37 protein-coding genes (1 of these 37 running past the window's edge) are annotated in these 57,671 nt (G+C 43.4%); 19 read left to right on the forward strand and 18 right to left on the reverse strand.

Annotated elements, in window-relative coordinates:
• Positions 1–202, reverse strand: a 202-nt coding sequence (locus FAM09_RS31165) for a hypothetical protein (protein ID WP_208025671.1), incomplete at its 3' end; no start/stop codon positions are given.
• A gap of 249 nt (positions 203–451) precedes the next feature.
• On the opposite strand from FAM09_RS31165, the gene FAM09_RS28240 reads away from it, so the two are divergent.
• Positions 452–1,159 (forward strand): hypothetical protein, encoded by a 708-nt coding sequence (locus tag FAM09_RS28240; RefSeq protein ID WP_136580525.1) that lies wholly within the window; start codon positions 452–454, stop codon positions 1,157–1,159.
• A gap of 32 nt (positions 1,160–1,191) precedes the next feature.
• On the opposite strand, the gene FAM09_RS28245 is transcribed toward FAM09_RS28240, so the two are convergent.
• From FAM09_RS28245 to FAM09_RS28255, 3 genes are all read right to left on the reverse strand, one after another.
• Positions 1,192–1,863 carry a response regulator transcription factor gene (locus tag FAM09_RS28245; protein ID WP_136580526.1) on the reverse strand — a complete coding sequence of 224 codons (672 nt, stop codon included), beginning with the start codon at positions 1,861–1,863 and terminating at the stop codon, positions 1,192–1,194.
• Between the two features lie 9 nt (positions 1,864–1,872).
• Complete coding sequence (locus FAM09_RS28250) at positions 1,873–2,682, reverse strand: sensor histidine kinase (RefSeq protein ID WP_136580527.1); 810 nt, start codon at positions 2,680–2,682, stop codon at positions 1,873–1,875.
• Between the two features lie 685 nt (positions 2,683–3,367).
• A complete protein-coding gene (locus FAM09_RS28255) occupies positions 3,368–3,943 on the reverse strand; it encodes a hypothetical protein (RefSeq protein WP_136580528.1) in 576 nt (191 codons plus the stop codon).
• A gap of 622 nt (positions 3,944–4,565) precedes the next feature.
• Between FAM09_RS28255 and FAM09_RS28260 the strand changes: the two genes are divergently transcribed.
• Entirely contained in the window at positions 4,566–5,141 is a 576-nt protein-coding gene (locus FAM09_RS28260; protein WP_136580529.1) for a hypothetical protein, read from the forward strand.
• A 133-nt stretch (positions 5,142–5,274) separates the two neighbouring features.
• Positions 5,275–6,312, forward strand: a complete 1,038-nt coding sequence (locus FAM09_RS28265; RefSeq protein ID WP_136580530.1) for a PH domain-containing protein — start codon at positions 5,275–5,277, stop codon at positions 6,310–6,312.
• Here FAM09_RS28265 and FAM09_RS28270 read toward each other — a convergent pair.
• Entirely contained in the window at positions 6,309–6,959 is a 651-nt protein-coding gene (locus tag FAM09_RS28270; RefSeq protein ID WP_136580531.1) for an endonuclease III domain-containing protein, read from the reverse strand. The two genes, FAM09_RS28265 and FAM09_RS28270, sit on opposite strands and share 4 nt — an antisense overlap.
• A gap of 306 nt (positions 6,960–7,265) precedes the next feature.
• On the opposite strand from FAM09_RS28270, the gene FAM09_RS28275 reads away from it, so the two are divergent.
• Positions 7,266–14,768 carry an MBG domain-containing protein gene (locus tag FAM09_RS28275; protein WP_136580532.1) on the forward strand — a complete coding sequence of 2,501 codons (7,503 nt, stop codon included), beginning with the start codon at positions 7,266–7,268 and terminating at the stop codon, positions 14,766–14,768.
• Between the two features lie 57 nt (positions 14,769–14,825).
• Here FAM09_RS28275 and FAM09_RS28280 read toward each other — a convergent pair whose 3' ends face one another.
• A complete protein-coding gene (locus tag FAM09_RS28280; RefSeq protein ID WP_136580533.1) occupies positions 14,826–16,166 on the reverse strand; it encodes a serine hydrolase in 1,341 nt (446 codons plus the stop codon).
• 281 nt (positions 16,167–16,447) lie between these two features.
• Complete coding sequence (locus tag FAM09_RS28285) at positions 16,448–17,179, reverse strand: GntR family transcriptional regulator (RefSeq protein WP_136580534.1); 732 nt, start codon at positions 17,177–17,179, stop codon at positions 16,448–16,450.
• Between the two features lie 293 nt (positions 17,180–17,472).
• Between FAM09_RS28285 and FAM09_RS28290 the strand changes: the two genes are divergently transcribed.
• The 3 genes from FAM09_RS28290 to FAM09_RS28300 are packed head-to-tail and all read left to right on the forward strand — an operon-like array spanning position 17,473 to position 23,092.
• On the forward strand, positions 17,473–19,308 hold the full coding sequence (locus tag FAM09_RS28290) for a class I mannose-6-phosphate isomerase (RefSeq protein ID WP_136580535.1): 1,836 nt from the start codon (positions 17,473–17,475) through the stop codon (positions 19,306–19,308).
• A gap of 41 nt (positions 19,309–19,349) precedes the next feature.
• Positions 19,350–21,650: a GH92 family glycosyl hydrolase gene (locus tag FAM09_RS28295; protein ID WP_243751799.1), complete on the forward strand. Its 2,301-nt coding sequence runs from the start codon at positions 19,350–19,352 to the stop codon at positions 21,648–21,650.
• Positions 21,651–21,673: 23 nt separating this feature from the next.
• Positions 21,674–23,092, forward strand: a complete 1,419-nt coding sequence (locus tag FAM09_RS28300; RefSeq protein WP_136580537.1) for a sugar porter family MFS transporter — start codon at positions 21,674–21,676, stop codon at positions 23,090–23,092.
• A 58-nt stretch (positions 23,093–23,150) separates the two neighbouring features.
• Here the strand turns inward: FAM09_RS28300 and FAM09_RS28305 are convergent, their stop codons facing one another.
• From FAM09_RS28305 to FAM09_RS28325, 5 genes are all read right to left on the reverse strand, one after another.
• Positions 23,151–24,776 (reverse strand): hypothetical protein, encoded by a 1,626-nt coding sequence (locus FAM09_RS28305; protein WP_136580538.1) that lies wholly within the window; start codon positions 24,774–24,776, stop codon positions 23,151–23,153.
• 504 nt (positions 24,777–25,280) lie between these two features.
• Complete coding sequence (locus tag FAM09_RS28310) at positions 25,281–28,454, reverse strand: efflux RND transporter permease subunit (protein ID WP_136580539.1); 3,174 nt, start codon at positions 28,452–28,454, stop codon at positions 25,281–25,283.
• Between the two features lie 129 nt (positions 28,455–28,583).
• Positions 28,584–29,651, reverse strand: a complete 1,068-nt coding sequence (locus FAM09_RS28315) for an efflux RND transporter periplasmic adaptor subunit (protein WP_136580540.1) — start codon at positions 29,649–29,651, stop codon at positions 28,584–28,586.
• A gap of 116 nt (positions 29,652–29,767) precedes the next feature.
• Positions 29,768–31,132, reverse strand: a complete 1,365-nt coding sequence (locus tag FAM09_RS28320; protein WP_136580541.1) for a TolC family protein — start codon at positions 31,130–31,132, stop codon at positions 29,768–29,770.
• Between the two features lie 29 nt (positions 31,133–31,161).
• The gene (locus FAM09_RS28325; protein ID WP_136580542.1) at positions 31,162–31,827 is read right to left on the reverse strand and encodes a TetR/AcrR family transcriptional regulator; all 666 of its coding nucleotides are present in this window, start codon (positions 31,825–31,827) and stop codon (positions 31,162–31,164) included.
• A 283-nt stretch (positions 31,828–32,110) separates the two neighbouring features.
• Between FAM09_RS28325 and FAM09_RS28330 the strand changes: the two genes are divergently transcribed.
• Positions 32,111–32,710 carry a TetR/AcrR family transcriptional regulator gene (locus FAM09_RS28330; protein WP_136580543.1) on the forward strand — a complete coding sequence of 200 codons (600 nt, stop codon included), beginning with the start codon at positions 32,111–32,113 and terminating at the stop codon, positions 32,708–32,710.
• A gap of 34 nt (positions 32,711–32,744) precedes the next feature.
• Here FAM09_RS28330 and FAM09_RS28335 read toward each other — a convergent pair whose 3' ends face one another.
• The 3 genes from FAM09_RS28335 to FAM09_RS28345 all read right to left on the reverse strand — a co-directional run bounded on the left by FAM09_RS28335 (position 32,745) and on the right by FAM09_RS28345 (position 38,104).
• The gene (locus FAM09_RS28335; protein WP_136580544.1) at positions 32,745–34,202 is read right to left on the reverse strand and encodes a SusD/RagB family nutrient-binding outer membrane lipoprotein; all 1,458 of its coding nucleotides are present in this window, start codon (positions 34,200–34,202) and stop codon (positions 32,745–32,747) included.
• A gap of 25 nt (positions 34,203–34,227) precedes the next feature.
• Positions 34,228–37,551, reverse strand: coding sequence for a SusC/RagA family TonB-linked outer membrane protein (locus FAM09_RS28340; protein WP_136580545.1), 3,324 nt, complete (start codon positions 37,549–37,551; stop codon positions 34,228–34,230).
• Between the two features lie 262 nt (positions 37,552–37,813).
• Positions 37,814–38,104, reverse strand: coding sequence for a hypothetical protein (locus FAM09_RS28345; protein WP_136580546.1), 291 nt, complete (start codon positions 38,102–38,104; stop codon positions 37,814–37,816).
• A 448-nt stretch (positions 38,105–38,552) separates the two neighbouring features.
• On the opposite strand from FAM09_RS28345, the gene FAM09_RS28350 reads away from it, so the two are divergent.
• Entirely contained in the window at positions 38,553–40,631 is a 2,079-nt protein-coding gene (locus FAM09_RS28350; protein WP_208025672.1) for a glycoside hydrolase family 43 protein, read from the forward strand.
• A 47-nt stretch (positions 40,632–40,678) separates the two neighbouring features.
• Here FAM09_RS28350 and FAM09_RS28355 read toward each other — a convergent pair whose 3' ends face one another.
• Positions 40,679–41,164 (reverse strand): hypothetical protein, encoded by a 486-nt coding sequence (locus FAM09_RS28355; protein WP_136580548.1) that lies wholly within the window; start codon positions 41,162–41,164, stop codon positions 40,679–40,681.
• 169 nt (positions 41,165–41,333) lie between these two features.
• Here FAM09_RS28355 and FAM09_RS28360 point away from each other — a divergent pair, with 169 nt between their 5' ends.
• From FAM09_RS28360 to FAM09_RS28385, 6 genes are all read left to right on the forward strand, one after another.
• Positions 41,334–42,536 carry a helix-turn-helix domain-containing protein gene (locus FAM09_RS28360; protein WP_136580549.1) on the forward strand — a complete coding sequence of 401 codons (1,203 nt, stop codon included), beginning with the start codon at positions 41,334–41,336 and terminating at the stop codon, positions 42,534–42,536.
• A gap of 250 nt (positions 42,537–42,786) precedes the next feature.
• Positions 42,787–44,148 (forward strand): TolC family protein, encoded by a 1,362-nt coding sequence (locus tag FAM09_RS28365; RefSeq protein ID WP_136580550.1) that lies wholly within the window; start codon positions 42,787–42,789, stop codon positions 44,146–44,148.
• A 1-nt stretch (position 44,149) separates the two neighbouring features.
• Complete coding sequence (locus FAM09_RS28370; protein WP_136580551.1) at positions 44,150–45,202, forward strand: efflux RND transporter periplasmic adaptor subunit; 1,053 nt, start codon at positions 44,150–44,152, stop codon at positions 45,200–45,202.
• Positions 45,203–45,359: 157 nt separating this feature from the next.
• Complete coding sequence (locus FAM09_RS28375; protein WP_136580552.1) at positions 45,360–48,476, forward strand: efflux RND transporter permease subunit; 3,117 nt, start codon at positions 45,360–45,362, stop codon at positions 48,474–48,476.
• A 303-nt stretch (positions 48,477–48,779) separates the two neighbouring features.
• Positions 48,780–50,024 carry an adenylate/guanylate cyclase domain-containing protein gene (locus FAM09_RS28380; RefSeq protein WP_166437295.1) on the forward strand — a complete coding sequence of 415 codons (1,245 nt, stop codon included), beginning with the start codon at positions 48,780–48,782 and terminating at the stop codon, positions 50,022–50,024.
• A gap of 124 nt (positions 50,025–50,148) precedes the next feature.
• A complete protein-coding gene (locus FAM09_RS28385) occupies positions 50,149–50,565 on the forward strand; it encodes a c-type cytochrome (protein ID WP_136580554.1) in 417 nt (138 codons plus the stop codon).
• Between the two features lie 136 nt (positions 50,566–50,701).
• On the opposite strand, the gene FAM09_RS28390 is transcribed toward FAM09_RS28385, so the two are convergent.
• Entirely contained in the window at positions 50,702–52,864 is a 2,163-nt protein-coding gene (locus FAM09_RS28390) for a xanthine dehydrogenase family protein molybdopterin-binding subunit (RefSeq protein WP_136580555.1), read from the reverse strand.
• 65 nt (positions 52,865–52,929) lie between these two features.
• Positions 52,930–53,409: a (2Fe-2S)-binding protein gene (locus FAM09_RS28395; RefSeq protein WP_136580556.1), complete on the reverse strand. Its 480-nt coding sequence runs from the start codon at positions 53,407–53,409 to the stop codon at positions 52,930–52,932.
• Positions 53,410–53,580: 171 nt separating this feature from the next.
• Between FAM09_RS28395 and FAM09_RS28400 the strand changes: the two genes are divergently transcribed.
• The 4 genes from FAM09_RS28400 to FAM09_RS28415 form a co-directional block, all read left to right on the forward strand.
• On the forward strand, positions 53,581–54,741 hold the full coding sequence (locus tag FAM09_RS28400; protein ID WP_136580557.1) for an XdhC family protein: 1,161 nt from the start codon (positions 53,581–53,583) through the stop codon (positions 54,739–54,741).
• A 561-nt stretch (positions 54,742–55,302) separates the two neighbouring features.
• Complete coding sequence (locus FAM09_RS28405; protein ID WP_208025673.1) at positions 55,303–55,905, forward strand: nucleotidyltransferase family protein; 603 nt, start codon at positions 55,303–55,305, stop codon at positions 55,903–55,905.
• Positions 55,906–56,052: 147 nt separating this feature from the next.
• Positions 56,053–57,033, forward strand: a complete 981-nt coding sequence (moaA, locus tag FAM09_RS28410) for a GTP 3',8-cyclase MoaA (RefSeq protein WP_136580558.1) — start codon at positions 56,053–56,055, stop codon at positions 57,031–57,033.
• Between the two features lie 10 nt (positions 57,034–57,043).
• Positions 57,044–57,671 carry the 5' portion of a molybdopterin molybdotransferase MoeA gene (locus FAM09_RS28415; protein ID WP_136580559.1) on the forward strand. Its footprint extends 557 nt past the window's final position, so the window shows 628 of its 1,185 coding nt (coding positions 1–628); its start codon is at positions 57,044–57,046; the stop codon falls past the right edge of the window.

Below are 57,671 nucleotides of genomic sequence, written 5' to 3' on the forward strand. Positions count from 1 at the left end.
AAACCTGTGCTATAAATCGTTTGTCATAAAAGCCCGTGGTGCTATAACGCCCAATTAATTGTTGTTCCTTGTCGTTTTCTACCATACATTTTAAGTTTAAAGTGTATAGTTTTTTTAGGACGAGGCAAGGAATCAAAACACTGCATTCTTCAATTTTGGATTCCTGAAAGTTTTTTAGGGGCTCATCGCCTGCATAACCCATAAAAATACCTGTTTTAAAAATCAGGTATTTTTATGCAGCTATCCTCTCCTGCTGCTGCCTATCTTTATATTCTCGAATGGATATTAACACCTGAAACATGAATAGGACATCCCAAAAAAGCATGCAGACTTTAATGTTGATGAGCGTGCATGGCATTGTAAAAATGCAAACACCCCAACCTTCTGAGAGAATAACAGCAATATCGGCAATTATATGAATGCCATAGAGAACGTTTATTTGACTTCAGGTATGATTTTTCAAACTCCCGAACTGGCAAGCCGGTATATACAATGGAAAGATCTTGTTTGGAGCGCTTTCTGGAAAACCCTGATTAATGAAGGCATTCTGGCTGAAGTGGAAATGATGCAAGAATTATTAAAAGAAGGCATTACCAGTCAGTTGTTCTTCCAGATAATAATTGCCAATGAGGAAACTCAGCTTCCTGCGGTTATTTCGGCCTGCAACAACCTATGTCACCAAATCATGGCCGGAGCAGAGGATATTAAACAACTACAGCAACATGCCAACAGTACAAAGATCACTGAACACAAGCAGGTAATAAAATTGAACAACATGATAGAAGCCATCAATAAACGATTAAGCAGTCCTGATGGATCGTCTTGGGAAATTGATACCAGTGAACCTGGTGTAATGGAAGAAATAAACAGCACCCTTATAGAACTGGAATGGCTGAAATTGGAATTAGAAGCCATTACACAGCAATTAAACCAGGTCAACCTGGTATTAAACCAGCTGCAGACTATTGAAAGTCTTGAATTAAGCGCAATCACTGCCTTAAATAATATTGTTATCGATCTGAAAAAAGTATACAATACCATCAATGGGCCCTGGACGACCTGGGTTCACGAAGGACTGCCGGTTGTGGAAGAATGGGTGAGGCAAATTAACAATATTCGTTGTCACGGGTTGCATTCTGTTATAAATGGTAGCGACTGAATATTACTTTCTTAAATAGGCTTGTGAAATAGTTATATTAATTTTACGAGGTCGTTTTTAATGGCAAATACCACCAGGCCGGCAACATTTTTAGATCCTGTTTTTAACAATAGGTTATTCCTGTGACCGTTTACTGTTTTAACGCTTATGAACAACGCCCGGGCTATTTCCTCTGCGGTATATTGCTGACAGGTGAGTTGTAAGATCTCTTGCTCCCGGGCCGAAATATTAACCACCAACTTTTTAGGCTTTACTTTATGAGTCATGCTGTTTTGTAAAGCCGTTAACACCCTGTTATTGATATACGTGCCCTTGTTGTGAACAGAAATAATAGCGTCATGCACTTCTTCAGGATCTGAATCTTTTACCAGATAGCCATGAGCACCATGTTTGATCAGTTCAACGATAAAATCCTCGTCTTTGTGCACCGTTAAGATCAGGATTTTGATTGCAGGGAAATGCTCCTGTAAAGCCAACGTAAGGTGCGAACCCGTGAATTCTTTTTTATCATTAGGCGGTAACGACAGGTCAACCAGCATTACATCAGGAATATCTTTGGTAGCGTTTAGTTTATCAATTACAGAAAAACCATCCGCGCTTTCAAATACCACATCAAAGAAATGCCAGTTTTTTAATAGGGATTTTATGCCTTCCCTAAACAGTAACTGGTCTTCTACTATACCTAATTTTATTTTGTTTTCCATGATAAATCTTTATTTAAACGGAATGGTGATAACAGCATTGAACCCCTGTTGCCCGGGATCGCAAAGAATGTTGAATGTTCCTTTTAAAATATGTATCCTGGCTTCTATATTTAGCAATCCCATACCGGTTTGTGGTGGCTTGCCGGCGGGTAAGCCTATCCCGTTATCCCAATAAGTAAGATGTAAAAGCTCATCATCTATTCCGATTTCAATGGTGATTTTATCGGCCCGGGCATGTTTTAAAGTATTATTGATCAATTCCATAATAACCCGGTACAGGCCCAGGGTGGTCATCCATTCCAACTCAGGTAGCTGATCAGGTGCTTCCAGGGAAATGCGGATATTACCGGATTGGCTAATGGTGTCTGTAAAAGAATTCAAGGTTCTGATTAAACCGAACGCTGCCAGTTGTGGGGGCATCAGCTGGTGACTGAGATGGCGTACCGTATTCAAACCTGTTTCGGCTAACCGGGTAAGGTTTTGCATTGCATCCATGGTTTGGGGATCGGGATCTTTTTTATTTTTCTTTTCTTTTTGTAAAATGTACAGCAGGTTCATTTTCATCATAGAAATAATAGCCCCCAGTTCATCATGCAGATCTGAAGCTATCCGCTTTCTTTCCGACTCCTGCACGGTTACCGTATTTTCAAGCAATGCCAACTGCTGCTTTGCTTTTATGGAAGCATTATACAGTTCTTTTATATATAGTTTTTTTTGAAAACTCTGGTACAACAAAATAACGCCCATTGCAATGATGAACAATACGATGGAGAATGGTATGAGCAGTGTCACTATCGATAGATCTTTCGCTGTTTCCATAAGCCAATTATAAAACAACTATACATTATGATAAAGGCTGCGGAGTTCAGATACCATATGTATACGTTAAATTCAAAGCTATAATACTTTGCAATATAGTTTGATAAATAAAGCACCAATAGCGTGGAGGTATGGTATAGCAACAATCCTGCATTGATCCAGCCTAACGCATTTAAATTCGTTTTTATTACAAGTGAAATCCCGCTTTTATTTAGTGAAACCAAAAATGTAAACAGCGTTAAAATAATAATAAGGATCGACTGTACTGTTAATACATTGGAATTAAAAGTAAAAACACTTTGAAAGAAGATAGAATTGACAATGGAAAATACCACAAAAATAACTGCCAGAACAGGCAACAGTTCTTTATTAATGGCTTTTTTTAGTAACTGCTGATAAAACAACGACAGTAATGCAAAACCGACCGGGCTGTATATGTGCAACAGGACCATATTGTTTGTATGATTCAATGATAATACAAGACCTGTAAGAAGAACAATAGTTGATATATATATGTATATGCAAAACAACTTCAGCGCCCGGTCGGCTTTTTTGTAAATAACCATGGCCATCACAGCTGCTATACAAACCGGCAGGTTTGACAATACAGGAAGTAGCATTTCAATACGCATATAACTTATTACCGGTTAATTGCTTTGGTTTTTAATGTTTATGCAGTTTTTTATTAATTGCATAGAGGCGGACAGGGAGTAGTAAGATCTGCAACATTGTCGCCATCATCAGCTGGATCGCCCTGAATATGTTTGGACGTGGAACCGTAAGCTTTGATTTTTCCTTTATTATTAAAGTACAACGCTGTTCCGGAAGATGTTAATTTTCCGGAACTGTCTACTGTAACACCTGTTAGCGGCTGGATATAAACTTTCATCTGCATAATGCTGCTATCATACCCTAACGTAATGCGCATGAAACGGTGGAGGCTTTCATTTTTGGTGAGCGTTTTTAATGCTGTCCAATTGGTATCTAGGCCCATAGCCCATACAACATCCTGTGTTCTTACCGTATAGAATTGCACCTTGGGAACGGTGTCATTGATATTAAACCTAGCCCACATATTGTTGTATGCATTGTGCCATTTGGCAGCGGTGGCCGAATCAACAAGGTCGGCGGCTGTATTACCATAGGCCGTATCCGTTGCTGTAATTGAATTTATTTTCGCCGCATGACCAGGGTCGTTATTACAGGCAATACTTGCAATTACCAGTAAAAGAGTTGAAAGCATCGGGGTTAGATTCTTCATGTTTTTGTGTGTTTAGGTAATAGGATAATGGTTGCAAAAATAGGGTTCGGTAATACATGTTGCTATTATAGAACTTCAGTAATAAAGCAAAACAGGTATTTATATCTGTTCAGGCCATTAAAACAGGGAAAAATAGCTGTAATGGGAAGCCTGTTTATTAAGACAATTTTACATATGAATGCGCCAGCGTTTATTTGATCGGAGGTTGTACAGGTAAATGTAACTGTTGCCAGTTGTAGTAGCAACTCGTAACATTCTAACTATGGAGGCTGCATTTCAAACATAAAGCTTCGTCAACCAACCTGGCCTTTTGCATTCCAGACAATATTACATGGTATAATTCAAAATATTTACACCCCACATCCGGCGGCTGGCCTGAAAATTATTCTTAGTATCATTCTACCCCCCTTCTTAAGCTATTTACACCCCATGTTTCGCTGTAAACCGGGTGTAACTTTGCTAAGCACGTCAGATCAAAAGATCCTCAGAAAAACCAGGTGCTTTATGAATGCTGATCTTCACCAGATGAAATTTAAATGTTGGGGTTTGTTTCAACTTACCCTTTCTTTCTCCGATACTTTTTGAAAAAAAATAATTTATGAATTTTGTTAAACGCGGGCACATGAAAAATTCATCCTTATTGCAACAATGCCTGCTGACATACAAAAAAATTCAGCAGGAGATTCAAATTCATGAATCTCAATTACCTGATGAAATCAAATGGATAGAGTGGGGATTCGGTGCTTCGATGCAGGCATGGCTTAACATTGAAAAGATAACTGCTGGTTACCGGTTCATAAATCAACAAGAGGAAGTTTGCTTTTATAAGAGCCAGAAAACACGCTTCACCGGATTGATTGATTATTTCGCCTTCCTCTACAAATCTGTTTTATTTCAGCCGGAAGATTATATGAAAAGGGGAGAATACTGGAGAATTGAACTAAATACCTGCAATGAAGTTATTTCAAGGGTCAAATTAGCCTGCCTGCAATATAAGCAGCAACAACCCGATACTGATATATATTTCCTGCAGCATAACAATCAGCAACCACTACTTTTCGGTAGTAATGTAAGTATTTTTAATTTTAATAATACTTCCTATAGTTGTTTGCTCGGCCGGCTGATCGCTTTGAAAAAATATAAAAAGTATATACAGGAGAAGATCTATAATGAGATTCCTTTAAGCCAGACTGGCTAAGCAGCAAACTATTACAGGATAGTAAAACGTCGCAGCCGGGCAATCTAAAGAATGCAGGATCCCGAAAAAAGCACAACCTTTTGCAATTTTCTGCCCGTTTTATATCTTTAGTTCCTGTTTATAAAACCAGCCAATGTTCAAAAATCTGTTTCCCGGTCTTTCAGCCCAGTCTAAATTAATTAAGGATATTAGAAATGACAATTACAAAAACTGGGAATCCCACTTCGATAACTACAATAAAACTGCTACCAGGAAAGCTGATCCTGTTAAGCTACGATCGCTTGGATTGGAAATTTATGAAAGCATTCTGAAAGAAGTCCTTCAGGATTATTCGATCACCGATGGAGAAAAAGAGGTGCTGACAAAAATTAAGGATTATTTTCAATTGTCTGATACTGCCATTAATTCCATTAAAAGCAAGTATGCAAAGGGCGCATTAACAAATCTTTCAAAACAAAAACTGGCAGATAACCAATTAACTGAGGAAGAGATCCGGGAGATCGGGCTATTGGCAAAGGAGTTGAATATTTCCGAAGAAGAGGTGAAGCGTATTAATCAGAGAAATGCTTCAGATTTATATGAAAACGCAGTTAAGCAAATAGTTTCTGATAAAATGGTAACTGTTGAAGAGCAGCAAACGTTGAAACTATTAGCGCAACAACTGGGTATCAATTTGCGGGAGGCCCCAATCGATAAAAAACTGCGGGAAGAATATTATTTCCTTACGTTGTTAAATGCCCTTAATCAAGGGTATTTGCCTGAATTGAAACCACCTTCCATTGTAACGGAAAAAGATGAAATGGCGTATTGGGAAATAAGCTCAAACCTGGTGGCCGCAAGAACCGGATATGTCAGTAAAGGCAGTCCGGTACGTATTAAGGTGGAGAAAGGAGTATCATACAAACTGGGTTCAAGCAGAAGCACCCCAATTAGAGAGGAAGTAAGTTCAAACCACCCGGGGATATTTGTAGTAACTAATAAGCGGGTTGTGTTTGCTGCCAGCCAACAATCATTTTCTATTCCATTTACTCAATTGCATTCATTTGATACCTTTGCTGATGGGATAGGTTTGCAAAAAAATGATACAGAGTTGCTTTTGCAATTCTACGACAAACAAATGTCTGAGGTGGTATTCAAGGTGCTGACCAATGCGATCAATGTCAACACCTAACGAACGACAGCACCGCTCCTTTTCAATTTACTATAGTAGGCACAAACTTTCTTCATCAAACAGATAGGGCATTTCGGTTGAGGTCTGCAAATCTCCCTGCCCAGGAACGACATGGCCATACCTGCGTCCCACTCGTTCTTAGGTAACAATTCCATCAATTGCTTTTCTATTTTTTCCGGCGTTGTTGTCGTAACAATACCCAGTCTGTTAGCAACTCTTATCGTGTGCAGATCAACGATAATGCCTTCCGGCTTTACATTAGAACCCCTACGGATCACATTGGCCGATTTACGACCGATACCTGGCAACTCAATGAGAGATCCCATCTCAAGTGGAATTTTATTATTACTTTTTATCTTTTTGGCCGTATCTACCAGCCATTGCGCCTTATGTCTGAAATTCCTGACCTTGCTTATGTAAGGGAACAATAATTCAGCATCTGCCTTCGCAAGCGCCCGCATATCAGGAAATGCTTTAAAGAATTCAGGCGCAATTTGGTTGATCAGATTATCTGTTGTTTGTGCAGATAATTCTACCATTACGATCCATTGATAAGGATTGGCTGCCTCAAGGGGATGCTTTCTGTTTTTATATTTTTTTAACAGCGGCTTTAATGCAGTTGGCCAATCAATAGTTGAGCGTTTCATACAACACTTATGTTTATAAATATACCAAAAGCAGGCTATATTATTAGTGATTTCCGTCAGTATATAGCTGTTGACCGCTGTCAACTAACCAATAAAAATAATAAGTATAGTCAGTTAATTGTTTTAGATAACTTCTTTTTTTAAATTTATATATATTAACATGCACTTCTGATTTTCCACCTGGTAAGAACGCTTATTACTAATTGTTATCCATACCTGTCCTTCTTAAAACATCTTTCGAAAAACTACACTTCTCCATTTCCTCTGATAGACTGCTATTGTACTTGAAACCTCTAAACAACTGCTATGCATACCAAACGAATGATGGTGATGCTTATCACCCTGCTGTGCTCTGTGACTGCTTTTAGCCAAACTATTGCTACAGTGTATACCGATAAATCCGATTATCAGCCAGGCGACGTGGTTATTATTGAAGGGGACGGCTGGCGGCCTGGCGAGCAGGTGAAACTGGATATTGATCATTCAACGGTTACTCACGGTAATACTGTATTGTATGCAACTGCAGATTCAACCGGGCATATTAAGAATGATCAGTTTACTATCCAGTCTTTTCATTTGGGTGAATCTTTTATAGTAACAGCAACCGGTTTGAGTTCGGGTTTTATTGCAGAGACAACTTTTACTGATGCCAATATTTTTACCGCTACTATATCCCCGATATCTGTCAATTCAGGGGCGAGTGGCTCGTACACAATCAGGGTGTCGAATATATCAAACGGTGGTGGGGCCGCTTCGGTGAAGTCTATTGCTATCTCAATTCCCACCGGGTTTACCAGCATTGCTACCACGGCAATCTCAACATCAGGTAATGCAAGTTCTCCTTTTGTTTTTGAAACGTCTGCCGGTTTTACGAACGGTTACAATAGCACAACCCGTCAAATCAGGTGTAAAGCTTCGGGAAATGGTTTGCCCGGAAATGTAACGCCTGCACCCTGGGTTGATATCACTTTTACGGCTACCAATCCCATTGTGGCGTCTCAAACAAATTTTACATTTCTTACGCAAGCATCTGAACTTACTACGTATGCATTTAGTCCACCCAATAATATTCCGATACTTAAGATCAGTGGAAATGACCAGCAGCCATTTGTAACTGTATTAGCGTGTGCTGCGCCGTCAGTAACATCACAACCTACTTCGCAAACGATTACTTATGGCAACAATACCTCATTTACTTTTCAAACCAGTAGTGCCACTTATCAATGGCAGGAGTCTGTTAACGGAGGTACAACCTGGACAAATATTTCGAATGGCGGGGTGTATGCAGGCGCCACGACAAATTCGCTTGGTTTAACAAAACCGCCTGCGTCATATAATGGAAATCAATACCGGTGCATGGCCTCATTCTGTACGCCGGCAAAAACAACGACCAGTAATGCCGTAACTTTAACGGTGAATAAAGCAGATTTAACGGTCACTGCTGACAATAAAGATAGAATTTATGGCGAAGCCAATCCCGTCTTTACTGTCAGTTATTCGGGTTTTATAACAGCAGAAAACGCAACATCGTTAACTACTGCACCAACGGCATCGGGTACTGCCACGGCAGCAAGTGCTGTAGGTACTTATGCAATAATCCCCGCCGGAGGTGTTTCTACTAATTATAATTTTATTTATGTAAATGGTTCCCTGACTATTAACCAGCGCGCCATTAGGGTAACCGCCGATGCGAAGAATAAAACCTATGGCGATGGCGATCCTGCTTTCACTTATAACATTACTGAAGGTAGCCTGGCCTTCTCAGATGCATTCTCAGGTGCGTTGACAAGAGATGCCGGTGAGGACATAGGTAATTATGACATTCTGCAAGGGACATTGGCTTTAAGTAATAATTATAATCTTTCTTACATAAGCGCAGACCTCACCATTGGTCAACGGGCCATTACTGTAACCGCCGACGAAAAGAATAAGACCTATGGCGATAGTGATCCTGCTTTCACTTATAATATTACTGAAGGTAGCCTGGCTTTCTCGGATGCATTCACGGGTGGGTTGACAAGAGACCCCGGTGAAAATGTAGGTGACTATGATATCCTGCAGGGAACGCTAGCTTTGAACACCAACTACAATCTTTCATATGTAAGCGCAGACCTCACCATTGGTCAACGGGCTATTACAGTAACCGCCGACGCCAAGAATAAAACCTATGGCGATGGCGATCCTGCTTTCACTTATAACATTACTGAAGGTAGCCTGGCCTTTTCAGATGCATTCACGGGTGCATTGACAAGAGATGCCGGTGAGGATGTAGGTGATTATGATATCCTGCAGGGCACGCTGGCGCTAAATGGTAATTACAATCTTTCATATGTAAGTGCAGACCTAACCATCGGCCAACGGGCTATTACCGTAACTGCTGATGCAAAAAATAAAACCTATGGCGATGGCGATCCTGCTTTCACTTATAACATTACTGAAGGTAGCCTGGCCTTCTCGGATGCATTCTCAGGTGGGTTGACAAGAGACCCCGGTGAGGATGTAGGTGATTATGATATCCTGCAGGGCACGCTGGCGTTGAATGGTAATTACAATCTTTCTTATATAAGCGCAGACCTAACCATTGGTCAACGGGCTATTACAGTAACCGCCGACGCCAAGAATAAAACGTATGGCGATGGCGATCCTGCTTTAACATACAATATCTCTGAGGGAAGCCTGGCCTTTTCGGATGCATTCACGGGTGCATTGACAAGAGATCCGGGGGAAGATGTAGGTGATTATGATATATTGCAGGGAACGTTGGCGCTAAATGGTAATTACAATCTTTCTTATATAAGCGCAGACCTCACCATCGGCCAACGCGCTATTACCGTAACTGCTGATGCCAAGAATAAAACCTATGGTGACAATGATCCTGCTTTCACTTATAATATTACTGAAGGTAGCCTGGCCTTCTCGGATGCATTCACGGGTGGGTTGACAAGAGACCCCGGTGAAAATGTAGGTGATTATGATATCCTGCAGGGCACGCTGGCGTTGAATGGTAATTACAATCTTTCTTACATAAGCGCAGACCTCACCATCGCCCAACGCGCTATTACGGTAGCTGCCGACGCCAAGAATAAAACCTATGGCGATGGCGATCCTGCTTTCACTTATAACATTACTGAAGGTAGCCTGGCGTTCTCGGATGCATTCTCAGGTGCGTTGACAAGAGATGCCGGTGAGGATGTAGGTGATTATGATATCCTGCAGGGCACGCTGGCGTTGAACACCAACTACAATCTTTCATATGTAAGCGCAGACCTAACCATTGGTCAACGGGTTATTACCGTAACTGCTGATGCAAAAAATAAAACGTATGGCGATGGCGATCCTGCTTTCACCTATAACATTACTGAAGGTAGCCTGGCCTTTTCAGATGCATTCACGGGTGGGTTGACAAGAGACCCCGGTGAAGATGTAGGTGACTATGATATACTGCAGGGAACGCTAGCTTTGAACACCAACTACAACCTTTCTTACGCTAGTGCTGACCTCACCATTGGTCAACGGGCTATTACCGTAACTGCCGATGCGAAGAATAAAACCTATGGCGATGGCGATCCTGCTTTCACTTATAACATTACTGAAGGTAGCCTGGCCTTCTCAGATGCATTCTCAGGTGCGTTGACAAGAGACCCCGGCGAAGATGTAGGTGACTATGATATCCTGCAGGGAACGTTGGCGTTGAACACCAACTACAATCTTTCATATGTAAGTGCAGACCTTAACATTGGCCAACGGGCTATTACCGTAACTGCTGATGCAAAAAATAAAACCTATGGCGATGGCGATCCTGCTTTCACCTATAACATTACTGAAGGTAACCTGGCTTTCTCAGATGCATTCACGGGTGGGTTGACAAGAGACCCCGGTGAAAATGTAGGTGACTATGATATATTGCAGGGAACGCTGGCGTTGAACACCAACTACAATCTTTCATATGTAAGCGCAAACCTAACCATTGGCCAACGGGCTATTACCGTAACTGCTGATGCAAAAAATAAAACCTATGGTGATAGCGATCCTGCTTTCACTTATAACATTACTGAAGGAAGCCTGGCCTTCTCAGATGCATTCTCAGGTGCGTTGGCAAGAGACCCCGGTGAAGATGTAGGTGATTATGATATATTGCAGGGAACGTTGGCGCTAAATGGTAATTACAATCTTTCATATGTTAGTGCTGATTTGACCATTGGTCAACGGGCTATTACCGTAACTGCTGATGCCAAGAATAAAACCTATGGCGATGGCGATCCTGCTTTCACTTATAACATTACTGAAGGTAGCCTGGCGTTCTCAGATGCATTCACGGGTGCATTGACAAGAGACCCCGGTGAGGATGTAGGTGATTATGATATATTGCAAGGCACGTTGGCGCTAAATGGTAATTACAATCTTTCTTATATAAGTGCAGACCTCACTATTGGCCAACGGGCTATTACCGTAACTGCCGATGCCAAGAATAAAACCTATGGCGATAGTGATCCTGCTTTCACTTATAATATTACTGAAGGTAGCCTGGCCTTCTCGGATGCATTCACGGGTGGGTTGACAAGAGACCCCGGTGAGGATGTAGGTGATTATGATATATTGCAAGGCACGTTGGCGCTAAATGGTAATTACAATCTTTCTTATATAAGTGCAGACCTCACCATCGGCCAACGGGCTATTACGGTAACCGCCGATGCGAAGAATAAGACCTATGGCGATGGCGATCCTGCTTTCACCTATAACATTACTGAAGGTAACCTGGCTTTCTCAGATGCATTCTCAGGTGCGTTGACAAGAGACCCCGGTGAAAATGTAGGTGATTATGATATCCTGCAGGGTACGGTGGCGTTGAATGGTAATTACAATCTTTCTTACATAAGTGCAGACCTCACTATCGGTCAACGGGCTATTACCGTAACTGCTGATGCAAAAAATAAAACCTATGGCGATAGCGATCCTGCTTTCACTTATAATATTACTGAAGGTAGCCTGGCCTTTTCAGATGCATTCACGGGTGGGTTGACAAGAGACCCCGGTGAAGATGTAGGTGATTATGATATCCTGCAGGGAACGCTGGCTTTGAACACCAACTACAACCTTTCTTACGCTAGTGCTGACCTCACCATTGGTCAACGGGCTATTACCGTAACCGCCGACGCAAAGAATAAAACCTATGGCGATGGCGATCCTGCTTTCACCTATAACATTACTGAAGGAAGCCTGGCCTTCTCAGATGCATTCTCAGGTGCGTTGACAAGAAATGCCGGTGAAGATGTAGGTGATTATGATATCCTGCAGGGAACGCTGGCGCTAAATGGTAATTACAATCTTTCATATGTAAGTGCAGACCTAACCATTGGCCAACGGGCTATTACCGTAACTGCTGATGCAAAAAATAAAACGTATGGCGATGGCGATCCTGCTTTCACCTATAACATTACTGAAGGTAGCCTGGCTTTCTCAGATGCATTCTCAGGTGCGTTGACAAGAGACCCCGGTGAGGATGTAGGTGATTATGATATATTGCAGGGAACGTTGGCGCTAAATGGTAATTACAATCTTTCTTATATAAGCGCAAACCTCACCATTGGTCAACGGGCTATTACCGTAACTGCCGATGCGAAGAATAAAACCTATGGCGATGGCGATCCTGCTTTCACTTATAACATTACTGAAGGTAGCCTGGCCTTCTCAGATGCATTCTCAGGTGCGTTGACAAGAGACCCCGGCGAAGATGTAGGTGACTATGATATCCTGCAGGGAACGTTGGCGTTGAACACCAACTACAATCTTTCATATGTAAGTGCAGACCTTAACATTGGCCAACGGGCTATTACCGTAACTGCTGATGCAAAAAATAAAACCTATGGCGATGGCGATCCTGCTTTCACCTATAACATTACTGAAGGTAACCTGGCTTTCTCAGATGCATTCTCAGGTGCGTTGACAAGAGATGCCGGTGAGGACATAGGTAATTATGACATTCTGCAAGGGACATTGGCTTTAAGTAATAATTATAATCTTTCTTACATAGATAATGACTTTACCATTAATAAGAGAGAACTTACCATTATTGTTAATAACAAAAACAAATTGTACGGTGCGCCTATTCCCGTTCTGGATGCAATTGTGACCGGTATAGTAGCCACCGATAATATTACAGTTAGTTATAGCACAACAGCTACACCTGCTTCTCCAATCGGACCTTACCCGATCATAGCAACGCTGAACGATCCTGATAACCGGTTGACAAATTATACGATGGCCAATACGCCGGCAACATTAACAATAGCAGTTGTTCCGGTAACTACATACGTTGGCACCAACGTTGCAACGCAACAATATAGTGATACAGTAACCTTTATGGCAACTATTACTGGCGGAGCAGCTGTCGTTACCGGCGCTAATGGCGCAGCGGTTTCTGTAACATTTAAAGTAGGGAATCAGACAATGGGCACCGTTCCATTAACAGTTTCAGGAATGAACCTGGTAGGTGTTTTAGAAAACAAGCAACTGGTTGAAGGGCTTGCAGGTCAAATGACTCCGGGAGCTAAAATCGTAACAGCTATCTTCAATACGCCCAATGCTAACTATGGTTTTAACTATAGTAATAATACGGGAACCTGTTCGCTTACTGTTGCAAAGGAAAACGCCGATATTACGTATACTGGTCAGGATTATATTTCGCTGCCGAGTACAACTGCTACTTCGGTAACTGTGAGCCTGAGTGCCACCATCCGCGATCTGTTCCCCAGTGCAGATGGTAACCGGGGAAATATCAAAAATGCAAGAGTTACTTTCAGAAGAGATAACCCTGTTTCCGGCCCAATATTGGGTACTGCAAATATAACACCAGCCATGATCGCTGATTCAACCGTTGGCACTGTTGTTACTTCATTCACTTACACTTTAAACAATACGGAGCAACAGAGCGGGGGAGCCAATTTGCAGATCTATGCAATTGCAGATAATTATTATACTGGTGGAACTTCCGATGTAGCTACTACTATCACCATTGCGCGCCCAGGTTCTGAATTTGTAACCGGCGGTGGCTTTTTGCGTAATACTTCGTGTGCAGGTGCCATAGCCGGAACTTCCACTTTGAAGACCAACTTTGGTTTTAATATGCAGTATAATAAATCCGGATCTAACCTGAAAGGGCAGTGCAATATTATTATACGTAGCAACGGCAGGATCTACCAGGTGAAAAGCAATGCGGTGAATACCCTGGTTGTTTCAAATGCTACCTCGAGCGGTACGCCGGCTTATTTCAATACCAAGGCAAATTACAGCGATATCACCAACCCATTGAGCCCGATCCCGATGGGTGGTAATATGGACCTTACCGTTAAAATGAATGATGTGTCTAAAGGCGGTCAGGATGATCAGGTGAGTATATTGCTCATGAATCCCGGTACTTCCCAGGTGATCTTCTCCAGCAACTGGAGTGGTGTACAAACGGCTTTACAGAATCTGGGTGGTGGAAACGTATCAGTGCGAAGTACGGCATCAGGCACTTCATACACTTCAACGGCACGTGTTGCACAACCAGAAGAAATACCTGCTGTTGTTAATTCATTTGCAGTGAAAGTATTTGGCAATCCTGCTTCGGATTACTTTAACATCAATATTAAGGGGTCTGCAGGAAAAATAAGTGTGCGGGTAGTAGATGTGCAGGGTAGGGTAATAGAATATCGTGAAACTGTTCCGGAAGGGACCTTGCAATTAGGGCAATCGTATCGATCAGGCTTCTACTATCTTGAAGTAAGGCAGGGAAATAATATGAAACAGATAAAATTAGTTAAGCTATAAGTTAGTCAATCGTCCGAAAGTAAAAGCCGCCCCGTATTTTCAGGGCGGCTTTCTTTTTTATTTTATTTTCGGGCACTTTACTTCTGATCCATTTTGATACAGAGTGAATCCATCCACTTCCTTTTTTTCATTCCTTGTAAATTGTAGTTGTACCTCAGGTTGCTTCACAAAAAAATAGTCCTCTTTTTCCGGAAACAGAATAGCGGTAGGTTGTCCGGTAGGCGTTGCTACCAGGTTACCGTCTTTTAAAGTAATAGTTAGCTGTAAATTCTCTTTGATGGTATACACGCCAATATATTGCTTCAGTTTTTCTTCTGTTATCGATATGACTTTTCTTGGCCGTGGAATTTCATAAGGTTTGTTGTACAGGATGGCATAAATACTTTTGGTGATATTATGCAGTTCTGGTGAAGATGTATTACACAGCAACACGATGCATACATCATCCGCCGCAAGACGTGAAAAATTAGAGGTGAATCCATGAATGCCGCCACCATGTGCTACGACTCTTTTTCCATATAGGCTGTCTATAGTCCAGCCATATCCGTATTTGTTCTTTACAGGCGTATAAGCTTTTTCCTGCTGTGCATTTGACAATATTATATTTTTCTGTAACCCCTGGTGCCAGCGATATAGATCTTCTGTAGTTGAATAAATGGAGCCGGCGGAATAGGCAACTGATGAATCTACAATAGGCGATTTAAGCGTATCCCTGTCAGTGAGTGAAAAATATCCGATCGACTTTTCTTTGTTTTGCAGGTGCGTAAAATCAAAACCGCTGTGGGTCATTTTTAATGGGATGAATATGTATTCGCGAACTACCTGTTCATATGGTTTCCCGGTTACGGATTCAATAATATAGCCAAGCAATGAGTAGGCGCTGTTTGAATATCTCCAGTTGGTGCCAGGCGAAAAATCTAATGGCTTATCCCTGAACAGGGCAATCATTTTCTCCTTGTTGGCAGGTTTGCTCACTTCGTTTTGCATAAACGTTCTATCGTTGGTATAACTATAAATACCAGACGTGTGCAGCATTAGTTGTTCTATCGTAATGCTATCTCCCTTGGGATATTGGGGAAAATATTTGCTGATGGGGTCCTGTACGTTCAACTTTCCTTCCTGCTGTAATTTTTGGATAATCGCCGTTGTAAATTGTTTGGTGACTGACCCTATCTGAAAAACGGAGTATTTGTCGTGTAGTAGGCGGATAGCTGCATTGCGGTAACCATATCCTTTATTAAGCAAAATTTCACCATTCTTTGCTACCAGTACGGTTCCATTGAACTTATATTGAGTAGCATACGCCTGCAATAATGTATCCAGGCGTGATGTTACATTTTGACTAAAACTAATATAAGTAATGCTCAGAGCAACCAGGAAAACAACTGTTTTTTTCATATGCTTGGGTTAAACAATGTGAATGATAGTAGGACGCTTGTTCCTTAGTCGTGGTTACAGGCAGAATGTTTCTATTTGTCGGAGATTAATTTTAAAAAGCGCGGCCAGGTGGCCAGGAAGCACATTACTAATGTTTATTATGTGTGTACATAGTGGCGGGCTAACGGGAATTATTCAGTAAGCTCATGAAGAAAGAAATTCGAACCCAGGGAACCCTGCAACCTGTAACCTGAACCTGTTTCCTGTATATCATTTGCCCATTTCCCATTTTTATCGTCACATCACTCTCTTCTGCTCTCAATTGTATATACAAAGCTGTCGGCCTTGTAATAGCCCAGGTTATATTCAATGGGCCGGTCGCCCTGATCGTAAACAAAGCGCTTCCTGAAAAGGATCGGATTGCCGGGTTCTATTTCCAACTTGCCTGCAATGAATTTACCAGCAGCCTTCGCGCTGATCTCTTCCTTCGATAAATTGGCTATTACCAGGTAGTCTTTCTCCAGTATTTCATACAACGGTCGCTTGAAATCTTCTTCACCGGTTAACCCTACGCGTGGATGGAAAAATGATACAAAGTATACAAAAGGCCCTTCTGGCCGGCCTCGCAGCCTTTCCAGTTTCAGCACCTTTTTCTGTGTAGTGATCTCAAAGAAGTTGGCAACCGCTTCATCAGGATATACCCAACTCACATGCAATTCAAAGCTTTTGATAGGAATGCCGCGGGCCTTCATTTCCTGTGAAAAGCTCAGCCAGTTCTTTGATTTAGAGCTTACCGACGATTCTGCCACCTTGGTGCCGATCCCTTTCTTGCGTATCAGCAAACCTTCATACACCAGTTTGTTCAGCGCCTGGCGTAAGGTGGTCCTCGAAATAGCCAATTGTTTGGCCAGGTCTACTTCATTTGGCAAAAACTTTCCATCGGTATACTGGGGGTCACGGATAAGATTGCGTAACAGTTCTTCCGCCTGTAAATGAAGTGGGACGTGGCTTTTATGATCTATTCGAAGCTTCATACCGGGTTAATTTTTCGTAAAGTCCAGACAAAAGTAGAAAAAAATGGCTAAATGTTATTATGTTTATATGTATGTACATATATTTGATATGCCATTACCATTTCCAACCAAACGAATGGTATGTGCGGGTGGCTGCAAGAACCGCTTTTCATAACCTCTGCAGGCCGTACAACTATAATGAAGTATAAGCGATATCGATCCCTTAAAGCAGATCGTAGCGGTAACAACAAAGGTTTAATTAAATATAAATACATTAAGAAATGTTAATAGCCAGCAATTAATATCTGTAAACTATGTATGAAACCTCGGAGAATATTGTAGGTAAATGCAAAGGAGCCGGAAGTAAGCGACGAGCCGGTTTACAGCCGTTATTGCCCCAGCAGGTACCAATGGATGCGGTAACCAATGAAGGATATAATATGTTTCCATTTCATGCTTTAGGTGCTGACAAGATATTCAGTGGATATGCGTCACTGGTACAGTGGATGTTAACTCACCCGTTAATTGTTGTAGATGGCTATGGAGGCATATTCTGGAAGGAAGTGAAGCAATGTTTGCAGGCAGAGTTTATGAGAAAGGGTACTCGGGTTCACTGGATCGACATAAGTACCTGTATGAAAAGCGATATAGAGATCGATGAAATGGTAGCGCCTTTTTTAGGTAACCAGGATTCGGTTTGGGGAACAAAATTCAATGGTACGCTGGCTGATTTTTTCAACTTGAACGACCTGTTATCATTACAGCCTGTTCAGGATGCGGATTGTACCATTGTGTTTGGTACAGGTGCTGCCCTGGCTTTGTGGGATGCACCGGTTATTTACCTGGATCTGCCAAAGAACGAAATTCAATACCGCATGCGTGCCGGCAGCATTACCAACCTGGGCAGTAAAAAGGAAATGCGTTCAGCAGACATGTATAAACGCTTGTATTTTGTTGACTGGGTGGTATTGAACGAACATAAAAAATATATTCTCAACAACATAACTATTATAGCGGATGGCCAATGGAAAGAATCGCTTAACTGGATGTTAGCTGATTCACTAAGAACAGGGTTGTCTACGCTCAGTAAACATGTATTCCGGGTGCGTCCCTGGTTTGAAGCCGGCGCGTGGGGCGGACAATGGATGAAAGAGAAAATAAACGAGCTCAATAAAGAAGAAGTGAATTATGCATGGTCTTTTGCACTGATCGTTCCGGAAAATGGATTGGTTTTTGAAAGCAATGGTAATTTATTGGAAGTATCTTTCGATTGCTTAATGTATTGCGAAAACAATAATGTATTGGGTAAACACGCCCACCTGTTTGGGTACGAATTCCCGATCCGGTTCGATTTCCTCGACACCTGGGAAGGTGGTAATTTATCTATTCAATGCCATCCCACCTTATCCTATATTCGCAAAAATTTTGGCGAAACCATCACACAGGATGAAACCTATTATATTCTCGATTGCAAGGAAGATGCCCGCGTATTTCTCGGCTTCCAGGAAAACATCAATCCTAATGCCTTCCGGCAGGCATTGGTGAACAGCAAAACCAATAAGCAGGAAGTGGCCATCGAAGAGTTTGTACAATCACATGCCGCCTCCAAACACGATTTGTTTTTAATTCCTAATGGCACGATACACAGCGCTGGTGTAAACAACCTTGTTCTTGAGATCAGTGCAACCCCTTATATATTTACTTTTAAGATGTATGACTGGCTGCGGCTCGATCTTAACGGTGAGCCAAGAGCTATTAATATTGATCATGCGTTCAATAACCTGAATTTTGACAGGAAAGGAGAGACGGTGACTAAAGAGTTAATTTCGAAACAAACAGTGATCGAGCGTGGCAACGATTGGGAACTGGTGCATTGTCCTACGCATCCGGTTCATTTTTACGATGTGCACCGGATAGAATTTATGTCGCGTATTATGGTGCAAACTAATAATACCTGTCATATTCTGATGTTGGTGGAAGGGAGTACCATCTTGGTTGAAACAGCCGGCGGTACTGTTATGACTTATCATTATGCCGAAACCTTTGTGGTTCCCGCAGCTGCACAAAGCTATACGCTTATTAACAAAGGCTCAGGCAAGGCAAAAGTGGTAAAAGCTTTCTGTAAAGAAAATATAACTGAACTAAAATAATTTTCAAAAAGATTATGAAAAGATTGTTGCTATATGTTTTCATGAGTAGCTGCATACTGCCCGTAATTGCTCAACAAAAAGAACCGGTAGATTATGCCGATCCATTATTGGGAACTTCCGAATCGCGGTGGATGCTAAATCCGGGTGCAACCATGCCTTTTGGTATGGTGCAGTTAAGTCCCGATAACCAGGGTGGCGTTTGGAAATCAGGGTATGAGTATTCTTTGAATAATATTGGCGGGTTCAGCCATATTCATTCCTGGACAATGGCAGGTTTATCGGTTATGCCTACTGTTGGTGCGTTGAATACGCGCCGTGGGCCTGCTGATGGCCCTACAACCGGTTGGACTACCGGCTACCGGTCAAGAATTTATAAAGAAACGGAGAAGGCAAGTCCGGGTTATTATGCGGTGACCCTGATGAATGGTAACATTCTTACAGAACTCACCAGTACTACCCGCGCCGGTTTCTTCCGCTTTACTACTCCTGAAGAAGAGGAATTGCATATACTATTAGATCTCGATGTTCCCTTCGAAAATACGGCTGAGATCCTGGATGCCAAAATTACCAAAGTGACCGACCGGGAAATTGAAGGGTATTCAAAACAGAAATGGAGCTGGAACGAATACATCGTGCATTTTGTAGTACGGTTTAACAGGCCCGTAGAACATTTTGGCGGATGGATTGGCAAAGAAATTTTAAAAGGTGTGAAAGAAGTGGCCGGGAAAGGGAAAATGGGCGCCTTTGCCGATTTCAAATCAAAGAAAGATGAGGTGATCCTGATGCAGACTGCCATTTCATTGGTGAGTATTGAGCAGGCACGTTTGAACCTTGAAACAGAAATGAACCCCTTCAACTGGGATTTTGAAGCTGTTCGCAATAACGCAAAAAAGGTATGGAGTGGGATGTTGAGCAAGATACAGGTACAGGGTGGCACGGAAGAAGAAAAAAGGAAGTTCTATACGAATATGTACCGTTCCTATGTGGCCCGTACTACCTGGAGCGATGTGAATGGAAAATATGTAGATGTGAATGAGAAAGTGCAACAGGTAAATCCTGATTCACCTGTTTATGGGTGTGATGCCTTATGGAATACTTTCTGGAACCTGAATCAGTTATGGGCATTGGTAAATCCTGACATCACCAGCAAATGGGTTAAATCATTTTTGGAGATTTATAATACAGGCGGCTGGTTGCCCAAAGGGCCTGCAGGCATTGAATATTCCGGCATAATGGAAGCCTCGCACGAAATTGCCCTTATTGCGGGAGCCTATCAAAAAGGGATACGCGATTTTGATGTAGAGAATGCTTTCAAAGCCATGATACACCAGCAAACAACGCCAGGTATAGTAACGCCTGAAAAAGGATATGCAGGTAACAAATTTTTTGAATCGTACATGAAATTGGGCTATGTGCCCACTGAAGAAGGACAGGTTTCCAACACCCTTGAATATGCTTACGACGATTGGTGTGTTTCGCAAATGGCTAAAGCGCTTGGTAAGAAAAAAGAATACGAACAATTCATTAAACGTGCCGGTAATTATAAAAATGTATTTGATACAGCTACCAAATATATTCGGATGAAGCACCGGGATGGATCATGGGTGAAAGAATGGAATCCTTATTGTTGCACCTCTTTCAGCGGGACCGGTTACCTGGAAGGAAATGCCTGGCAATACAGCTTCTTTAATCCACACGATGTACAGGGAATTCTGAACCTGATGGGCAAGGATGAATTCAATAACCGGTTGGAAGATGGATTTAAAAGATCTGCCCGGTATAATTTTAATGCTGAAGGCGATCTATACGATCGTATTCCGATCAATCATGGCAATCAACCCAACATGCAGGCGGCCTGGTTATTCAATTATTCCGGCAAGCCCTGGCTCACGCAGCATTATACCCGTGAGATCATGAACCGGTATTATGGTTCTACACCATTGCATGGCTGGTTGGGCGATGAGGATGAAGGGCAAATGGGCGCCTGGTATGTAATGACTGCCATGGGATTATTTGAAACAGATGGTGGTGCTTCGGTAAAACCATTTTATGAGATCGGCAGTCCTGTTTTTGAAAAGACAACTATTGCGCTTGATCCGGTTTACTATCCTGGTAAAACCTTTGTTATAGAAGCGCATAACGTATCTGATAAGAACCGGTATATTCAGTCTGCTACATTAGATGGAAAACCATTGACAAAGCCCTGGTTTTATCATGCTGATCTGGTAGATGGTGGTTCGCTGGTGCTGGAGATGGGGCCTGAACCCAATATGGCCTGGGGAAGCAAACCGGGCGATGCGCCGCCCTCGATGTCGGCTGCAACTAAAACATCCAAAAAATAACTCAACGTAATAAAGTATCATAAATGGATACACGTAATAAATCCGCTTACCTTTTTTTTATAACCCTGGTAGCATCATTGGGTGGCTTTTTGTTTGGGTTTGATATGGCGGTGGTATCGGGCATTCTGCCTTTGTTGCAAAAGCAGTTTTCTTTGTCGGCCTTCCAGGAAGGCTGGGTTGTATCTTCAGCATTGGTAGGGTGTATCCTAGGCGTTGCTGTATCCGGCGAGTTGAGCGATAGATTGGGAAGGAAGAAACCGCTGATCCTGGCTGCATTGCTGTTCTTATTGTCAGCGTTGGGATGTTCATTACTGCCTGCTTTGCCGGGCATTATTGCGGCGCGTATGCTGGGTGGTATTGGTATCGGACTGGCATCTAACGTAGTTCCATTATATATTTCGGAAATAGCGCCGGCCCGTATTCGCGGGCGGTTGGTTACTTATTATCAATTTGCAGTAACCCTGGGTATTCTCGTAGCTTATTTAACCAATTCAGCGCTGCTTCATTATGCCATTGCTCATAAAAACGATGTTGGTAACTGGTTACAAACGTTGTTGGTAAGTGAAGTTTGGCGCGGCATGTTTGGGGTTGGTGTAATACCGGCTGTGTTCTTCGCACTTGGGATTTTGGTAGTTCCCGAAAGTCCACGCTGGTTAATTCAACAACAGCGTGAGCAGGAAGCAACGATCATCCTTAATCGTATTAATAATGATATTGAGGCCCGGGCCAGTTTACAACAAGGGAAGCAATCGCAGCTCGACAAAAATATTTCATACCGGGCACTGTTAGCGCCGCAGTGGCGGAAAGCGTTGATCATTGGAATTTTGCTGCCTTTGTTTTCGCAGTTCAGCGGTATTAATGCAATTATTTATTATGGTCCCAGCATCTTGAGCAATGCAGGCATTTCGCTTAGCAATTCGCTTTTAAGTCAGATTATTTTTGGCGGGGCCAACATGCTGTTCACTTTAATTGCTATTTGGAAAGTAGATAGTCTGGGTCGAAGACCCTTGTACCTGGCAGGAACGGCGGGGGCAACCATCAGCCTGCTGTTAACCGGCATTTGTTTTTATGCAGGAGCTACTACCGGTTCGATACTATTGATCAGCGTATTGGCTTTTTTGGCGTCGTTTGCTTTTTCTATCGGCCCATTGAAGTTTGTTGTGGCTGCGGAAATTTTTCCAGGCAATATTCGTGGTCGCGCTATGGCCATTAGCATTATGGTAATGTGGGTGGCCGATACTATCGTAGGTCAGTTAACGCCTATATTTTTAAAAAGCATTGGTACCGCCTACACTTTTTGGTTGTTTGCTTTGTTTTGTTTGATCGCTTTTGTTACGGTGTATAAACTGTTGCCGGAAACAAAAGGTAAATCACTGGAGCAAATAGAAAAAGACTGGAAACATCAGGCAAAAGACCAGGACCTTTTTGCAACAACTGGCTGAATTATTCTCACATTCCCTATATAAATCAAAAGCGGCCCCAGGAGCCGCTTTTGACGTTTTAGGGTTTGATTGTTTTATCCGTAACCGGGGTTACGAATTTTGAAACGGTAAACAACCAGACAAATCCAAACAATAGGGGTACATAATAAACGTACCTGAAAGCCTGGTAGGTCATAGAGAACAACAGCGATACATTAACGGCAAGAAGTGGAAGAAAAACGATCCAGTAATTTTTTCTTTGCCGGGCTACATATAAAAGCAGGAACATTAGTAAAATGTTGTAAAGACCTGCCCGCCGAACAAGCGGATCTAAAGCTCTGCCTGCAAAATTGAGCATACCCATCAGCACTTTATGTAAGCCATTTTCGCGGTGTTTGAAACCAAATTCATTTTCTTCTATCAGTTCATGGTAGCTGTAATTGAATGATCCCTGCCCCTGAAAAGCGTTCCATAACAGCTCTGTTCCAGATAACCTGTCTTTTACTATCAAAAACGGGTGGTGTATTAATGTGTTGGCATACATGCTAACCACTTTGGGTGTTGGTACTTTCGACAAATTGTCGATGAAAGGCGTATCGGTTTGGAACATATACTCGTCAGCAGAGTAGGGGGTGTAATGACTTTTCCATACTTCAACAGGCAACAGTTTTTGCATTTCTTCCATAGTGGAAGCGGGCAGTGGTTGGTTATAATATATGATTGAGCCCATACCATGCATAGGGGCGGTCAGTTGGAAACCGGTAGGTACAGGCGGCACTTTAAGCCAGGTGTGCAGAATGAATTTTCTATAGGTGAAAAATGCCAGCAAAAAACAAGCAACAGGTAATAGTATTTCCTTACGCTTGTTCTTAACGGCAAAAACAATAAGTACGGCGGCACAGCATAATGCAGCCATCACCCCGTTATGCCTTAAAATAGCCACCGCCAATAAGCTTACCGAAAGGCATATCAAGGTAATCTTCCTGTTAAAAATATACGTTTGGGTAAGTAGTTCAGCAATTACAAGCGTGAGCCATACAACGACAACGCAGAAGAAAATATCTTTCCATATCGTTATAACCATAATACCATTGGTGGGCATTATGCCGGTTATTATGGCAAATACAAGTAGCCATTTGTAAGGGATGCCAGCTTTATACAGAAAAACTAAAAAAGAGGAAAAGATCCCGGCCATGAATAAGATCTGAACAATGGCAATTATTGCAGGTGAATACCAGATAGTAGTCAGTCCCCGTATTATAAAGGCATATATAACCGGGAAGGCATCATTCAGCTTTAATATGCCATAGGCTTGTTTCCATTGTTCAAAGGAATCGGGCGACATCGTTCCCGGGTAAAAGCCTATTAACCATAATGACCAGCAGGCTATCAATATGCTTGCAAAAATCAGGTATAGTTTCCCGGTTGAATAAGATCGTGTAACCGGTTGCACCTTACTTTTTTCAAACAACCAGATCTTGCAAAGATCCGTGAAGTATAAGAATGCAATGGCTACATACGACAACCAGCAGCAAAATAATAGCAGGAACAATAATTTAACAGCCACCTGAGGTACTGGAAATCCGGTAAAGAAAAGTGGATGCCCCACCGATGCAAAACCGGCATATAATACAACCAGTAAAAAGCAGAAGGTATCGCCTTTTGTTCTATTACTGATGAATGCCTGCACGTTTGACTTCCGCATTAAAAAGTAGATACCGATGCTTAAAACCAGCAGTATCGACTTCTCAGTAGAATTCAAAGGCAGGAGATTAAAAAGAAAAAAAATAATCAGACCTAAGGGGATGATAAAAAGAAACAGATTGTTTTTTGCAAAAACACGCAAACGGGTTAATAAAGGAGTATTCATTATAATAAAGGACCTTAATCTTACAGTTACAAAAACTTTTTCTTAAATGATAAATGATCTTCCTATTTCCCCCGGGGCGCCTTCTGGATGAAACTCATTTGCTGATTTATCTGTGCTTAACAAGTGTCCCCGGGCAAGTTATACCACATAAAGCCCACATACAAATGAACACTGAACTTTTTTAAAACAGGCCCTGAAAGTTATATATTTTTTTATTTAATCTCGTGAATTCTTGATTGGATAACGCATAAAAAAGCAGGACACAGAAAAATTAATTTCTAATGCCCTGCTACCCTTCAGAAAAAATGACCAATCTATCGTACTTATCCTGCCATATGTTTACACAGCATGTACAGGCGTAAAGCCATCTTCACTGGCGGCCGGTATATATTCTGCTGTCATCAATTCATCTATTGTTTGCTGTTGTTTTTTCTGTTTCCGGCGTTCGATCCACCGATCAAAAATGGCATAGATAACAGGAACGATGATCAACGTAAGGAACAGCGAACTGATCAAACCGCCGATAATTACCCACGCCAATCCGTTTTTCCATTCTGCCCCCGCGCCTGATGCAACGGCGATAGGCAGCATCCCAAACACCATGGCAATGGTTGTCATCAAAATGGGCCGCAGCCTTGCATGGTTTGCCTGGATCAATGCTGTGACAGTATTTTCCCCGGCGGCTTTCCGGTGATTGGTAAAGTCCACAATCATAATGGCGTTTTTACAAACCAGACCAATCAGCATGATGATACCCAGAATAGTAAATATGTTTAATGAATTGTTGGTTAAACCCAATGCCAGCAACGCACCGATAAATGACAGTGGTATAGAAAACAATACCACTAAAGGATAAACAAAACTATCATACAGCAATACCATCACCAGGTATACCAGTAAGATAGCGGCCAGCAGCGCTACTCCCAATGTGCCAAATCCTTCAGATTGATTCTCCATGTCGCCGCCCCATAAATAACTTACGCCGGCAGGTTTTCTTAATTTTTCAAAAGCCTGCTGCCATTCTCCTGCAACAGTTCCCGAAGGGCGACCTACTGTTTGCCCCTGAACGGTTACAGAAGGACTTTTATCTCTTCTCTCTAACAGGCTCGGGCCAGATGATTCTGCGATCGAAGCGAACTGCGATAATTTGATACGCTGCCCCTGATCATTTACAAATTCAAGGTTCCGTACATCTTCAATGTTCGATCTGTTGAAACTGTTATAGCGAATGTTAATGTCGTATTCATATTCCCCGGCTCTGAATTTGCCATCGGTATTACCGTTGAATGCAGTTTGCATAGTAAGACCAACTGTTTGCAGCGTTAAACCTAAACTGGCCATTTTATCCCGGTCTACCTGCACATTGATCTCCGGGTTGCCCGTTTCAACAGTCAGTTTGGTTTCTGCCGCGCCTTTTATTTTTTTCAGCTCCTCATGCGCTGCATTGGCAAAGGCCATAGCGCTGTCGAGGTCGGGCGCCATTACTACCAGTGCCAGGGGTGCATTATCGGCCGTACCCAACATGCCTATTGGTGTTGTTTTTACTTTGGTACCTACCAGTTCGTTTTGTAATTCTCTTTTTATTTTAGCCGCATATACATACGAATCATCTGTGCGGTGTTTTTGGTCGACCAGCTTTACACGAATTTCCGATTTATAGGCAGTAGACTGGCTTCCGGCCATACCATCACTGGTTTGTCCTACCATGGTAAGCATGTCAATTACTTCGGGTTTTTTGCGCAGGTAAGCTTCTGCTTTCTGCGTTACCTGGTTGGTTTGTTCAATAGAAGCGTCTTTAGGCAATTCCATTTGCACCAAAAATTCACCCCTATCGCTCTTGGAGAAAAATTCACCCCCTATAAAACCGCCTGCGAGCATATATAATGAGCTCACGAAAAGGACCAGCACTATAGCTAATGTGATGCGTTTATGATTAAGCGACCATTTCAGAATGTTGGTGATCCAATGGGTGAACGAAGTAAGCCCTTTTTCAAATCCCAGGATAATTCTTCCAAATAAGGTTTTCGAAGAAAGATGTTCCAGTTTTCCGAACCGGGAAGAAAGCCAGGGCACAATAGTGAAGGACGACAACAATGATAACAGCGTGGCAATAATTACTGTTACGCAGAATTGTTTAATGATGTTCGACACCAGACCGGTACTTAATGCAATTGGTAAGAACACCACTACAATAACCATGGTAATAGCTGTAACCGTGAACCCGATCTCTTTGGTGGCTTCAAAAGCTGCCCGAACCCGGTTCTTACCCATTTCCATGTGCCGGTATATGTTTTCGAGCACCACAATGGCGTCATCCACAAGAATACCTACTACCAGCGAAAGTCCCAGCAAGCTCATCAGGTTAAGGGTATAACCTAGCAACGCCATGCCAATGAATGTGGCGATCAATGAAGCAGGTATAGATACCATTACGATCAATGAGTTTCTTAAGCTATGCAGGAAGAACAGCATCACAAGCGCTACCAGCACTACCGCCAGTAAAAGATCATGCACTACCGAATCGGCCGCTTCCAGCGTAAACACGGTACTGTCGTTCGCGATCTCAAGCATTAAATTGCTGGCAGCATATTGACTTTGAAGTGACGCAATCTTCTTTTTGATATCCTCGGCTACCGCTACTGCATTCGCATCGGTTTGCTTTACGATCTGTATGGCAATAGCGTTCTTCTGATTAACCCGCGATATTTTCTCTACTTCTTTTTGTGCATCCTGTACGTCGGCAACATCGCCCAGGCGAATGGCTATCCCATTATGTGATGTAAGCACCAGGTTGCGCAGCTCTGCTACATTTTTATATTTACCAGATAAGCGCACCAGGATGCTTTGTTCGCGTGTTTGTACATTACCGGTAGGGAAATCGAGGTTGGAACCAAGAATTATTTGCTGTACCTGAGGAACAGATAAACCATATCCTTTCAGTTTTTCTCCATCAAGACTAACCTGGATCTCTCTTTCCTGACCGCCAACCAGGTTTACCTGCGCCACACCATTTACCCGCGAAAGGGCAGGGTTGATGCGTTTGTCAACCAGGTCATAAAAAGATGCTTCATCCATTTTAGCCGAAGCGGAAAGCGTGAGAATGGGAAGGTCACTCAGTGAAAATTTATTCAACGATGGTGGATCTACATCCTCAGGCAGGTCTTTTAATATCGCATTGATCTTGCGTTGCGCGTCGTTCAATGAATAATCGGCATCAGCGCCACTGTTCAGTGAGATCGTAACCAATGAAATGCTTTCCATCGACTTCGATTCCAGTTTTTTGATATTCTCCAGCGATGCCACGGCATCTTCAATTTTTTTGGTCACGGTATTCTCAACTTCTGCCGGAGACGCACCCGGGTAAACTGTTGTAATGGTTACCGCATTGCTGTCGAACCTCGGGATCAGTTCATACCCCAGTAAAGTATAACTAAACAAACCGCCCAGGATGAGGACCGTAAACAGTACGATCACAAGGGAAGGCCGTTTTATGGAAATTTCAGCTAATTTCATCCGTATAATTTTTATTTTATTTTGGTCGGATGGAACTCCGCATGATAAAATTTCCATTGCTGATTGTTACTAATGAAAATTTTATCATGCCTCGTTTCATTTTAAATTTTTTTATGGTTGTCCCGGCGCTTATTTAATGATACTTACTTTGCTACCGTCAACGAGATTGATCTGTCCACTGGTAATTACTAATGCACCTTCATTTAAGCCTTCCAATACTTCTACCTTTTCTCCCAGTACACGGCCGGGTGTAACAATTTTCAACCGGGCAACGCCATTGTCCGATACAAATACCTGCTTGCTATTCACGCTACCCACAAAGGCTGTGCGGGGTATCATTATAACCGCTGACTGATTGGGAAAATCGAATACGGCGGTTCCATACATGCCTGCTTTCAATTGATTACCGGTATTGTTGGTTATCGTGATCTCCACCGGGAAGTTCAACGCTTCATCTGCTTTTGGGGCAATAAAGTTGATCTTGCCAGAGAATGTTTTATCGGGAAACACACTTGCTTTCACCTGCACCTGTTTGCCTACGCTCAGGTAAGGTATTTGGGCTTCGTTTACGGTTACCTTTAACTTGAGTGTTGAAACGTTCACGATATCGAACAACGCAGTACCGGGTGAAACAACGCTTCCTGGTTCAATATGCCGTTTGTTTACAATACCACTGATGGTAGCCCGAATGCTGGCGTCGCCCAGGTTAATGCGCGATTGGTCTACTTTGGCTTTTGCATTTTCTACATTCAATCGCGCCTGATCGAGCTGTTGCTGGGTTACACCACCTGTTTTATATGCATTCTCATATCGTTCAAGATCTGTGCGTGCTGTTTGATAATTCGCCTCGGCGTTTGTCAGGTCAACGGAAAGCTGATCAACGCGGATGGTAGCTACTGTTTGTCCTTTTTGTACATAACTGCCTTCATCAACCAACACCTTTACCACGCGGCCAGCTTTTTCTGCGGCCAGGCTCAATTCCTGCGTAGGGGCAAAATTGCCATTGGCTACTACATCCAGGTCGGGTATTGCGAGCGAAACCGTATCTATGCGAACTGATACTGTTGCATTGGTTTGTGCTACAATTTTGGTTTGTTCTTCCGATTTCTTTTTGTTGTTTGATAGGACTTTGGCGATAGCTCCTAAAGAAGCTATTATTACTACGATTGTTACAACGATCCTGGTGATCTTTTTCATCTGAAAATTATTTTAATTGATTTTTGCTACGGATGGTTATCGGAGAATTCGACATAAAAATTTTCATTGCTGCAGATATGATCGCCCGAAAATTTTATGTCTCATTTCATTGTATGTTAGTTTAAGAGTGATTTTAAATTTCCCTGGGCTTTTATTAATTGTATTTCTGCCAAACGATAATCAAGTAAAGCGGCAGAATAGTTATTTTGCGCGGTGGTCAGCGAGTTTTCTGCATCTAGCAGATCTGTTAACGGCGCTAACCCCTGCGTATAATTATTTTGTGTATTGGTATATACTTCTTCGGCCAGCGCTACATTTTCTTTCTGGTTATTAAGCGTGATAATGCTGTTCCGAAGTTGTGTGGTGGCATTTCTATATGTGAGGTTAAGCGACAACTCTGTGTTCTTTATATCTTGCTGTAACTTTCTGATATCAACATCGGCCTGCCTCACTTTCGATCGCGTTGAAAATCCATTGAACAGGGGAATTTTCAGATTTAATCCTACCGAGGCATAATCGAACCAGTTGGCGCCGCTGCCTACCGGAAAAGAATTGCCCATTCCCTGGTAGCCATAGTTTCCCGAAAGCGAGAGAGATGGATAATATTTTGCACGCGTAGCTTCTTTTTGTAATGCCAGCAGTTCTTCCTGTTTTTTCAGTACCTGGTAATCCGACAGTTTTTTTACATCCGGCGCATTATCCATCAGGGCCAATTTGGGTTTAATGCTGTCCATTTGCGCATAAGGAATTGTAATGGGTGTTTCAATGGGAATGCCTATATAAAACTTCAACGTGTTTTCCTGTAGCTGAACTGTATTGATCAATTGCTGACGTTGTGCTTCCAGGTTCGATAAGTTCACCTTGCTTCTGTCGAGATCAATTTTTTTCGCCAATCCATTTTTATATTGGCCTTCAATTACATTCTTCACGCGAGTGGTTGTGGCAAGATTACTATCGACGATCACCAGTTGCTGACGTTGCACCAACACCTGGTAGTATTGGGTGGCTACTTTTTCAATCACCTGCTCATCGGTTAACCCGGCCATCAACTGGTAATATTGCTGGGTGCTTTTCGCAGCCTTCAAACCGGTGAAGACTGATTTGTCGAACAGTGCCTGTGATAATGATACAGAGGCACTGCTGTTCCATTTTTGTCCAAATGCTATCAGCATTGTTTTGCCCGGTTGTCCTGCCAGCTCACCTGGTACGGCGCTTAACTGTAAAATAGGATTATAGGTAAGGCCGCCATTGGCGTTTATTTGCGGAAGCGCCTGTGAGCGGGCGTCGTCAATTTTATATTGGCTGTTTTCTTCGTCGAGCCTTGCCTTAACGGCTTCTGATTTATTCTTCAGTGCCTGTTGCAGTGCTTCTTTCAGCGAAAGCGGTGCTGTCTGGGCCTTTGCCAATGACAAAACGCTAACCCCGGCCACAAGCAATACCAAACGTTGGGCAACAATTCGAAGCGATTGGTTGTGTTTCATTAATTAAGTATTTAAATTGGACTGTTTGCTTATTTATGTTGATCAGTTTCTATTTGTTGGATTTCTTTCGGCTGTGCTAATCTGGTAGCGAAGCTGTATTTTTTAAGTTCGTTCTCCAGCCGCGGGATGGCTTCCGGTGCTATAACTCCATATAGAAATAAGTACAAAGCCTGTCTGAAAACTTCATCTTTTGAGTAATCGTTTACCAGTTCGGCAGCAAACTCAAAATCTTTTTGGATATGTTGTTGTAAAATGGTCACTACCAATTGCGGGTGAAGGCTTCCCCGGAAAACCCCTTCCACAATGCCTTCTTCCAGCACTTTTAGCACCCGTGGGTAAATGAAGTTGTTTAATGTATGCACCAGGTGGGTATATTCAACCGGGTAATGTTTTTGCAGATCAGTAAAAAAGGCCACACTTGTTTTTTTACAGAAATCCATATTAACTGTCATATGGCTGAGTACCCGTTGCAGGTTGTCTGCATCGGCCTGGTCCGCTTCTTCCAGCGCCTGGTTGAAGTTCGCCGCTACTAATCGGCAAACCTGTTGTACCAGGTCGGCCCGGGAGGTAAAAAAGCGGTATAATGTTTTCTTTGAAATCGCCAGCCGCGCAGCAATTTCATCCATCGTAAAAGGCTGAATGCCCTGCGTGGTAAATAAGCGGAAAGCTGTTTCTAAGATGATTGTTTCGTTCATTAACTTTTCGACCACTTTAGTTTGTTGGTCAAAAGTAATATGACTTTTCGACTAATTTGTAAAAATGGTCGAAAATAATTGTTAAAGGATTGTGAAAGCATATTGTAAGAAGGGAGGTTTTGAAGTTGGCTGAGAATATGTTGAATTATAAATTGTTGATTATTAATTACTTTTTAGGCTAGCACTTATGAAACCGTTTAAATATCCGATGTTTCTGAAGTTTCCATCCAGGCGGGTGCCTGGGATTCTATATATTTGTATAAACAGATAAAATCGACCAATTATGTCGAATAGTCAAGATGTAAAAGATCCTATAAGGGAAGAAATATTGGGTGGTGCGCGGGATTTGTTTGAACGTTTTGGTTTTAAAAAGACCACCATGGAGGATATTGCCCGGCAAATAGGCAAATCGAAAAGTGCTTTATATTATTACTATAAAACGAAGGAAGAGATCTTTGAAGCGGTAGTTTTAAATGAAATAGCAACCACACAGGCCCAGGTGGCTGAAATTGTTAACCAGGAGTCGTCGGCAGCTAAAAAATTCCAGGTATTATTTACCAGCATGCTTGAAGGCGTTAAGCAAAAAGCCAATAAATTCTCCATCTTTAAATCCGATATGTACGAAAATCATTTCCTGTTTGAGAACATTGTTGAGAAGCGCGATTCGTATATTGAAGAAATGTTAAAAGATATTCTCATCTTAGGCATTAGTCAACGGGAAGTAAAAATGATGAACAATGCCGAAATGAGTTTATGGGCAAGAATTGTAAATCTGACGCTGAAGGCATTGTCAAATAAAATTTTCCTGGAAGACAAATATCATTTGTCAGGAGATCAACTGAATTTCCTGGCAGATACTTTTTTCAATGGGGTACGGTCTTAAATTGGAAAGCGCTTTTGCCATTATTTTAATAACGTCAATCTACGTCCCACCAAACGGGTTCATATATTTGTTTTATACCCGGAAAGTTTACATTTCTTGTTACCTCTGAACTTGGATACAATAAGCGGGCAGGCATTCTTTCATCACCTAATGCAGTTGCTGCCGATACGGTAAAGAAATCGGGATATCCGGTTCTACGCCATTCCGTCCATGCTTCAAAAGATTGATTGCCCGTCATGGCCAGCCATTTTTGTATAATGATCGCTCTGATCTGAGCTTCGGTACCTCCAGGCCATTGAGCCGCAGGTGAAGCGGCGATATATGCTTCCGCGGCGGGTACGTTGTACGATTCGAAGCTTGCGTGAATACCTTCTCTGAATAATGTCAGGGCAGTTTGGCCGGTAGTCAACCATCCTCTTACTACTGCTTCAGCCTGTAGAAAATAACTTTCGGCGGCCGACATCAATTTAACAGGCGCATTGGCCGATTGATCATTTCTTGCATTGGCGCCTACCGCTGCCGATGGTAAGGAAAATCTCCGGGTATTGGTCCTGAAGGATCCCTGCCGTATACCAATGATGGAGTCTATGCCCGTTGCTACATACCTGGTGAAAAATACATCTGCTCTCGGGTCTTTATTCTGGGTCATATATTTTGCTACTGTTTCACTCGCCACCAGGTTTTGAACCCTGCTTAATCCCAGCATTTCTGAAAATAATGGATTCTGGTTGCCGCCAACGGCACTATATTCTATTTGCGCATCGTCTTCAAGGAATTCTGCGTTGTTCAAAGTTTGTATGCCTGCAGCGGCTCTTTGCGGAGCCACTTCCGACAATCGTAATAACGCACGTAGTTTAAATGTATTGGCAAAGCGCAGCCATTGGTGCATATCACCCTGAAAGATCAGATCATCTGTTCCCGGTGTAACTTCCGCATCAATATCTATTAGTGTAAGAGCCCTGTCGACCCAGTTTAGGATGCTATCGTACACCTGTTGCTGGGGATTATATGCAGGATTGGTAATATTCGGTGTAGCTGCCTGTGCCACCGGCACATCGCCGAACGCATCTGTTGCTAACTGGAATGCGTATGCTTTTAGAATATACGCAATAGCTGTATATTGATTGGATGCTTCCTTCCCTGCAGTAAGTTTTAATATTTCCTGGATATCCTGTAATGCGTCTGAATACAGCATTCTCCAGGGTCTGTCGAAAGCTGTGGTTGTAACGGAATACTGGTCCAGGCTCCTGTATTGAGATGATGTAGGGTTTTGTGTCCAGAACTGTGCCCAGATGCCGCCATGGATCTGAAGCGGATTTCCCAGCGCATGCCCTATGGCAGCCTGTACCGCGGGAAGCAACAATTCAACGGAAGCATTGTTGGCTAAATTAGGATTTTCATTGGTGTCTAAAAATTTGCGACATCCGGCAAAGCTGATGGCTGCAATAATTAATAGCAGGAAGCATTTATTTTTTATATGGATAGTTGTCATGGCCAAAATCTTTTAATACGGTTAATCAGAAGCTTGCGCTTATGTTGAAACCAAAATTCCGCTGGGAAGGTTGTGCTGTAAAGTCGAATCCCTGTAGATTGGTGGAGCCCGCTGAATTTATTTCCGGATCAATGTATTTATTGGCATCTGGCGTCCATAATACCAGGTTATTGCCAAAAATGCCAAATGTCAGATCGCCAAAAAATGAATTTTTGAGGACACTTTTAGGGATCCTATAGGTGAGGCTCACCTCCCGCAGCTTAACATAAGAGGCATCAATTACCTGTCGCCCATAAGGCATATTGGTAAAGTAATCTTGCGGTAAAAATGTAATGTTTGTATTTGTTACCAGTTTATTATCCTGGTCATAATAAACGGAATTGGGGAAAACATAAGGCTTACGGCCAAATTCGGCTGTTTCCCAGGATGTGCCAACGAATGCCATTATATCTTTAGTGCGCGAAACAAATTGTCCGCCTCGTTTTGTATCAAAAAGAAAATTGAGGTTAAATCCTTTGTAACGTGCGTTCGCTCCCCACGATGCTATGAAATCCGGATTATAAGATTCAAAATACACAGCGCCGGGTGTTTCAAGTGGAATGCCGGTTGCTTCATCTACTATCACTCTTCCCTGGTCATCATGCAAGATATCTACACCATAAAATGTTCCATACGGCTTTCCTTCTGCAGCCACAGCAGCCATATCTGCTAATCCACCCAGTGATACCTGTGTTACGCCCTCCAGTTCCAGGTCTACCACCTTATTGCGGTTACGGGTATACGTACCAAATAATTCAAGTGAAAATCCATTGGCGTTCCGTATAGGAACTCCGCGAAGACTTAATTCCACGCCTTTATTTTCTACTATCCCGCCATTGATCACCATACTGGTAAATCCCGAGGATTCTGAAATTGGAATGGTAAGTATCTGATCTTTGGACCTGTTTTTATAATAAGAGAAATCAAGGTATAACCTGTTATTCCAGAAATTCAATTCCGTCCCTATTTCATATGCTGTAGTGATCTCAGGTTTGAGATTAGGATTTCCTATTCGCCCGAACCGCGTAATACCCGGTATTCCATTGAAGGGGAAGGTAGTGCTGCCGAAATTTCCTTCTATTTCAGGCCTTGCGAAATAATTGTTTAACAGGAAGGGATTGGCATCGTTGCCCACCTGGGCTATGCTTGCACGCAGTTTTCCGTAGCCTAAAACGTCAGATAACTTGTCTCCCTTCAGTAATTCTGTAAAAACAAATGATGCACTGGCGCTTGGGTAGAAGAAGGAGTTGTTGTCATCGGGCAGGGTAGATGACCAATCGTTTCGCGCGGTGAGGTCAATAAAGATCAATTCGTTAAAACCCAATGTAAGTTGCGTATACAATCCCATCAACCGTCTTCTGCTATATTCATTGAAATTATACAATGGTCCATTACTGTTATCGAGATTGTACCAACCGGGCACGATGAGCCCAAATGATTCGTTGGTGCTCGCATCCAGGATAGAAGCGGTCCTTTGCCGGAGATTGTGCCCTATCATTAAACTGCCTGTAAAATCAGTTCCTACTTTTTTTCTGGCAGTGATCATCAGGTCATGAACAATTTCACTTACGTTAAAGTCATTTTCCCGGTACTGGCCTACTTCCGATTGAACATTTGATCGCGAATAGTTCCCTGTTTCTTCATCTGCAGGATAATACGTGAATTTAGGATACTTGAACCTTCTTCGGTCTGAATACACATCTGCGCCTACTCTTTCAACTATATCCAGCCATTCAAGCGGTTTATAAGTGATGGTGAAATTACCAACCACACGATCTACATCATTTTCATTCCGGTAATTCTGTAAAAGAAAATAAGGGCTCACCGTATAACCTCCGTAAAAGCCATATACCTGTTCACCCCGTTCGTTCAGAAAGCCATACCCGTTGTATGGATTATTCAGGTCTTCCATTTTGTCAATTGGTATGTCGCGGGGAGTTTGAAGCAGGTTGTCGTAAACAGAACCGGGACCCTGCCCGCCCTGCACCAGGTTGCTGTTGATTCTACTATAGCTGAGACCAATGCCGGCGGAGAATTTATTATTCAGTTGAGCAGTACCATTAAACCGGGCATTATACCTGTTGTATTTGTCTTTATTATATGGCATAATGCCATCAGAGTTCAGGCTGTTGAGCGATAAATAAAAAGTTGTTTTTTCACCTGAGCCGGCAAAAGAAACTGTGTTGTTGATCATTCTCCCCAACTCAAAAAATTTCCTGACGTTATCTTCTTGTGCAGAATATGGTTTTTGTTGTCTCCTTCCATTGATTTCCTGCCCCCAGTCCTGCACCTGGCCTGTAAAAGGAGGTCCCCAGCTCCAGTTTTCAATTGGATCGTTGTAATACTCCAGGTCACCGTTTGCATCAATACCGGTTGCATAGCCCTGGCCATATCCATTTTGAAAAGTGGGCAACTTTAGTATGTTGGAAAAAGTGATGGTGGAACTTACGGTAACTTCGTTTTTCTGCCCTTTCCTTCCTGATTTAGTAGTAATTACAACAGCACCATTAGATGCCCTGGAACCGTATAACGCCGCGGCTGTCGGGCCTTTTAAAACGGTTATCGATTCTATGTCTTCCGGGTTAATGTCGTTACCGCGGTTGCCGAAGTTTACGGTGCTTCTGGGATCTACTATTCCGCTGGTTTGGGTGGTACGAACATCGCTTCCACCAAGAAAGTCTGAATTATCAATGGGAATACCATCTATTACCATGAGTGCCTGATTGTTACCGGTTATAGAGGATCCGCCTCTTAACACAATGCGCGATGAACTGTTAGGTGCACTGGCGGTACTGGTAATATTAACACCTGCTACCTTTCCCTGCAATGCATTTAATGGGCTCGTATTACGTCCTGTGAGCAATTCTTCGCTTCTTACGACCGGCGCTGAGTAACCCAGCGATCGTTTATCACGACGAATGGCATTAGCGGTCACAATGGTTTCAATGAGTGTACCGGCTTCTACCTGTAATGACAGATCAATTACGGAGCGATTTCTTACCGGCACTTCCATCGTCTGGTATCCTACAAAGCTGAAAACCAACGTTGCATTGCTTTCTACATTATTAAAGCTGTAGCGTCCTTCTGCATCCGTTGCGGTGCCTATATTGGTTCCTTTAACAGTAACAGATACGCCGGGAAGCGGCTGCTGATCATTTGCTGAAGTAACTCTTCCGCTTATCGGGATAAATCTTTTTTCATGAAATCCATTTGGAGTAGCTGATCCCTGTTGCGGTACAGCAAGTGAAAGAGAAAGGGTTATGCATACAAGCAGTGATAATTTTCTTTTGTTAAAATCAATTCGTATCATAAGCGTCAGTTTGAGTGTGCTCAAAAGATCTGTTTGGCCAATGATGTTCCCTAAATAATATGGTTATTATTTTCTTATAGCTTCACAGATTTTAACAAAATAATTGCTGAAAATTTCATGCCGCGGGTATGGCAAACCTGCACGATGGGTTATTGTGCAATGAAAGATGAGTTCAGGTTCGATGGCGTATTGTTACCCGTTTTATTAACAATTAATATGAATTATCACCCTAGTTGTTAGGTGGGATAATTGCCTGATATATTCAAAGCCGGTTCCTGCCGAAAATAGCACCTCGTATCAAGGCGATGACCAACGTAAAAAGGGCTGAACCTATTACTGCCCAAACAATAGGAAATGTTTTTCCGCCCACTTTTATGGCAAATATTTCGGGAAGTCCGAATTTGCCCGCAAGCCACAAACCAATATACGCGCCAATAAATCCAACTATGATGGAAACGAAACAACCGCCCAGGTCATACCCCGCCAGTGATTGACCAACTCCGCCACATATGGCGGCAATTACCAAAAGGATAAATAATTCTGTGAGTGTCATAACGATATGCTTTTTTCTGTTGAACAGTTGCAATTTGAATGCCGTTGTTTGTATAACAATTGTTATTGCAGTTTTCCCTTTCCAACTTGTATACTTATTAAATTATATCCGTTATCGGTACGTAAGAATTCAAAATGGTCTTGTACTAAAGGTTTCTTTCCTTTGTAGTTTATAACTATGTTCTTTACGGGATAGATCCATTCTATTGATTCGCGCAATTGTTGAAATATCGTTTATATTCATCCGGTACATGGCTGTAAACCATTAGTGTTTGCAGGGTCTTAATGAATCAGTGAAACCTTCAATTAAAATTAAATTGTTTTCCTGTATTCAACGTTAGCCGGAAGTTAAAATATATACTTTAATTTCACTTTTAAAACAGGCGATTGGCTTTCATATGATACACATTTCTTTCAACCGATTCGTTTTCTTTTTTCTTATCCAGTGCTTGCCAGCGGCGATCGTTGTTGCCCAAAACCCCCCGGTAAAGCAACCTGACTTTCTAACCGGTTCAACCTGGACAGCCGATAATGGCAATGGTACTTTCTCTAATCCGCTTTTTTTCGATGAGTTTTCTGATCCTGATATGATCAGGGTAGGGGATGATTATTACCTTACCGGCACCACTATGCATACCATGCCAGGGTTACCGGTGCTGCATTCGCGCGACCTGGTGAACTGGGAATTTATGAGCTATGCCGTTGACCGGCTCGATCTGGGTCCGGAATTTCGTTTGGAGAAGGGCGGTGCTATTTACGGACAGGGAATATGGGCGCCCTGTTTCCGGTTCTATAATGGTAAATTTTACATTTTTAGCAATGTAAACAGGCGCAATACCCAATTATTTACTGCCGATAATCCGAAAGGTCCCTGGAAGCATACTGAATTAAGAAAGAGCTTTCATGATCTTTCTGTATTGTTTGATGACGATGGAAAAAAGTATGTGATTTGGGGATATGATGAAATTCGTTTGGCCGAACTGAATGATTCCCTGACTGATATCCTCCCCGGCAGTGAACAGGTAATTGTGCCAAAGGGTAGTGGTGCAGGCGAGGGTTGCCACTTTTACAAGATCAATGGTAAATATTATATCACCAATACTAATTACGATCCGCTTTGCTACCAGGTTTGCCTGCGAGCCGATAATCCGCGTGGTGCTTATGAAATATCGGTCATGAGCGCCAATGAGAGTTTTGGTTTTGGTACGGGCTGGCGATTGGCCGATCAACGTAATGGTCCTCCATTTAAATTAGTTCCGCCGGTACCGAACTTTCTGGGTGCTATGCCGATCCACCAGGGTGGCATTGTGCAGATTCAGTCGGGTGAATGGTGGGGATGGTCGATGATGGATGGGAATTCTGTTGGAAGATTAATTTGTCTTTCCCCGGTTACCTGGCAGAACGGCTGGCCTTACTTTGGTTTGCCCGGCAACTTTACCCGTAGCCCACAAACCTGGGTGAAGCCCAATACGGGGTTTGTTTCAACACCGCATGCGCCTTACCGAAGGAGCGATGATTTTTCAATGACCACACTGCAACCGGTATGGCAATGGAACCATGTACCGGTTGATAAAAAATGGTCGTTAACAGCACGCAAAGGACACCTGCGTCTTCATTCATTACCGGCAACCGATTTTTGGATGGCGAAGAATTCACTTACGCAACGGGCTATTGGTCCGGAGTCGATCGTGACTACGGAAGCTGACCTCGCGAAACTGAAGAACGGTGATGTGGCCGGACTCGCGTTGCTGAATTTGCCCTATGCATGGATTGGCGTGGCAAAAAAAGCAGACGGATTAGAGATTCAGCAATTTAATCAGCAAACCGGCAAGCTGACCACAGCAAAATTGAACGGTACAAATTGCTGGTTACGGGCAAACTGCCATTTTGAAACAGAGAAAGCCTTGTTCAGTTACAGTACTGATGGAACCAACTTCATTCCGTTGGGCGATGAATTCATAATGGTATTCCAGTTGCGAACATTCCAGGGTGTACGGTATAGCCTTTTTAACTACAATGCATTAAACGTGGAAGGTGGCTATGCAGATTTTAATTCATTTATTGTACATGAACCCCGGCCACGTGGGTTAACAAAACCAATTCCTTACGGTAAGTTAATAACGCTTACGAGTATGGCCGATGGTACTGTACTGGTGAACTGGAAAAAATTTGTACGGCCTGTTGCCGCCAGCGATAAACTGGCACAGGGCAATAACCGCTTATTCAGGGTAATTGACAAGGGAAATGGCAGAATTGCTTTGCAATCAGTTGTAGATAGCGGATGGGTAACGGTAAAGGGCATGGGATTAATGGCTGAAGTGCGTATAGAAAAAGAAGAAAAAGGGGAGGCATCTGTATTTCAATGGCAGGATATGTATCATGGTGAACTGATGCTGCAATCGCTCTACACCCATAGATATTTATTTGCCGACCCCCATGCAAAAAGTCTATGCTCTGCCGATGCACCGGGTACACAACCCGATCGTAAGGATGGGGCTTGCTTTTCATGGTCTATTGCAGAACATTAAAATACATTATTGCTAAAGTGAATAAATACTTTTCAACAGTACAGTTGCTATTTTCTTTTTCTTACAACCTCTTGCTGAACAGGAACAAATTCGCTGCCATCAGGGCGACGTACTCTTTCTACTACAAAAATATATTTAATGCAACTGAAGGGTAACCAGAAGTCATCGCAGCGGGGTGCAGGATTATAGCTACGCAGGCAAAGCATGGAAGAATCAGGCTCTGTTTCGGCATTATCTTTAGTCTTGATCTGGCAGGCGCTTTTCAGCAGGCAAAACTGCTTACCATCGTCGTCAAAAATAACAACTATCGGTCGGTGTAAGGGAATATCCTGTATGCTGTTCACCTGTAGCAATCTGCCCAGTGTAAGGCTGCCGGCGGGAATTGATCTCGGGGTATTGTCCGTCATACTATCGCCCTGGTTAGGGAACCAATAGTAATGTTCGCCTGGTATCTTTCCCTCTGTATCAATAAAGTATTTGGGGGTGCCCAATGCATTATCGAGGGATTGCTTTTTATTACTTCGACTTTTCATGCCCGCCAGTTTGTAATACAAAAATAAGACATCAATAAAATAAGATATTGTAAAGAAAATGGTTGGATGTTCCTTTTAATTAAGAAATGCACTATTCTTGAAAACTATCGCCGGTTCTTTATCTTTGGGTTGAAAGTTTTATAGCCCCGTGCCCACCAAATAACAGGGTATGTTTAATCTAACTGTTTCTGAAAATATATTGAGAATGGTTCTCGGCCTGGGCGTTCTGCAGGGGATGCTATTGGCTGCGCTTATTTACTTTTATCCCAAAGGCGACAGATCCGTCAATAAATTCCTGGCCGGTTTTATCCTCGGCGTTTCAGCAGTGATGGCCCTGCCGATGATCATTCATTTTGTTGGCTGGCAGAACAGTTTTTTTGTACAGTCATTTCCGCTGATCCCCGGCCCTTTTTTGTATCTCTACATTCGCAGTTTTAAAGAAACTATCACCTGGCGCAAGGCCTGGCCACATTTTATAATATGTATTATATGGCTCATTCCTATTTACTTTAACCTCCTGAAGTTCTCAAAACTTTACCCAGACTCGGAAATGATCCCTATTCAGGCGTTGCGTAGCCCTACCACCATATTTCTTATTATGGGGCGACCCGTTTTACAGGTGGTGTATTACTGGCTGGCCCGTCGCGAATTGATCTCTTATCAACGATCTCTCCGTCACCTGTTTTCAGAAACAAGCCGTCTCGATTTGAACTGGGCCAAATTCCTGGTAAACGGCTTCCTGGTATTGGTTGGAGTATTTTTTATAAGCTTCCCACTGTTGTTCGTTTTTCCCAACAACATTAGCCTGATCTTACTTACCAATATGTCGGTGGGGGCACCTTATATATATATCGCCACATACCTGGGTATAAAGCAGTATACCATCTGGCAGGCTCAACCCGGCGTAAATAAAGAAACGGCCGAGGCTACCATACAAAAAGTAGTTGATATTGAAACAAATGGAACCAATGGCAAAAAGCCCAAACCCGTAAAAACCGCACAAAGCGATGATCGCATGGATGTGCTGGTGAAGAAGATCATTGCATTAATGGAAGAAGAAAAGTTATACCAGGAAGCGGAGTTGACCCTGCAACAGGTTGCCAACAAATTGCAGGTGCCTGCTTACCAGGTATCGCAAGCCCTGAACGAAGGGATGATGAAAAGCTTCTATGATGTAGTTAATAATTACCGGGTCGAAGATGCCAAACGATTACTGCTGGATGAAAAAAGCCGGAACCACACGATCCTCTCCATCGGGTTCGAAGCCGGGTTCAATTCCAAAACCACCTTCAATACCGTGTTCAAAAAATTTACCGGGCTCACCCCAACCGAGTTCCGCGAAAAGCAAAATGTCCTTACAACAGCTTCCTGAAATCGCCCTGAGCGAAGCCGAAGGGTTGAAGCGCGGCTAAACTAACTCGAACCGTTCGGATTTCTTAATCGGAACGGCGTTCGGATAAATCATGGCCTGCTGATCCTCAATCATTTATTGGTTCGAATTAACAAGTATCGAAATCCGCACAGGTACAACCTGTTCGGATTGGCCGAACGGAACCGTATCGCCTTTTGCAGACGGCAATTTTGTGTCGTCAATCAAATTTCAAAAAGTCAAAACCAATTTTATGAGCAAAAGGCGGAGATGGTTCAGGAGTTTACCGGTGCTGTTGTTGATAGGCGTTCTGCACACCCGGGCACATTCACAAACCTCATCCATTGATATTAAAAGCGCCATTGATATGGCACTGGCTAACAACTATTCGTTAAAGGCCGACAGTCTTAACAACCAAATCGCCAATCATCGTACCCGTATTGCAAGGGCTGATCTGTTACCCCAGATAAACTTTAATAGTAAAGCGGAATACAACCCCGCGCTTCCTTCCCAAATGTTGCCGGGCAATTTTGTTGGGCAACCCGATAAAGACCTGATACCTGTTCAGTTTGGTACCCGGTATAGCATGGGCAGCAGTATTGAAGCCACGCAAACCATTATCAGGAAAACTACTCGTTTACAAGTGGAAGCGGCAGAATTGAATACCGGCATTGCGCAAACCAGGCATTTACTTAGTCGCGAAGAACTGGTTTACCAGGTTGCTACAGCTTATTATGATCTGCTGGCCACTACAGAAAAGATAAGCACAACGAACAAAGACTATGCAAACATCCGCGAGATTGAAGTGATTGCCAAAGCGCAATACGAAAGTGGTGTGTTGAAGCGCATCGATTTTGAATCGTTACAGATCAATGCTGCCAATATTCAATCGCAGTTAAACCAGTCGCAGACGAAGTACAACCAACAGTTGGTTTTTTTTAAATACCTGTTGGGTTTGCCGGCCAATGCATCAATAACCATTGCCAATGATCTGACCCGCATTCCTGCATCAGTACAGGGTGGTGGCACCAAGTTGTGGAACCGCGAAGATGTTCACCTGTACCGGCAATTGATAGCATCCAAAGAACTGGAGTTGAAAACGATCAAAGCGGAAAAATTGCCTTCACTCAGCGCTTTCTTCCGTTTCAATTATCAATCCCAGTTCAACCAGCCTTCTGATGCAATGAAGGGTGATTATGGATATAAAAGTTCTACGGTCGGTATAACTACCAGCATTCCTTTATTCGATGGTAACCGCAGAAAAAATCGCCTGAACCTGGCGCAGGTAGAATTGCAACAACTGCAATTCCGTAATGAGCAGCAACAACAGTTGGCTACTACGGAATGGATAACTGCCAGCGAAACATTGCATAACAACCTGCAACAGGTGCAAATCACGCAACAAAACCTGGTCTTGGCCGAAAAGGTTTTCGCTTCCCGCAAAGCATTATATACTGAAGGTGTAACTACATTAATAGAGTTACTCGATGCAGAAAGAGAGCTTAGCCAATCCCGTAACCTGCATACACAGGCGGTCATCAATGTACAAACCAGCCTGGTGGATGCACACAAAGCAAATGGAACATTATTAACTGAATTTTTAAAATCATTATAAAATGAAGAAGAAGATCATTCAAATAGCAGGTGCTGTATTAGTTGCCGGTAGCATTGGTGTTGTGCTGGCAAGTAACAAAGCTAAAATTGATAAAGCCGCCCAGCCGGTAAAAGACAATGCCGTGATACCGGTGAAAATAGCGGATGTAATCAGGGATTCATTCAATACGGCTTTCACGATCAATGGAACCACTTCATCAGCCAAAGAAGTAAAGATCGCTTCTGAAGTGCAGGGTAAACTGGTTGGCTTGTATATAAAGAATGGTGATGTTGTTCGGAAGGGCCAGGTGATCGCGCAACTGGATGCAGGTGTTTATCATGCCCAACTGGCCAGTGTTGAATCGTCGCTGGCAAAGGCATTGCTCGACATTAACCGGTATACTCACTTGATAGAGATGGGCGGGGCTACCTCCATGCAACTGGAAAGTGTAAAACTGCAACATGCTTCCTTACTGGCCCAGAAAAAAGAGGTGCTGCAACAGATCGCTCACATGCAAATTCTATCTCCCTTCAATGGTAAAGTAGAAAATGTATCAGTAGAAACCGGCTCCTTCGTTTCGTTTGGAACGGTGTTAGCACAACTGATCGATAATTCCTCTTTAAAGATCAATGTATACCTGGGTGAACAGGAAGCATTCAAAGTAAAAGCAGGTCAACCCGTGGTGGTGAATAGCGTGGTGATTACTCAACCGCAGTCGGCTCACATCAGTATGATCAGCGATAAGGCAGATGCCGCCGGTAAATTTTTAACGGAGATCAGCCTGCCCAATAATGGAAAAGAAAAACTAAAAGCAGGTATCCTGGCTGATGTTACTTTCTCTACAGGCATAGCTGAAACAGGGTTATCCATTCCTGTGAGTGCCTTGCTGGCCGGTACAAAACAGGCCACCGTGTATGTGGTGAATGCAAATAAAGTTCAACATCGTACTATTAAAACCGGATTGGTTACGCCTGGTAAAGTGCAGGTGCTGGAAGGATTGCAGGAAGGGGAGCAGGTTGTGGTATCCGGACAACTGAATTTGGAGAATGGAATGGTGGTGAAAGGAAGTAAGTAAGCTATAAGCTACAAGCTACAGGCTGTAAGCTACAAGCTACAAGCTATAAGCCGAAAGCTAAACGCTGAACGCTAAACGCTGAACGCTTTCGCGGCAACGGAGAATCGGCAATCCGCAGTTTTCCTTGTCAACTCGTCAACTTTTAAACTTAACAAACATGTCTTTAACCGAACTATCAATAAAGAGACCTACGCTGATCGTAGTGATCTTCTCAGTGCTGGGTCTTATAGGAATAGTAAGCTATTTCTCAATCGGGTACGAACTGTTACCTAAAATGTCGAAGCAGATCATTACCATAAGCACGTCGTATCCCGGCGCTGCACCATCGGAAGTAGAGAACGCCGTCACAAAAGAAATAGAAGATGCGGTTTCTTCTTTGGAAAAACTCGATAACATCAAATCAAAATCGCTGGAAGGCCAGTCGAATGTGATCGTGGAATTTAAAGCCGATGTAGATATTGACCAGGCCATGCAGGACGCGCAACGTAAAGTGAATGCCATTGCTTCGCGGTTACCGGAAGATGCGAAAGATCCGGTAGTGTCAAAATTTTCAGTAGATGAAGCGCCGATCATGAAAATGTCGGTAGCCGCCAAAACAGATAACCGCGCATTGTATGATGTGGTGAAACAACGGATCGTTCCCTTGTTATCAAAACTCGAAGGCGTGGCCAATGTCGGTATCATGGGTGGTGAAGAACGCCAGATCCGCGTGAATATCCACCGCAAGAAAGTGGAACTGTATGGTTTGGATGTACAACAGGTGTTGAACGCTATTGAAACATCCAACCTCGATTTTCCCGCCGGTTCCGTAAAGAACACCCAGGGTGAAACAACCGTTCGCCTGGCTGGAAAATTCAAAGAACCAAAAGATATTGAAGCGGTGGTGATCGCCAACCGCGATGGAAGGGCTATTCATCTCAATGATGTAGCTGTGGTGATTGACGGTATAAAAGAAACAGAGACCATCAGCCGCTATAATGCGAATACCGCCATCGGCTTACTGGTATACAAGCAAACCGATGCCAATGCGGTACAGGTGAGCAGGCAGATGGAAGCTGAGATAAAGGAACTCGAAAAAGAATATGCGGCAGATGGATTAACATTTGCCATTGCACAGGATTCATCGGAGTTCACTATGAAAGCTGCAGAAGCTGTTAACCATGATCTCATGCTGGCGATCTTGCTGGTGGCTTTGGTGATGTTGGTATTCCTGCACAGCATGCGTAACGCTATCATTGTAATGGTCGCCATTCCTGCTTCGCTGGTTTCTACTTTCATCGGTATTCATATGTTTGGTTTTACGTTCAACCTGATGACCTTGCTGGCTTTGTCGCTCGTGGTGGGCATCCTGGTAGATGACAGTATCGTAGTGCTGGAAAATATTCAACGCCACATGGAAATGGGAAAAGACAAACGAAGGGCCGCACTGGATGGAAGAAACGAGATTGGTTTTACGGCGATGTCGATCACGTTGGTGGATGTGGTGGTATTCCTGCCTATAACCCTGGTAGATGGTTTGATTGCCGATATCTTACGCCAGTTTTCATTGGTAGTGGTTGTGTCAACCCTCATGAGCCTGTTTGTTTGTTTTACCCTGACGCCCTTATTGGTTTCGCGGTTCGGCAAATTAACGCATCCCAATCCCAGAAAAGTGGGTGGTCGCATTATCCTTTGGGTTGAAAAGCACATTAACCGCCTTACGGACAATTACAGCAACTTATTAAAATGGAGTTTATCGCATAAACGTTGGGTACTGATCATTACATTAGGTTTATTAGTGGGTTCTTTTTCGCTGGTGGGCGGTGGCTTCATCGGAAATGAGTTTGTAAACATGGGCGATCGTGGTGAGCTGGTGGTAAAGGTTGAATTGCCCAAAGACGCAACCATTGAACAGACCAATTTAAAAACACAGGAAGTAGAACGGTATATTTTGTCGAAGAAGGAAGTAGTGAATGTGTTCTCTTCTATGGGTAAAAGCGATAACCAGTTTGCTGCCCAAGGGGAAAGACATTTAGCCGAGGTTAGTGTAAAGCTGGTTGATAAAAGTGAACGGACTGTTAGCACGGAGAAATTCTCGCAACAGATTAAAAAAGAATTGCAGGAACATATTACCGGCGCAAAGATCAGGATCAGCAATGTAGATATCATGGGCAGTACCAGTGAAGCGCCTATACAGGTAGTGTTAAGCGGTAGTAACGTGAACCAATTACTTTCGTATGCCGATACGGTTCTGCAGAAAATAAAAACCGTTCCGGGCGCAATGGATGCTAAGATCTCGATCGAAAATGATAAACCGGAAGTAAGCATCCGCATCGATAAAGACAAAATGATGGCATTAGGGCTGCGGATGGACCAGGTGGGAAGTACAATAAAACTGGCATTTAGTGGTAACAGCGATGCCCAGTTATCGGAAGGGCAATACGATTATGATATCACAGTGAAGCTGGATGCTTTCGATAGAGAGTCGGTAAATGATCTGCAACAATTATCCTTTGTAAACGGAGCCGGGCAAGCCATCAGGCTGAACCAGTTTGCTGCTGTAGAAAAAACGATTGGTCCCGCTAAACTCGAACGTAAAGACAGGATCAGTTCAGTAACGGTTTCCAGTGAAGTAAGCGGCCGCCCGCAAGGTACAGTGGGTGAAGAAATAAAAGCGGCGATTGAAAAAGATCCATTACCTGCCGGTGTGTCTATTGAATACGAAGGGAACATGAAGCAGCAGGCCGAGGCTTTTGGTAGCATGGGTTATGCATTGATCGCCTCTATCATCTTTGTTTACCTCATCATGGTGGCGTTGTACAATTCCTATATCTATCCGTTTGTGGTGTTGTTCTCTATACCGGTGGCTATGGTGGGTGCCTTGCTGGCACTGGCATTGGCCATGCAATCGCTTAACATCTTTTCCCTGCTTGGTATCATTATGCTGATCGGACTGGTAGCTAAAAATGCGATCCTGTTGGTGGATTGCGCCAACCAGTTGAAGCAACAGGGATATAAAACAGTAGAAGCATTGCTGGAGTCGGGCCGCACAAGACTTCGCCCCATCCTGATGACAACCATTGCGATGGTAATAGGTATGTTACCACTGGCATTGGCTAGCGGGGCAGGGGCAGAATGGAAAAATGGAATGGCCTGGGCATTGATCGGTGGGTTAACCAGCTCTATGTTGCTGACGCTGGTAGTGGTGCCTGTTATATACCTGATCGTTGATCGGATTGTTGCAAAGTTTAGCCGAAAAACAGTTGAGGCGTTGCCTTCACCAGTATTAGCATAACATCCTTCTCCCGTTTGCTCAATGAGTTTGTGATAAGTGTTCTGTGTAAAGTAGATGGGAGAAGCTTTTTTAAAATTTTTAAAACTCAGTTTATGGAATTTTTAATCGCCTTGCCAATAATAGCACTGCCATTTTTCTTTCCGGTTGTAACCGGGCTGATGGCAAGAAGCCTGGGACGAAAATTCTGGTTTTGGTTTTTCCTCGGATTTCCATTGCCGTTTGTGGCATGTGTTATCCTTCTTTGTTTACCTGTACGGAACACAAAGAATGTAAATGAGTTCAGGATACATTAAATACAATATTATGAAAGTTGCATTTGGTGAACAGATAAATGAAGCGTTGCTGCAGCATGAAAGGCGAAGAACGATGATCCTGATCGTGTTGTTTGCGGTAGGTATAGGTTATCGCTTCCTCGATCTGTTTGTATTGAAAACGACCGATCCTGATACGCCTACTACAACGTTCGGTGTTACCTGGTTGTTTCCTGTAACGATACTGCTTTTCGAAGTAGTGTCGTTTTTGATCATTACCAAACATTTACGTTCGAATCAGAAAACGTTGCCGCTGGCGGCGCGCTATGTGAATACGATCATAGAGGTTTGTTTGCCTTCCTGCATGATCTTTATTATTGCAAAACAGTATCCACAGTTCAATGTGCTCAATTCGCCCGTTGTATATATTTATTTTGTGTTTGTTATTCTATCTACGCTGCGGCTGAACTTTTGGTTATCCTTTTTCTGTGGCGCATTGGCGGCGGCCTCGTATGTTACGTTCAGTTATTTTATATACAAACATTTTTATGCATCCGATGGCGTAAAAGCTACGATCTTATTATTCTCGGGCATTGCGGCAGGTTTGGTAGCACGGCAGATCAGGAAGGGGATAGATAATTTGTTGAAAGAATCAGAAAAGCGGCATTTGGTAGAAGACCTTTTCGGGCAACAGATCTCTATGGAAATAGCGGAGAAGATGTTGGAACAGGATGGAAAACTGGAAAGCAAACGCATGCGGGTAGCGATCATGTTTATCGACATCCGCAACTTTACACAATTTGCGGCGGATAAACATCCGGAAGAAATTGTACAATACCAGAATGCATTTTTCAAGATTGTGATAGATTCGGTGACCAGGTACAATGGCATCATCAACCAGTTTCTGGGTGATGGTTGTATGGTCACTTTCGGTGCACCGGTAGAACTGAATAATCCCGCGCAATACGCGGTGCAGGCAGGGCTGATGTTGTTGGATGAATTAAACAAGGTTTCAGCCAATGGCGGAATGCCAGTAACAAAAATTGGTGTAGGCATTCATACCGGTGAAGTAGTTACTGGTAATATCGGAACTGCCAAGCGCCGGCAATATTCCATTACCGGCAGTGTGGTGATACTGGCATCACGAATTGAACAATTGAATAAACAGTTTGGGTCGCAATTGCTGGTCTCGGAAGAAGTGATACAATCTATTGATATCAATACAGCCCCCACCTGTTTCGGCTATGTTGCCCTGAAAGGCTGGCACAAACCGGTTTCGGTTTATAAGCTGGCGTAGGGGAAATAATTAGGCAACAGATTTGGTGGGGTCAGTACCGGCGTTAATGATGTGGATAAAATTATTGTTTTAGGAAATTGAATAGGTATTATTGTTGTTTTACTACATCACTCAATTTTACCCTATGGTTAAAAAGGCGTTGATTATAATTTTCCTGGTAACGGGTACATGTTGGCTGGTTTTCTCCCAAAGCAATTCGCTGTTGCAAAGTATAAAGCGCGGACAGGAAGTATTTAACGCCACCTGCAAAAATTGTCACATGGAAAATGGCCAGGGGATGCCTGGCATTTATCCACCGTTAGCGAACTCCGATTTTCTTGCTAAAGACACAAAACGCACCATTGACATTGTATTGAATGGGATAAATGGAGAAATAATTGTTAATGGTAAAATATATAACCTCGATATGCCTGCACATAAACAACTCACCGATCAACAGGTGGCCGACGTGTTGAATTTTGTACGAAATAGCTGGGGGAATAAAGGCAAGGCCATTACTGTTGCACAGGTAAAAACAGAAAGGAATAAAAGACCTTTGTAATATTCATGAAAATGGTTTTTGGTGGCCACAGTATAATAAAAAAGCCCATTAAATTAAATAAGCTGAAATTTCAAAATAACGTAAATGAAACAGGGCTGATGAATGATCAGCCCTGTTAACAAAAAATCAGTGTGCTTTACACCTCATTCATATTGAACGGCAATTTTCTTATTCTCTTTCCGGTAAGGTCGAATATTGCATTGCACAACGCCGGCGCAAAGGGGGGCAATCCCGGTTCGCCAACGCCGCCGGGCTTTTCTTCATTTTCAATAATATATACCTCTATATCGGGAACATCGCTTATGCGTGGCATTTGGTATTGATGAAAATTCTGTTCAACGGCTTTGCCATCGGTGAAATGGGTTTCATGATTAGTGGCAGCGCCCAGGGCCATTACAATACTTCCTTCAACCTGGGCCTTTATTATATCCGGGTTCACATACCAGCCGCAATCCATCACGGCTACAATGCGGTCGATCTTTAATTTGCCATCTGCCTGCTTTGATACTTTCACGGCTTCGCCTACAATACTTTTAAAACATTCTGTAATGGCTACGCCCCAGCCAGAATTCTTGCCCCGCGATTTCCAACCTGTTTTCTCTTCCAGCATATCGATCAGCGCAACATAACGTTCTTCGCGCAGGTGCTGCCTTCTGAAATCGAGCGGATCTTTTTCTGCTGCATGCGCCAGTTCATCCATAAAACTTTCGTAGGCAAACCCATTGGTAGAGGAATACACCGAACGCCACCACATCACGGGGATCGGCGACTCGGTAGGGATGTCGGAAAAACTATAATGATCTATACCATTGATAAAAGCTTCGGGCAGTCCTTCGGTAGTGCTGTCGTTAAAATTGCTTTTATCGGCATGCGGCCATTGGTGGTTCATATTCTGCGCCGCCATCTTTGTTTGAAAGGCAGCAATGCGACCATTGTTCAACCCGGCCTTGCATTCATATACCGCACCGGGACGAAAAGGCCCCTGATTCATATCATCCTCACGCGTCCAAACAACCTGTACAGGGGCCTTGATCTCTTTGGAAATGAGCGCTGCTTCTGTTGTGTAATCGGTAAATGCTTTTCTTCCAAAACCACCGCCTAAAAAAGTCATGTGCACGGCTATGTTTTCAACCGGCATTTTCAGCCGGTCGGCCAGGTCGCGTTGTATCCAATCGGGCGCCTGAATGGGGCCCCATATTTCACACTTGTTATCCTTCACATCGGCTACACAATTCAGTGGTTCCATACAGGCATGCGCTTCGTACGGCGTTTCATACACCGCTTCCAGTTTTTTGGCAGCTTTGGCATACATGCCTTCAAAATTGCCACCCGTACGTTGCGATAAACCCGGTTTCTTCAGGTCTTCTTTCATGCGGTTGTACAAGCCTGTGGTATCCAGGTGCTCAAACCCTGTGGTGTCCCATTCAACTTTTAATGCTTTGCGGGCCTGCATGGCGGCCCAGGTATTGTCGGCAACAATGGCTATACCTTCCCTTGTAGTATTAAAGACCGGCATTTGTACTTTTATAACATGTTTTACGCCGGGCATTGTTTTGACGGCACTGTCGTCATAACTTTTTATTTTTCCCAAAAAGTGCGGACTGCGTTCTACCACGGCATACAACATACCGGGCAGTTTTTTATCAAGCCCAAACTCCGCTTTGCCATTTACTTTTAATGGCGTATCCTGGCGGGGGAGTGGCTTGCCGATGATGGTGTAGTTCTTTCTTTCCTTAAGTGTTACCTGTTTTGGTGGCGTGAGTTTGGCGGCTTCTTCTACCAGTTCGCCATAACCGATCTTCTTATTCGTTGGTCTATGAATGACTTCGCCCTTCAAGGCGTAACATTCTTCTTTCGGCACATTCCATTTTTTAGCAGCGGCTTCCAGTAACATTTCGCGGGCAGTAGCGCCGGTTCTCAATAAATGTTTATAAGCGCCACGAACGGTAGAACTTCCACCCGTTAACTGGCTGCCGTATTTATTTTGATGGCCCGGTGCAAAATTGATCGACACCTGGTCGAGCGACACTTCCAGTTCTTCAGCGATCATTTGCGGCACCGCCTGAAAAGAACCTTGCCCCATTTCGGAGCGGTGGTTTAAAATAGAAACCTTTCCATTCTTATCAATAGAAATGAATGCATTCAATGCAATGCCGAGGCTATCGGCTGTTTCGGCTGTAATAATGGAAGCGCTTTCTTCTGCCAGTGCCGGAAAGTAAAACCCTATGGTGAGCGCGGCGCCGGTTAATCCTGATAATTTCAGGAAGGCGCGACGGTTGATGGAATTCGTGTTTTGCATAACGCAGTTGGTTTAACAGATCGAATACTCCGCATAGCAGGACCGAAGATCCCGCAGCAGCGGAATTAAAAACTTTTTGCCGGTGGCTTCATTAACGTGGCCGCCTTGTGAATGGCTTTGCGAATACGCGGATAAGTTCCGCAGCGGCACAAATTGCCTTGCATTGCCATGTCAATATCCCGGTCGGTTGGGTTGGGATTGCGTTTCAACAAAGCCACCGCCGACATGATCTGCCCGGTTTGGCAATAACCGCATTGCGGTACCTGCTCAGCGATCCATGCCTGTTGCACCGCGTGTGAGTTGTCGGTACTCAATCCTTCGATGGTGGTAATTTTTTGATTGCCTACTGCAGATACCGGCATGGAGCATGAACGTATGGCATTGCCGTTCAAATGCACGGTACAGGCGCCGCACTGCGCCATACCGCAGCCATATTTTGTACCGGTTAAATTCAACAGATCGCGCAAAACCCATAGCAGGGGCATTTTGGGATCAGCTTCTACGGCATGCGTACTGCCGTTGATGCTGAGTTTGTAAGAAGCCATAAACAGGTTGGTTTAATTGATAGTAAGGTACGACTTTGAAAGGGCGGATTCCCAATTTATTATTTTAATGGTAGGCAAAATATGCCCAACGCCGTTGGTCGAATTTGTAACAAAATATGTTTGCTAACTGTTGTAACTTTAATACAATTGCATTAGTACAAAAATTTCGTTATGAAAGAAATACAGGCCATTATACAGGCCTTTGAGGAAGCGCAACAGCAGGGAAAACAAACCGCACTGGCCACCGTGGTGCATGTACAGGGATCCAGTTACCGCCGGCCGGGCGCAAGGATGCTGATAACGCAGGATGGGATGCTAACCGGTGCTATCAGCGGCGGCTGCCTGGAGGGCGATGCCTTGCGAAAAGCATTACTGGTAATGGCGCGGCAGGAACCCATGCTGGTAACGTATGATACTACTGATGAGGACGATGCCAAACTCGGCGTTGGGTTGGGATGCGAAGGCATTATACATATAGTTATTGAACCGATATTACCCGCGCAAAAAGACAATCCCATTCAATTATTAAAGACCATCAGCCTGCAACGGCAACATGCGGCATTGGTCATGCTTTTTTCATTGAACGATCGTCGCGAAGTGCAGCCAGGTACCTGTTTGTTGCAATTGCCAGGTGAAACCGTTACGGCCCGCCTCACCAACGATGCATTACAAAAGGCGTTGACGGCCGACGCCAAAACCGCCTTTGTGAACCAGGTTTCGGCAACAAAAACGTATGTATCGGAAGGGAAGCAATTCACAGCGTTTATTGAATTGATAAAACCGGCTGTATCGGTGATCATCATCGGAGCCGGAAATGATGCCATGCCAGTGGCGCAAATGGCAAATCTCCTGGGCTGGCAGGTAACGGTGGCCGATGGCCGACAAGCGCATGCAACGGCTGCCCGGTTCCCTACCGCTAACCAGGTGCTGGTAACCAAACCCGACCAGGTAATTGAACAGGTAACCATCGATGCGCAAACGGTTTTTGTGCTGATGACCCATAATTATAATTATGATCTGAAAGTGTTGCGGCAATTGATCATCCGGCAAATTACCTATATAGGTATGCTGGGTCCGCGTAAAAAACTGGTGCGGATGCTGGATGAATTAAAGGCAGAAGGGATAGTGCCAACGCCGGAGCAACTGGCTTCTATCTTTGGGCCGGTAGGTTTGAACATCGGCGCCGAAAATGCCGAAGAGATCGCGTTATCTATCGTTGCAGAAATAAAAGCCGTTATTGCGGGCAGAACCGGAGAATCGTTGCGCAATAGTGCAGATACTATTCATCCGCGGGTAGAAAAGGAGATTGAAGAAGTGAAGATCAGTCAATAAGCAATAGGCAATGCTTTAGCGCCGGATCGCGGCGGCGGCGGCAAAAGTCAATATGCAATAGTCAATAATATATATTCAACTATCAATTTCATGAATAGAGGAGTTTGTATTGCGAATTTGATAATGCTTTTGTGAGTTTTGATGGGCTTGTTTGCAGAATATGATGGGCCATTTTTCGAATTGGTTGATCAATTTGCTTAATTGACCAGTACATTGTTAATATAAATGCACCAATTGATCAACTTGCTATAGTAAAATGTTTAATTGGTGGTGTAATTTGTTCAACTGATTGTTATATTAGATAAGTATGTGGTAGCATTCGCATAATTGGTTGTTGAATTCGACAAATGTGTGGCAGCATTCGCATAATTGGTTGTTGAATTCGACAAATGTGTAGTAGCATTCGCGTAATTGGTTGGTGAATTCGACAAATGTGTGATAGAATTCTGCAAACGGGTAATTGAATAAGACAAATGTGTGATAGAATACGCACAATTGGTTATAGAATCAGGCGAATCTCAATACTCAATTTGCAATAATCAATATTCAATAGCCATAACCATGACCATTTTCCACACCGATATAGTAATTCTCGCCGCAGGCGCTTCCACCCGGTTGGGCCGGCCAAAACAATTATTACCCTGGCAAGGCAAAACCCTGCTGCAGCATGCCGTAAAAACGGCGCTGACAATAACCACACATCCGGTGGTAGTGACCGGGTCAAATGCCGATCAATTGGTGGCCGCCCTGAACCCCACCCAGGTACAGATCGTTTATAACCCGGCATGGGAGGAAGGAATCGCTTCTTCTATCCGGTGCGGGCTGCAGGCATTGCTTAATCGTACGCCTACGCCCGAGCAGGTAATTTTTATGGTCTGCGATCAGCCATTTGTCTCGCCCGATCTGCTGCTCGACCTGATCAATGAGCAACAAAAGAGCGGCAAAACCATCGTGGCCAGCGCCTATGGCGGAACCCTGGGCATACCGGCCCTGTTTGAAAAGGCCATGTTTCCGCAACTGATTGATTTGCAGGGCGACACAGGCGCCAGGAAGATCATGCAGCAACACCCGGAGCATACTACTTCAGTACCATTCCCCCAGGGAGATTTTGATATTGATACGGTTGCGGAGTATGAGGAGCTGATTAATATGTTGAAAAGTTGATAAAGGCCGGGAAAAATTATGTCTCATCTCCCATAGCTGTATTAGCTCTATCAACTATATCATCACTATCAACTTTTCAACCCGGTCAACTTCAAACTTTTCTGGCATTTTTAGGTTACTTTTACTACTTCAACCCAATAGCAGGCAATGATAATTGATCAGTTCAATAGAGTTCATGATTATTTGCGGATTTCACTGACCGACAATTGTAATTTTCGCTGCTTTTATTGTATGCCTGAAGAGGAATACGAATTTACGCCCGCTTCCAAATTGATGCAGGCGCATGAAATAGAAGCAATCGCAAAAACTTTTGTTGAGTTGGGGGTGAAAAAGATCCGGCTCACCGGTGGCGAACCACTGGTACGGAAAGATGCGGCCGAAATAATCATGGCGCTGTCGAAACTGCCGGTTACCTTGACCATGACCACCAACGGCGCCCGCCTGCATGAATTTATACCTGCTTTAAAACAGGCCGGTGTCACCTCGCTCAATGTAAGTCTGGATACCTTACAGGCCGATAAATTTCAACTCATCACCCGCCGCGACCAGTTCAAGCGGGTATACGACAATATTCACCTGTTGCTGGAAAACGACATTCGCGCCAAAGTGAACGTCGTAGTGATGAAAGATTTCAACGATCATGAGATCAATGATTTTGTAGCGTGGACGAAAAACACGCCGGTGCATGTACGCTTTATTGAGTTCATGCCATTCCAGGGCAACCGGTGGACGAGCAATAAAGTGCTTACCTGGCAACAAATTTTGCAAATTGTAGAAGCAGAGTATTCCTTTATCCGGTTGAAAGATGAATTGAACGATACCGCTAAAAAATATCTGGTCCCGGGACACGCCGGCACCTTTGCCGTTATCAGCACCATGAGCGCGCCTTTCTGCAGTACCTGCAACCGGATGCGCTTAACCGCAGATGGCAAAATGAAAAATTGCCTTTTCTCAAAAGAAGAAACCGATCTGCTCACCACATTACGAAATGGGGAAGACATCGTTCCTTTAATCCGCCAGAGTATTCATGCCAAAGCCAAAGAGCTGGGCGGACAATTCAGCGCCGATTTTGAACATATTGAAGCCAGCGCTATACAAAACCGCAGCATGATCACCATCGGAGGTTAATACCATCGTCATGATTTCTGTAACAGAAGCTAAACATATCATCCGCGCCAATGCCACAGCGTTAGCGCCGGTAACCATTCCATTACAACAAGCCCTGGGCCGGGTATTGGCCGCCGACGTATTTGCGTTGACGGATATTCCTTCATTCCATCAATCGGCCATGGACGGCTATGCCTTGTCGTTTGCCGGTTTTCAATTGCACAAAACCTTAACTATACAGGGAGAAGTGCCGGCCGGTGAACCCGAACTGTTTACGTTAAATGGCAACCAGGCCATGCGCATTTTTACCGGGGCCGCTGTCCCCGCTGGCGCCGATACGGTTGTAATGCAGGAAAAAGTGCAGGTAACCGATGGCCAACTGCATATTCTCGATGAACAATTGAAAGCTGGCCTGAATGTGCGGCCAACAGGTTCTGAAATTAAAGCCGGCGAGCTGGTGCTATCGAAAGGACAAAAACTAACGCCTGCGGCTATAGGTTTTCTGGCCACAACCGGCGTGGCGGAAGTGTCGGTTTATCCAACACCGGTCATGAGCATTATTGTTACCGGTAATGAGCTGCAACAACCGGGCAATGCATTGCTGCACGGACAGGTGTATGAATGCAATTCATTTCAGTTACGGGCGGCGCTGCAGCAAC

The sequence above is a fragment of the Niastella caeni genome (assembly GCF_004834005.1).
Lineage (GTDB): Bacteria > Bacteroidota > Bacteroidia > Chitinophagales > Chitinophagaceae > Niastella > Niastella caeni.

Excerpts from the sequence above, each read along its gene's own strand:
- FAM09_RS28240 (WP_136580525.1), top strand. The coding sequence starts at position 452 with ATGATTTTTCAAACTCCCGAACTGGCAAGCCGGTATATACAATGGAAA.
- FAM09_RS28245 (WP_136580526.1), bottom strand. The coding sequence starts at position 1,863 with ATGGAAAACAAAATAAAATTAGGTATAGTAGAAGACCAGTTACTGTTT.
- FAM09_RS28250 (WP_136580527.1), bottom strand. The coding sequence starts at position 2,682 with ATGGAAACAGCGAAAGATCTATCGATAGTGACACTGCTCATACCATTC.
- FAM09_RS28255 (WP_136580528.1), bottom strand. The coding sequence starts at position 3,943 with ATGAAGAATCTAACCCCGATGCTTTCAACTCTTTTACTGGTAATTGCA.
- FAM09_RS28260 (WP_136580529.1), top strand. The coding sequence starts at position 4,566 with ATGAAAAATTCATCCTTATTGCAACAATGCCTGCTGACATACAAAAAA.
- FAM09_RS28265 (WP_136580530.1), top strand. The coding sequence starts at position 5,275 with ATGTTCAAAAATCTGTTTCCCGGTCTTTCAGCCCAGTCTAAATTAATT.
- FAM09_RS28270 (WP_136580531.1), bottom strand. The coding sequence starts at position 6,959 with ATGAAACGCTCAACTATTGATTGGCCAACTGCATTAAAGCCGCTGTTA.
- FAM09_RS28275 (WP_136580532.1), top strand. The coding sequence starts at position 7,266 with ATGCATACCAAACGAATGATGGTGATGCTTATCACCCTGCTGTGCTCT.
- FAM09_RS28280 (WP_136580533.1), bottom strand. The coding sequence starts at position 16,166 with ATGAAAAAAACAGTTGTTTTCCTGGTTGCTCTGAGCATTACTTATATT.
- FAM09_RS28285 (WP_136580534.1), bottom strand. The coding sequence starts at position 17,179 with ATGAAGCTTCGAATAGATCATAAAAGCCACGTCCCACTTCATTTACAG.
- FAM09_RS28290 (WP_136580535.1), top strand. The coding sequence starts at position 17,473 with ATGTATGAAACCTCGGAGAATATTGTAGGTAAATGCAAAGGAGCCGGA.
- FAM09_RS28295 (WP_243751799.1), top strand. The coding sequence starts at position 19,350 with ATGAGTAGCTGCATACTGCCCGTAATTGCTCAACAAAAAGAACCGGTA.
- FAM09_RS28300 (WP_136580537.1), top strand. The coding sequence starts at position 21,674 with ATGGATACACGTAATAAATCCGCTTACCTTTTTTTTATAACCCTGGTA.
- FAM09_RS28305 (WP_136580538.1), bottom strand. The coding sequence starts at position 24,776 with ATGCGGAAGTCAAACGTGCAGGCATTCATCAGTAATAGAACAAAAGGC.
- FAM09_RS28310 (WP_136580539.1), bottom strand. The coding sequence starts at position 28,454 with ATGAAATTAGCTGAAATTTCCATAAAACGGCCTTCCCTTGTGATCGTA.
- FAM09_RS28315 (WP_136580540.1), bottom strand. The coding sequence starts at position 29,651 with ATGAAAAAGATCACCAGGATCGTTGTAACAATCGTAGTAATAATAGCT.
- FAM09_RS28320 (WP_136580541.1), bottom strand. The coding sequence starts at position 31,132 with ATGAAACACAACCAATCGCTTCGAATTGTTGCCCAACGTTTGGTATTG.
- FAM09_RS28325 (WP_136580542.1), bottom strand. The coding sequence starts at position 31,827 with ATGAACGAAACAATCATCTTAGAAACAGCTTTCCGCTTATTTACCACG.
- FAM09_RS28330 (WP_136580543.1), top strand. The coding sequence starts at position 32,111 with ATGTCGAATAGTCAAGATGTAAAAGATCCTATAAGGGAAGAAATATTG.
- FAM09_RS28335 (WP_136580544.1), bottom strand. The coding sequence starts at position 34,202 with ATGACAACTATCCATATAAAAAATAAATGCTTCCTGCTATTAATTATT.
- FAM09_RS28340 (WP_136580545.1), bottom strand. The coding sequence starts at position 37,551 with ATGATACGAATTGATTTTAACAAAAGAAAATTATCACTGCTTGTATGC.
- FAM09_RS28345 (WP_136580546.1), bottom strand. The coding sequence starts at position 38,104 with ATGACACTCACAGAATTATTTATCCTTTTGGTAATTGCCGCCATATGT.
- FAM09_RS28355 (WP_136580548.1), bottom strand. The coding sequence starts at position 41,164 with ATGAAAAGTCGAAGTAATAAAAAGCAATCCCTCGATAATGCATTGGGC.
- FAM09_RS28360 (WP_136580549.1), top strand. The coding sequence starts at position 41,334 with ATGTTTAATCTAACTGTTTCTGAAAATATATTGAGAATGGTTCTCGGC.
- FAM09_RS28365 (WP_136580550.1), top strand. The coding sequence starts at position 42,787 with ATGAGCAAAAGGCGGAGATGGTTCAGGAGTTTACCGGTGCTGTTGTTG.
- FAM09_RS28370 (WP_136580551.1), top strand. The coding sequence starts at position 44,150 with ATGAAGAAGAAGATCATTCAAATAGCAGGTGCTGTATTAGTTGCCGGT.
- FAM09_RS28375 (WP_136580552.1), top strand. The coding sequence starts at position 45,360 with ATGTCTTTAACCGAACTATCAATAAAGAGACCTACGCTGATCGTAGTG.
- FAM09_RS28380 (WP_166437295.1), top strand. The coding sequence starts at position 48,780 with ATGAAAGTTGCATTTGGTGAACAGATAAATGAAGCGTTGCTGCAGCAT.
- FAM09_RS28385 (WP_136580554.1), top strand. The coding sequence starts at position 50,149 with ATGGTTAAAAAGGCGTTGATTATAATTTTCCTGGTAACGGGTACATGT.
- FAM09_RS28390 (WP_136580555.1), bottom strand. The coding sequence starts at position 52,864 with ATGCAAAACACGAATTCCATCAACCGTCGCGCCTTCCTGAAATTATCA.
- FAM09_RS28395 (WP_136580556.1), bottom strand. The coding sequence starts at position 53,409 with ATGGCTTCTTACAAACTCAGCATCAACGGCAGTACGCATGCCGTAGAA.
- FAM09_RS28400 (WP_136580557.1), top strand. The coding sequence starts at position 53,581 with ATGAAAGAAATACAGGCCATTATACAGGCCTTTGAGGAAGCGCAACAG.
- FAM09_RS28405 (WP_208025673.1), top strand. The coding sequence starts at position 55,303 with ATGACCATTTTCCACACCGATATAGTAATTCTCGCCGCAGGCGCTTCC.
- moaA (WP_136580558.1), top strand. The coding sequence starts at position 56,053 with ATGATAATTGATCAGTTCAATAGAGTTCATGATTATTTGCGGATTTCA.